We start from the raw sequence: 55,640 nt of genomic DNA on the forward strand, positions 1-55,640 counted from the left end.
AGGCTTACGTGCGCCCGCTGCGCGAAGCGGTGAAGGCGCTGCCGGGCTACCAGTTCGGCGCGGTCACCGAGACCGACCTGAACCAGGACCTGGAGCTGGACGAAGTCACCCTCGACCAGAACGGCAAGGCCCGCATCGATATAGAAAGCCGCTGGGCCGAAGCCCGCTCGCCACTGCAACTGACTGTGCAGGCCAGCCTGCAGGAGTCCGGCGGCCGACCGATCACCCGGCGCCTGGAGCAGCCGATCTGGCCCGCCGACCGCCTGCCGGGCCTGCGCGGCCTGTTCGACGGCGAAGAGACCGACGGTGACGGCCCGGTGGAATTCGAGTTCCTGGTGGCCGACCGCGAAGGCAAGAAGCTGGCCGCTGACAACCTGAAGGTGCGCCTGATCCGCGAGCGCCGCGACTACTACTGGAACTACTCGCAGAGCGACGGCTGGAGCTACAACTACAACGAGAAATTCCTCACCCAGGCCGAGGAGACCGTCAGCGTGAAGGCCGGCTCCACCGCCAAGCTGAATTTCCAGGTGGAGTGGGGCCCGTACCGCGTCGAGGTGGAAGATCCGCAGACCGGCCTGGTCTCCAGCGCGCGCTTCTGGGCCGGCTACCGTGCCCAGGACAACGCCGAAGGCGGCGCGGTGCGCCCCGACCAGGTCAAGATCGCCCTGGACAAGCCGGCCTACAAGGACGGCGGTACCGCCAAGGTCACCGTCACCCCGCCGGCCGCCGGCAGCGGCTACCTGATGATCGAATCCGCCGACGGCCCGCTGTGGTGGCAGGAAATCGACGTGCCCGCCGAGGGCAAGACCTTCGACGTCGAGCTGGACAAGAAGTGGGCGCGCCACGACCTGTACATCAGCGCCCTGGTGATCCGCCCGGGCGAGCGCAAGGCCAATGCCACGCCGAAACGCGCCGTGGGTGTGCTGCACCTGCCGCTGGACCGCGCCGAGCGCAAGCTGGCCGTGTCGCTGCAGGCGCCGGAGAAAATGCGACCCAAGCAACCGCTGACCGTGAAGTTCAAGGCGGTCAACGCCGACGGCAGCGTGCCGAAGCAGGTGCATGTGCTGCTGTCAGCCGTGGATGTGGGCATCCTCAATATCACCGACTTCAAGACCCCCGACCCGTTCGCCAGCCTGTTCGGCCGCAAGGCCTATGGCGCCGACCAGCTGGACATCTACGGCCAGCTGATCGAGGCCGGCCAGGGCCGCCTGGCCAGTCTCGCCTTCGGTGGTGACGCCGCCATGGCCAAGGGCGGCAAGCGGCCGAACACCACAGTGACCATCGTTGCCCAGCAAAGCTTGCCAGTGACCCTCGACGAGAAAGGCGAAGGCCAGGCCACCGTCGATATCCCCGACTTCAACGGTGAACTGCGCTTGATGGCCCAGGCCTGGACCGAGGAACACTTCGGCATGGCCGAAGGCAAGACCGTGGTCGCCGCGCCGCTGATCGCCGAGCTGTCCGCGCCGCGTTTCCTCGCCGGTGGTGACCGCACCCGGCTGGCGCTGGACCTGGCCAACCTGTCCGGCCGCGACCAGCAACTGAGCGTGCAACTGATCGCCGAAGGCCAGCTGAGCCTGGTCGGTGGTGCCCAGCAGAATTTCACCCTGGCCGAAGGCCAGCGCACCACCCTGATGATCCCAGTGCAGGCCCAGGGCGGCCTGGGGCAGGGCAAGGTGCGGGTGCAGGTCAATGGCCTGCAGCTGCCGGGCGAGCCGGCCAACACCTTCGAGCGCGAGTGGACCCTCGGTGTGCGCCCGGCCTACCCGGCGATGCTCAAGCACTACCGCGTGGCCCTCAAGGACCAGCCCTGGAGCCTGCCGGAGAGCGACCTGGCCGAGTTCGAACCGGCGGGCCTCGAGGCCAGCCTTGCACTGTCGAGCCGCCCGCCCCTGAACCTGGCCGAACAGATCCGCGCCCTGGAAGCCTACCCTTATGGCTGCCTGGAGCAGACCACCAGTGGCTTGTACCCGTCGCTGTACGCCGATGCCGACAGCCTCAAGCGCCTGGGTATCAAGGGCGAGCCGGCCGATGTGCGCAAGCGCAAGATCGAGATGGGCATCGAGCACCTGCTGGGCATGCAGCGCTACAACGGCAGCTTCGGCCTATGGAGCTCGGACAGCGAGGAGGAGTACTGGCTGACCGCCTACGTCACCGACTTCCTGCTGCGCGCCCGTGAGCAAGGCTACGGCGTACCCGCCGAGGTGTTGAAGAAGGCCAGCGAGCGCCTGCTGCGGTATGTGCAGGAGCGCAACCTGATCGAAGTCGACTACAGCCAGAACGCCGACCACACCCGGTTCGCCGTGCAGGCCTACGCTGGCCTGGTGCTGGCGCGTAGCCAACAGGCGCCGCTGGGCGCCCTGCGCAGCCTGTTTGAACGCCGCGCCGACGCCCGCTCCGGCCTGCCGCTGGTGCAGCTGGCGGTGGCGCTGGACAAGATGGGCGACAAGCAGCGTTCGCAGCAGGCATTGCAGGCAGGCCTGGCCGTGACTCGCAGCAAAGGCTGGATGGCCGACTACGGCAGTGCCCTGCGTGACCAGGCGCTGATCCTCGCCCTGTTGCAGGAGAACAACCTCGCCGGCAACCAGGTCGACCAGCGTCTGTTCGGCCTGTCCGACGAGCTGGCCGCCAATCGCTGGCTGTCCACCCAGGAGCGCAACGCGCTGTTCCTCGCCGGCCGTGGCCTGTTGGGCAAGCCGGAAGGCAACTGGAAAGCTCGCCTGGACAGCGCCGGTGAAGTGCGCGAGTTCGACAACAACGACTCGGGCATGAAACTCGAAGGCCCGCTGCTGGCCTCGCCGCTGACCGTGCAGAACCAGGGCGGCGACACCCTGTACCAGCAGCTGACTCTGTCCGGCTACCCGCGCCAGGCCCCGGCCGCCAGCGGCAACGGCATGGAGATCCGCCGCGAGTACCTGGGCATGAACGGCCAGGCGCTGGATGTACGCAACCTGCGCAGCGGTGACCTGGTGCTGGTGCACCTGGCGCTCAAGGCGCAGGATCAGGTGCCGGATGCCCTGGTGGTCGACCTGCTGCCGGCGGGCCTGGAGCTGGAGAACCAGAACCTGGCGCAGAGCGCCGCCAGCCTGGACAACGCCAGCAGCGCGGTGAAGCAGTGGCGCGAGTCGATGCAGAATGCCAGCGTGGTGCACCAGGAGTACCGTGACGACCGCTACGTGGCTGCGCTCAAGCTCGACAGCTACGGCACCACCCACCTGCTGTACCTGGCACGTGCCGTGACCCCGGGCAGCTACCGCATCCCGCCGCCGCAGGTGGAGTCGATGTACCGGCCGAACCTGCAGGCGATCGGCGACAGCCAGGGTGAAATGGTGGTACGCGCCCGCTAGGCAACGCAGGAAGCGACTCGTGGGAGCGGGCTTGCCCCGCGATAGCGTCAGGTCAGGCAGCAATGCCGACCGTACGGACGCCATCGCGGGGCAAGCCCGCTCCCACGAGGTTCAGTGAACGACCCAACTCAACACCCACAACCCCAGCAATGCCCAGATGATCCCGAGGATGATCGACGCCCGCATGAACGCGCGTATCGCCGAGTACAGCAGCATCAGGCCGACGATCAGCGCCAGGATGCTGACCAGCGAGGTGTCCATGCCCAGCGTGCGCGCCAGGCCATCGATGAAATTGCCGCCGGCGTTGGCCAGCAGGTTGAACAACCCGCTCAGGCCGTCGACGATGAAACGGATCACCGAACCCAGTACCTGGCCCAGCCACTCGAAAAAACCTTCTACATGCATAGTCGCTTCCTGATCAACGAATCGGCGATTCCCAGCCTTTGGCCATCACCTGGCCCGGTCGGTTCCCGATGCCAAGCTTAGCGCGCCCAGGTCTGCTCAAGCTGCTGCGGCGTGTCGCCGCCTCCGTGCTGGCGGTCATGGTCCTGCTGTGGCTGGCCGACCGCATCTGGCCGTTGCCCATGCCGGGCGACGACCTGGCGCGGGTGGTGCTGGCCGAGGACGGCACGCCGCTGTGGCGCTTCGCCGATGCTGACGGCGTGTGGCGCTACCCGGTCAGCCCGGACGAAGTCTCGCCGCTGTACCTTGAAGCCTTGCTCGCCTACGAGGACCGCTGGTTCTACCACCACCCTGGGGTCAACCCCATGGCCCTGGCCCGGGCGGCCTGGCTCAACCTGCGCGGCGGGCGGGTAGTGTCCGGCGGCAGCACCCTGTCGATGCAGGTGGCGCGCCTGCTCGATCCGCACGACCGCACCCTGGCCGGCAAGCTGCGCCAGTTGTGGCGCACGGCGCAGCTGGAGTGGCACCTGTCCAAGGCCGAGATCCTGCAGCTCTATCTCAATCGGGCGCCGTTCGGCGGTACCTTGCAGGGCGTGGCCGCGGCCAGCTGGGCCTACCTGGGCAAGTCGCCGAAACACCTGACCCCGGCCGAGGCCGCGCTGCTCGCCGTGCTGCCCCAGGCGCCGAGCCGCCTGCGTCCGGACCGTCATCCCGAGCGTGCCCAGCGCGCCCGGGACAAGGTGCTACAACGCCTGGCCGAGTACCAGGTGTGGCCGGCCCAACGCATTGATGAGGCCCGCGAAGAGCCGCTGCTGCTGGCGCCGCGCCAGGAACCGGCACTGGCGCCCTTGCTGGCCCGGCGGCTGAACACGCCGGACAGCCCGCCGCTGATCCGCACCACTATCGACGCCGCCCTGCAACGACGCCTCGAAGACCTGCTGATGGGCTGGCGCGCGCGCCTGCCCGAGCGCACCTCGGCGGCGCTGCTGGTGGTGGAAACCCAGAGCATGGCGGTGCGCGCCTATCTCGGTTCCATCGACCTGAGCGACGAGCGTCGCTTCGGCCATGTGGACATGATCCACGCCCTGCGCTCGCCCGGCTCGACCCTCAAGCCATTCCTCTATGCCATGGCCATGGACGACGGCCTGATCCATTCCGAATCGTTGCTGCAGGATGTGCCCCGGCGCTATGGCGACTACCGCCCCGGCAACTTCTCCATGGGCTTCAGCGGCCCGGTGTCGGCCAGCTCGGCGCTGGCGCTGTCGCTCAACCTGCCGGCGGTGCAACTGCTCGAGGCCTACGGGCCGAAACGTTTCGCCGCGCAGATGCGCATGGGCGGCATGCCGCTGGTGCTGCCACCGCTGGCCGAGCCGAACCTGTCGTTGATTCTGGGTGGCGCGGGCAGCCGGCTGGAGGATCTGGTCGGTGGCTACGCCGCGCTCGGCCGTGGCGGCAACAGCGCGAAGATTCGCCTGCAGCCCCAGGACCCGCTGGTGGAGCGCCGCCTGTTGTCGCCGGGCTCGGCCTGGATCACCCGGCGTATCCTCAGCGGCCTGGCCCGGCCGGACCGCGACCCTCATGCCGAACTGGTGCAGCGTCCGCAACTGGCCTGGAAGACTGGCACCAGCTACGGCTTTCGCGATGCCTGGTCGGTGGGGGTCGGTCCGCGCTACTTGATCGGCGTATGGATCGGCCGTCCCGATGGCACCCCGGTGCCGGGCCAGTTCGGCCTGGCCTCGGCGGCGCCGCTGATGCTGCAGGTGCACGACCTGCTGAGCAATCGCGACAGCCAGCGCGGCATCGAGGTGCCGGTCGAGCCTGTGCCCGCCTCGGTAGGCGTGGCGGCCATCTGTTGGCCCCTGGGCCAGCCGATGAACCGCCAGGACACCAACTGCCGCCGCCAGCGCTTTGCCTGGACCCTGGACGGCACCACCCCGCCGACCTTGCTGGCGGCCGACCAGCCCCTGGGTCTGGGATTGCGCGAGACGGTGTGGCTCAACGACCAGGGACTGCGCGTCGATGCCGCTTGCCCCGGGGCCAAGGCCCACGACGTCGCCTTGTGGCCGGCCCCGCTGGAACCCTGGCTGCCAAGGGCCGAGCGCCGCGCCGCGCGGTTGCCCGCGGTGGACCCGGCCTGCCCGCCACAGCAGGTGGCCAGCGCGCCGCCGCTGTCGATCGTCGGCGTGCGCGCCGGCGACAACCTGCGCCGCCCGGCCACCAGTCACGAGCCGTTGCAACTGCGGGTATCGGCCCTGGGCGGCGCGGGGCGGCGCTGGTGGTTCCTTAATGGTCAGCCGCTGGGCGAAACCCAGGGGCAGGACAGCTTGCCGGTGCGTTTCGAACAGGCGGGCAGCATCGAGTTGAGTGCGTTGGATGAAAGTGGCGAGACGGCGCGGGTGGCGTTTCAGATCAGCGAGTAATCCTGCTGGGGCGAAAGGGCCGCAACGCCAATCGAGGGTTTCAGACCTCCCCCAGAATGGCCACCACCTCGATCATCTGATCCCCCGCCGGCCTGCGCCACAGCACCTCATCCCCAGGTCCGGCGCCCAGCAGCGCCCGTCCCAGCGGCGAGCCCCAGTTGACCAGCCCGTGTACCGCGTCGGCCTGGTCCTCGCCCACCAGTTGCACCTGATGCTCCTGGTTGTCCTCATCGACAAACCGCACTCGGCTGCCGATCTGAACTTTTTCGGTGGACGTGGCGGTCGGTACCACCTGCGCACTCTGCACGCGGGCGCTGAAGTAGCGCAGGTCGCGCTCGGTATCGGCCAGCCGCTGCCGGTCGGCGCGCTCGCCCTGGGCCTGCAGTTCGCTGCGCAGCGCCGTGAGCATGGCCAGCCGCTGCTGCAACTGGGCGAGGCCGGTGGCAGTGACGTAGTTGGGCTGGTCGCTGACCCGTCGCTCCACCGGCTGGCTGGCCTGGGCGGCGGCCTGGTCTTCGTTGACGAATGCTCGGCTCATGGGCGGCCTCCTTTGTGCTGGAGACCATGGTGGCAGGTCGCGGGTTTCAATGATTGTCCGATTGCGACGTCATTTGCGGCGATAGGCGCGGGCGGCGCCCTGGTCCTTTTCCTGCTGCCAGTCGCGGTCGCGCTCGTCCCAGTAGCGCTCGCGGTACTCGCGCAGGTCTTCGTTGGACTGCATCGCGTGGCACTGGCGAAAGCCATCGTCCCAGCCGCTTTCGTACTGGCGGTTGTGCAGGTAGCGCGGGACATCCTTGCGAAAGTCGCCGGCCATCAGCCCGGCGGCTTGGCGACCGCTGCTGCAGCCGTCCTGGAAGCCGTCGGCGTAGGCGGGGGGATAGCCCTGGTTGACCATCTGTTCGTGGGTGGTTTCACAACCGGCCAGCAGCAATACGACACACACGCCCAACCAATAACGCGACATATCCACAAGACCTTTAGCGTAATGGTGGAAAGTCTAGGTGGTGAATTGTCGGCGCGATGTCAAAACGCTGTCGAAGGATCGCGACGCGCTCCCACGAGGAAGGCCACATTGATCAGTATTGGTACCACTTCAGCTCCAGCATCACCTCGTTCTGCGCCGTGGCCAGATGGCTGAACTGCCGGGAGGCGCTCAACCGCAGCCCAAGGTCCCGGCTGATCTCCCACTGCTGGTTCAGGCTGATACTGCGTCGCACCTCGCCATTGATGAAGTAATCGCCCTTGGCCTCTAGGGTCAGGTTGCCCAGCGGATTGCGCCACAGCAGCCCGCCATTGAACCCGGCTGCCGGCGAGATGAATTCAGCGAAGTCGTTGTGGTGTTCCACCCGCACCGTGCCCAGGGCAAAGCCCAACAGGTCGTCTCCCAGTTGCCAGGTACCGCCGGCGCCGCCGTTGACATGGCTGACCAGCACCTCGTCGTCGTGCTTGCCCGGCACCCGCTCCAGGCCCCCGGCAACCTGCCACGACCAGGGCTTGAGCAACTCATTGCGCGGGGTCAGTGAGCGGATGGTGGCCAGGTCCAGGCGCTGCACCTGCCAGTCGTTGCCCTCGTACTGGCGCAGTTTGAGCTGAAGGATCTCGATCTGCGCGCCCAGCGGGAAGCCGTACAGGTTGTCGTTGAGGTCGTGATAGGCCATGCGCAGGCCGTACTCGGCGTAAGCGCGGTCCTCGCGGGTCCCGACGCCCAGTTGCCAGGTGCGCGACTGATGGCCGTCCTCGGGCAGGCCTGGGCGCTCAATCACCAGCGGTGGCGGCGGGTTGCGGTTGATCGCCCTGAGCAGCTCGAAACTGCGCGCGGCCTGGGCCGGGTCGCGTTCCTGGCCGTTGGCCCGGTAGCGCTCCAGGCGATAGGCGGCATCCTGCACCAGCGCCTGGCGTTCGCGGGGCAGGGCGGTGAAGTCGGGGCTCTGCAACTGAGCGGTATCGGCGCTGATGGCCAGCACCTGCTGTTTTTCCTCATGGTCCAGCGGCTCGGCGCGGGCCAGCAGTTCGCGCTCGCGGGAGGGACGGTAGCGCACATCGGAGACCAACCCCGATTGCTTGACCGCCTTGACCGTGTCGGTGGGAATGGCGGTCAGCGGGAACTGCGAGGTCAGGTCCAGGCTCGGGCGCGCCACCTGCAGCAGTTCCAGCAGGCGGTAGGAGCAGTTCTCGTCGAAGAAGAAGTAGTCGAACTTGATCTGCTTGAGCTCCCACACGTGCTCGACCATGCGTCCGGTCTCCTCGGGCGTCAGGTCCAACTGGTATTCCCAAAGGTCGCGGTTTTCCAGGCTGCGGTACTCGGACAGCTTCTCCTGGTAGGGCATCATCGCGAACAGCCCGGGATAACCGCCCATCAGGCCTTTCCAGGCGTAGAGGATGCTGTTGTCGCTGCCTTCGATATAGGCGCCGAAGTTGATCGCGTAGCTCAGCAGCGTGGTGTCGTCGCGACGGGTGTTGGACTGGTCGATACGCAGCAGCGTGTGGCCGAACATCGACGACGGGCTGTTGAGATAGGCCGCCGGGAAGATCAGCGTCGCGCTGTGCGGGTCGATGGATGTGTACCAGGTCTTGAACTCCTGGCAGTCCGGGCTCGGCAGGTCACTGAGGTTCAGCTGTTCGCGCAGCCAGCGGGTACGCGCGGGGAACACGCATTGGGCATGCTTGTCGCCCAGGCTGGCTGGGGCGTACAGGGCGGCGACGGTGGCCTGCAGCTCCTGGTCGGGATGGTGGGCGCCATCCTCGGCGAGGAAAAAGCGTTTGTCGTCCACATAGCTGCGCCAGCCGCCGAGCTTGGCGGTTTCGTAGTGCCCGAGGGCGATCCAGTAGGGCGTGGCCGCCAACTGCTGGACGCGGGCCGGGTCGAGCTGTGGCGCGGCATGAATCGGTGCGCTGACGAGCAGCGCCAGGGGAGCGAGGCGTTTGAACATGTCGGGCAACTACATCCTGATGATGCCGGAAGGTGAAGCGCCAAGCCCGCCCCGCTGCCGGGGCGGGAGGCGTGGTACTTAAGCCTCGGTGGCGTACTTGGCCAGTTGCGGGTCGCTCTTGAGCACGGCCAGGGTGTTGGAGTGGACAGTTTCGGCAGTCACGTCGGCGCTGCTGAAGATCTGCTGGAAGTGCTCGTGGGTGACGGCGGCGAAGCGCGCGCGGTCTTCAGGGGCCACACCGAGGACCACGGCATAGGTGGTCAGGGCCTCGCCCTGGCCCTGGGCCATGTCTTCGGAGAGCTCGTTCATCATGCCGTTCATGGCAAACCAGGATTTGCCGCCATAGGTGAGCGCGGCCTTGGTCGAGCAGCCGTTGGTGCCCGAGGTCATGCCGAAGGTTGCGTTGCCGGACGTGCCGTTGGTGGTGGAGGCCAGGAAGTGGGCCGGTGTGCCGCGCTGGCCCTCGAACAGCAAGTTGCCCCAGCCGCAGTTCGGGCCGCCCGGCGCTTCGGCCATGGCGTTGATCGAGACAGCGGCGAACAGAGTACCCAGAAGAATCCGTTTCATAGCGTTGTTCTCTTTCTCAAGTGACGTACCAATGGTCAGGGTTCTGGCAACGCGGTTGCCAGGGCGGGAGGATTTCCATCCCCCTGCGCAGCTTGGAGTTTAGGCACGATCCAAAGGTTGCGTTGTTTATTGCGAAAAATTGCTTGCGTGATCGGTCATGTTGGGCTGTGACATAAAGTCCCACGGAGCCTTGCCGCTGCGCGCTGGCAGCGCCAGAATGCCTTTCATCCGCCCCGCCGAAGTAAGGAAACCCAATGCCCGATCCTGTCGCCTCGCGCCTGCGTCTCGCGCCCGAAGCCCTGACCCGGCGTTTCTCCGCTGAACAGTTCGCTTTCTCCAACACCGACGACCTGGAGCCGTTTCGTGGCGTCCTGGGCCAGGAGCGTGCCGTCGAGGCCCTGCAGTTCGGCGTGGCCATGCCGCGCCCCGGTTACAACGTGTATGTGATGGGCGAGCCCGGCACGGGCCGCTTCTCGTTCGTCAAGCGTTACCTTAAGGCCGAAGGCAAGCGCCAGCACACCCCGGCCGACTGGCTGTACGTCAACAACTTCGAGGACTCCCGCGAGCCGCGCGCCCTCGAGCTGCCGTCCGGCAGCGCCCATGAGTTCATCAACGACATGAACGGGCTGATCGACAACCTGCTGGCTACCTTCCCGGCAGTGTTCGAACACCCGTCGTACCAGCAGAAGAAGAGCGCCATCGACCGCGCCTTCAACCAGCGCTACGACCGGGCGCTGGACGTGATCGAGCGGGCTTCGCTGGAAAAGGACGTGGCGCTGTACCGCGACAGCAGCAACGTCGCCTTCACCCCCATGGCCGACGGCAAGGCGCTGGACGAGGCCGAGTTTGCCCAACTGCCGGAGGAGGTGCGCGAGCGCTTCCATGAAGACATCGCCGCGCTCGAGGACCGCCTGAACGAGGAGCTGTCCAGCCTGCCGCAGTGGAAGCGCGAGTCGAGCAACCAGTTGCGCCAGCTCAATGAAGAGACCATCACCCTCGCCCTGCAGCCGCTGCTGGCGCCGCTGTCGGAGAAATACGCGGAAAACGCCGCGGTGTGCGCCTACTTGCAATCGATGCAGTTGAACCTGCTGCGCACCGTGGTCGAACAGCTGGTCGACGACAGCAAGACCGACGCCGTGGCGCGCAAGATGCTCGAAGAGCAGTACGCGCCCAACCTGGTGGTTGGCCATCCCGGCAAGGGCGGGGCGCCGGTGGTGTTCGAGCCGCATCCGACCTACGACAACCTGTTCGGCCGCATCGAATACAGCACCGACCAGGGCGCGCTGTACACCTCCTACCGCCAGCTGCGCGCGGGCGCGCTGCACCGCGCCAACGGCGGTTTCCTGATCCTGGAAGCGGAGAAGATGCTCGGCGAGCCGTTCGTCTGGGACGCCCTCAAGCGCGCGCTGCAATCGCGCAAGCTGAAGATGGAGTCGCCGCTGGGCGAACTGGGCCGCGTCGCCACCGTCAGCCTGACGCCGCAGGTGATCCCGCTCAGCGTCAAGCTGGTGATCATCGGCTCGCGCCAGCTGTACTACGCGCTGCAGGACCACGACCCGGACTTCCAGGAGATGTTCCGGGTGCTGGTGGACTTCGACGAAGACATGCCGATGGTCGACGAGAACCTGGAGCAGTTTGCCCAACTGTTGCGCACCCGCACCAACGAAGAGGGCATGGCGCCGCTGACCAGCGACGCGGTGGCGCGCCTGGCCACCTACAGTGCGCGCCTGGCCGAGAACCAGTCGCGGCTGTCGGCGCGGATCGGCGACCTGTTCCAGCTGGTCAGCGAGGCGGACTTCATCCGCCAGCTGGCCAACGAGGCCATGACCGACGCCGGCCATATCGAGCGGGCGCTCAAGGCCAAGGCCCAGCGCACCGGGCGGGTCTCGCAGCGGGTGCTCGACGACATGCTCGCCGGGATCATCCTGATCGATACCGAAGGCGCGGCAATCGGCAAGTGCAACGGCCTGACCGTGCTCGAGGTCGGTGATTCGGCGTTCGGCATGCCAGCGCGGATTTCCGCCACGGTCTATCCGGGCGGCAGCGGCATCGTCGACATCGAGCGCGAGGTCAACCTCGGGCAGCCGATCCACTCCAAGGGGGTGATGATCCTCACCGGCTACCTGGGCAGCCGCTATGCCCAGGAGTTCCCCCTGGCGATTTCGGCGAGCATCGCCCTGGAGCAGTCCTACGGCTACGTCGACGGCGACAGCGCCTCGCTGGGCGAGGCCTGCACGTTGATCTCGGCGCTGTCGCGCACCCCGCTCAAGCAGTGCTTCGCCATCACCGGCTCGATCAACCAGTTCGGCGAGGTGCAGGCGGTCGGCGGGGTCAACGAGAAGATCGAAGGCTTCTTCCGCCTCTGCGAGGCCCGTGGCCTGACCGGCGAGCAGGGCGTGATCATCCCGCGGGCCAACGTCGCCACGTTGATGCTCGACGAGCGGGTAGTGCAGGCGGTCGAGGCCGGGCGCTTCCATGTCTACGCCGTCAGCCAGGCCGACGAGGCGCTGAGCCTGCTGGTCGGCGAGGAAGCCGGCGCGGTCGACGACAAGGGCGAGTTTGCCGAGGGCAGCGTCAACGCCCGGGTAGTCGAGCGCCTGCGGGTGATCGCCGAGATGATCAGCGAGGAAGAGATCAAGGAGGCCGAGAAGGAGCGTATGGAGGAGGTCATCGCCCAGGCCAAGCCTGCCTGAGTCAAGAAACCGGCGCTGGCGGCCATGTGCTACCGTTCAGCGCCGGTTTTCCAACTTTTTACTCAGGTCGGCTAAAGTGGAACTTAAGGACGTTGTCAGGGTTCAGGATGGAAACAGCCTGAGGGTTTCAGGCTGAACAGGGCTTTACAGAGGGGACGCCGCCATGCGCAACCTCAGCCTCACCCGCCAGTGCCTGGGCCTGGTGACCCGCATCGAATGCAGCATCCGTCCGCTGGCCGGGGACAACGGCATGTGGACCTTGCTGTTCGCCGCCGGCATGGCCGGTGAACAACCCTCGGCGATCAAGGCCCAGGGCCCGTTCCACGGGCCGATGGTGGCCGAGTCGGTGATGAACGCCATCGTCGACAGCCTCACCCTTCATGGCTATCAGGTCGCGGAAGACCCGCAGATCTGGTGCCTGCACCTGCAGGCGCAGTTGCGCCGGATCAACGGTGAGCGGTGCCGCAATCTTGGGGACTATCAGTTCCATCCGGAAACCTGAGCGTTTTTCCTGTGGAACCAGGTTCCCGTGGGAGCGGGCTTGCCCCGCGATAAAGGCCCGGCCTGGCCATTGTGACAGGGCGGCTGGCGCCATCGCGGGGCAAGCCCGCTCCCACGAAGTCGCCTCCACAAAGTCTGCTCGCACGATGCACTGCGGCAACCAGCCGCAGGCTTTTGCTGTCACAGGTGGCTGGCTATACTCGCGATCGCTTTTCCAGTCACTTCACGAGTCCCCCTACTGTCCATGGAACGTATCCTCGAAAACGCGATGTATGCCTCGCGCTGGCTGCTCGCCCCAATCTACTTCGGCCTCTCGCTGGGCCTGCTGGCACTGGCCCTGAAGTTCTTCCAGGAAATCATCCATGTCCTGCCCAACGTCTTCACCCTCGCCGAGGCCGACCTGATCCTGGTGATCCTGTCGCTGATCGACATGTCGCTGGTCGGCGGCCTGCTGGTGATGGTGATGATCTCCGGCTACGAGAACTTCGTCTCGCAACTGGATATCGACGAGAGCAAGGAAAAGCTCAACTGGCTGGGCAAGATGGATTCCTCGTCGCTGAAGATGAAGGTCGCCGCGTCCATCGTCGCCATCTCCTCGATTCACTTGCTGCGGGTGTTCATGGATGCGCAGAACATCTCCACCGACTACCTGATGTGGTACGTGATCATCCACATGACCTTCGTCATCTCGGCATTCGTCATGGGTTACCTGGATCGCATTACCAAACACTGATTCGTTTGGGCGCTATCGCGGGGCAAGCCCGCTCCCACGCAGGCCTTAAGGTTGCGTGGGAGCGGGCTTGCCCCGCGATCTTTCTGACCAGCGGCAGCTTGTGCTTTCGTTGTTGCCGTACAAAAAATGAGCACTCATGCGTGGTTCCCGCAGCGAGGTGCGCCCATGAACCTGCATCAGCTCAATACCGAGGCCAGGGCTGGCCATGTCGACGAACTCAACCTGATCGCCATCGAAGGCGGTGATTACCTGCTCGAGGCCCGGGTCAAGGGCCGTGCCCATCCGCTGGACGATACGCGTGGCAAGCGCTTGCGCGTGCACTCGGTCGAGGACGCCCGCTTGCTCCTGCAATCGATTCCCCTGTTGTCGATGAACCTGGTGCATTGGTCCGTGCAGGATGAGATGTGTGGCCTGGGCCTGCACCCGGAAGAAGACCTCAAGGTCCCGATTTCCCAGCGTTCGGCCTGGTAGCTGCTTCGCGCGGCACCAGTGTGCTAGGCTGCTCGCCCTTTTCATTAGGGCGCGGATGCAGTGCGCCCTTAAGCGGAGCAAGCCAATGTCCGAACTCAACCTGTCCACCGACGAATCCCGCGTCAGCTACGGCATCGGCCGCCAGCTGGGCGGCCAGCTGCGTGACAACCCGCCACCAGGCGTCAACCTGAACGCCATCGTTGCCGGCCTGACCGACGCCTTCAACGGCGCCGACAGCCGCGTCAGCGAACAAGACCTGTCGGCCGCTTTCAAGGTCATCCGCGAAGTGATGCAGGCCGAAGCCGCTGCCAAGGCCGAAGCCGCCGCTGCCGCCGGCAAGGAATTCCTGGCTGAAAACGCCAAGCGTGAAGGCATCGTGACCCTGGCCTCGGGCCTGCAGTACGAAGTGCTGACCGCAGGTGAGGGCGCCAAGCCGTCCCGCGAAGACAACGTGCGCACCCACTACCACGGCACCCTGATCGACGGCACCGTGTTCGACAGCTCCTACGATCGCGGCCAGCCGGCCGAATTCCCGGTCGGTGGCGTGATCGCCGGCTGGACCGAGGCCCTGCAACTGATGAACGCCGGCAGCAAATGGCGCCTGTACGTGCCGAGCGAGCTGGCCTATGGCGCCCAGGGCGTCGGCAGCATCCCGCCGCACAGCACCCTGGTGTTCGACGTCGAGCTGCTCGACGTTCTGTAATGCCTGATCGCGGGGCAAGCCCGCTCCCACTGGTGCTCTGCTACCTCGTGGGAGCGGGCTTGACCCGCGATGCCTTTCAGTTCCAATCCGTTCCCCCCGGGCGCAACGCCCGCGCATAGCAGAACAGAAACAGATTTCTTACCAGCTCCTTGAGCACCCCGGGTTCACTCGAATTCAGCCCCGTGAGGTCCAGGTCACCCTGGTCACGCAGTTCGTCGAGCGCGTCTTCCTCGAGCACGGCGCACACTTCGCCGGTCTCGCGATGCAGGATGCGCAGGTAGGGATGGGGGCGGTCGAGCCAGGCGTCGATCAGATAGGTCATGGCTATTCTCCTTGGATAGCGTTTCCAATGAGAATAATTCTTATTATCAAAATAGCAAGTGACTATTGGAAGAATTCTTCCGAATGGTGCAGGCGATCCTGTTGCAGGATCTGTCAGGGCCGCCCGTTGGGCAGCCCCGAGGGGCAGGCGATCAGACCTTGCGCACGAACTCGGACTTGAGCTTCATCGCGCCGATGCCGTCGATCTTGCAGTCGATGTCGTGGTCGCCGTCGCACAGGCGGATGTTCTTGACCTTGGTGCCGACCTTGACCACCAGGGACGACCCCTTGACCTTGAGGTCCTTGATCACGGTGACAGTGTCGCCGTCCTGCAGGACGTTGCCGACCGAATCCTTCTTCACCACGTCGTCGCTGGCGGCTTCGGCTTCGCCGCTGGCCGACCACTCGTGGGCGCATTCGGGGCAGATCAGTTGAGTGCCATCCTCATAGGTGTATTCGGAGTTGCATTGGGGGCAGGGTGGCAGAGTGCTCACGGCGTTTCCTTTCAAGTACAGGCGAGTAAAGGCGCACATTGTATAGGGTTTAGTGATTTCCTGCACAAACGCATCGCGGGGCAAACCCGCTCCCACGCCATGATGTGTGCTGGCGTGGGAGCGGGCTTGCCCCGCGATGAGGGTGTTGCGATGAATCAGTGGGTGCGCGCGACCGCGAACTCGCTCAACTCGACCAGGGCATCCCGGTACTCGCTGGCCGGCAGCACTTCCAGGCAGGCGATGGCGCGGGCGACGTAGTCGCGGGCCATCTGCGCGGTGTAGTCCAGGGCACCGGACGCCTCGACGGCGATGCGGATCTGCTCCAGGTCTTCCAGGCCGCCTTTCTGGATCGCCTGGCGCACCAGCGCAGCCTGCTCTTGGGTGCCTTCGCGCATGGTGTAGATCAGCGGCAGGGTCGGCTTGCCTTCGGCCAGGTCGTCACCGACGTTCTTGCCCAGGGTCTCGGAGTCGCCCTTGTAGTCCAGCAGGTCGTCGACCAGCTGGAAAGCCACGCCCAAGTGGTCGCCAAAGGTGCGCAGGGCTTCGCGCTGCTCGTCGGTGGCGCCGGCCAGCGCGGCGGCGCTGTGGGTCGAGGCCTCGAACAGCATCGCGGTCTTGCCGCGGATGACGTCCATGTACACCTCTTCGGTGGTGCTGGCGTCGCGCACGCGCGACAGCTGCAGCACTTCACCCTCGGCGATCACCCGGGTGGCCTTGGAGAGGATCTGCATGACCGGCATCGAGCCCAGCTCGACCATCATCTCGAACGAACGCGAATAGAGGAAGTCGCCCACCAGCACGCTCGGCGCGTTGCCCCACAGGGCGTTGGCGGTGGAGCGGCCACGGCGCATGCCGGACATGTCGACCACGTCGTCGTGCAGCAGGGTGGCGGTGTGCAGGAACTCGATGGTCGCCGCCAGCAGACGCAGGTCGTCGCCTTCGCGGCCCAGGGCCTTGCCGCACAGCAGCACCAGCAGGGGACGCAGGCGCTTGCCGCCGGCGGACGTGATATAGTCACCGATCTTCGATACCAGCGGGACGCGCGAGGTCAGCTGCTTCTTGATGATCTCGTCGACGGCGCTGAAATCGTCAGCTACCGCGCGGTAGAAGGATTGGGGTTGCATCGGCTGCTCCATTGAGGTTGCGCGGCATGCTAGGTCGCAGGTACCGGTGTGTCAAGGCGCGCTGCCCGTGGCCCCGGGCCGGCACTTGCAAGCATTTATAGGGTTGCGTACAATCGCGCACCCTAACTTTCCTGGGCAGCACCTGCCTTACGCAATTGCACCGGGCCGTTCCAGCCCTGTGCAGCCATGCCAGCCAATACTCATCATATAAAGCGCTGGGTGAGCAGGATTATCGGAGAAATACCATGTCTTACGCAGTAATCGTTACCGGCGGCAAGCAGTACAAAGTCGCTGAAGGTGAATTCCTCAAGATCGAAAAACTGGAAGTCGCCACTGGCGAATCCGTGACCTTCGATCGCGTTCTGCTGGTCGCCAACGGTGAAGAAGTCACCATCGGCGCTCCAGTTGTTGCTGGCGCTAAAGTAGTGGCCGAAGTCGTTTCGCAAGGCCGCCACGACAAGGTTCGCATCATCAAGTTCCGTCGTCGTAAGCACCACATGAAGCGCATGGGCCACCGCCAGTGGTTCACCGAAATCAAAATCACCGGTATCCAGGCTTAATCGCCCCGATCCCCTGAATTTATTGGAGAATTGAACCATGGCTCACAAGAAGGCTGGTGGTAGTACTCGTAACGGTCGCGACTCAGAATCTAAACGCCTTGGCGTGAAGATGTATGGCGGCCAGGTGATCAAGCCGGGCAACATCATCGTCCGTCAGCGCGGCACCGAATTCCACGCTGGCTACGGCGTTGGCATGGGCAAGGATCACACCCTGTTCGCCAAGATCGAAGGCGTGATCAAGTTCGAGAAGAAAGGCGAGTTCATGCGCCGTTACGTGAGCATCGTCGCCGCTTAATCGCGACGTCGCTCCAGAAGCCCCGTCATGCGACGGGGCTTTTTCGTTTGTGGTGAGCCTCTTGCAAAGCTGTTTGAATGGGCTGCCGGCGTTGGTTTCTGGTTCGTACGGGGCCGCCGCGCTCATCTTCGCAAGAGCCTCATGGTTTTCTGGTTTTCGACTCGTCATCCGACGAGAGGCGGTTTTGAATGAAGTTTGTAGACGAAGTATCGATCCGGGTTAAGGCCGGTGACGGCGGCAACGGTTGCATGAGCTTCCGCCGCGAGAAATTCATCGAGAACGGCGGTCCCAACGGCGGTGACGGTGGCGATGGCGGCTCGGTGTACATGGTGGCCGACGAGAACCTCAATACCCTCGTCGACTACCGCTACACCCGTCACCACGAAGCCCAGCGCGGCTCCAACGGCGGCAGCACAGACTGCACCGGCAAGAAGGGTGACGACCTGTTCCTGCGCGTGCCGGTGGGCACCACCGTGATCGACGCAGCCACCCAGGAAGTCATCGGTGACCTGGTCACCCCGGGCCAGAAGCTGATGGTCGCCCAGGGCGGCTGGCACGGCCTGGGCAACACCCGCTTCAAGTCCAGCACCAACCGTGCGCCGCGCCAGACTACCCCGGGCAAGCCCGGTGATCAGCGCGACCTGAAGATGGAAATGAAGGTCCTGGCCGACGTCGGCCTACTGGGCCTGCCGAACGCCGGCAAGAGCACCTTCATCCGTTCGGTCTCGGCCGCCAAGCCGAAAGTCGCCGACTACCCGTTCACCACCCTGGTGCCGAACCTGGGCGTGGTCAGCGTTGACCGCTGGAAGAGCTTCGTCATCGCCGACATCCCCGGCCTGATCGAAGGCGCCTCCGAAGGCGCCGGCCTGGGTATCCGCTTCCTCAAGCACCTGGCGCGTACCCGCGTGCTGCTGCACCTGGTCGACCTGGCGCCGCTGGACGGCAGCAGCCCGGCCGATGCCGCCGAGATCATCATCAACGAGCTGGCGCAGTTCAGCCCTGCACTGGTTGACCGTGAGCGCTGGCTGGTGCTGAACAAGGCCGACATGATCATGGACGACGAGCGTGACGAGCGCGTCAAGGAAGTGGTCGAGCGCCTGAACTGGGAGGGGCCGGTCTATGTGATCTCGGCCATCGCCAAGCAGGGCACCGAGAAGCTCAGCCACGACCTGATGCGCTACCTCGAGGACCGCGCCGACCGCCTGGCCAACGACCCGGCCTACGCCGAGGAACTGGCCGAGCTCGACCAGCGCATTGAGGACGAGGCCCGCGCCCAGCTGCAGGCCCTGGACGATGCCCGCACCCTGCGCCGCACCGGTGTCAAGAGCGTGCACGACATCGGCGACGATGACGACTGGGATGATTTCGAGGACGACGAAGACGGCCCGGAAATCATTTACGTGCGCGACTGATCGGTTGCAGTACACTAAACGCCGCTCTCTGGAGCGGCGTTTTTGTATCCACGGTATCTACAGATTCGACATAGGTTGGAAGAGAAGATGCGAAGCAAGGTGACTGGCGCCAGGCGCTGGGTCGTGAAGATCGGTAGCGCGCTGCTGACCGCCGATGGCAAGGGCCTCGACCGCGGCGCCATGGCGGTATGGGTCGAGCAGATGGTGGCCCTGCGCGAAGCGGGCGTGGAACTGGTGCTGGTCTCCTCCGGAGCCGTGGCCGCCGGCATGAGCCAGCTGGGCTGGACCTCGCGACCGAGCGCGATGAACGAGCTGCAGGCCGCCGCCTCGATCGGCCAGATGCGCCTGGTGCAGGCCTGGGAGTCGAGCTTCGGCGAGCACGGCAAGCACACCGCGCAGATCTTGCTGACCCACGACGACCTCTCCGACCGCAAGCGTTACCTCAACGCCCGCAGCACCCTGCGCACCCTGGTCGACTTGGGCGTGGTGCCGGTGATCAACGAGAACGACACCGTGGTCACCGACGAGATCCGCTTCGGCGACAACGACACCCTGGCCGCGCTGGTGGCCAACCTGGTGGAAGCCGACCTGCTGGTGATCCTCACCGACCGCGACGGCATGTTCGACGCCGACCCGCGCAACAACCCCGAAGCCCAGCTGATCTACGAAGCCCGTGCCGACGACCCCTCGCTGGATGCCGTGGCCGGCGGCACCGGCGGCGCCCTGGGCCGCGGCGGCATGCAGACCAAGCTGCGCGCCGCGCGCCTGGCCGCCCGTTCCGGTGCCCATACCATCATCATCGGTGGCCGTATCGAGCGCGTGCTGGATCGCCTCAAGGCCGGCGAGCGCCTGGGCACCCTGCTGTCGCCCGAGCGCGGCATGCTCGCCGCGCGCAAGCAGTGGCTGGCCGGCCATCTGCAGACCCGTGGCACCCTGGTGCTCGACGACGGCGCCGTGAAGGCCTTGCGCGAATCGAACAAGAGCCTGCTGCCGGTGGGCGTGAAGACCGTGCAGGGCAGCTTCCGTCGCGGCGAGATGGTGGTCTGCGTCGGCCCCGACGGCCTGGAAGTGGCCCGTGGCCTGGCCAACTACAGCGCCCTGGAGGCGCAGAAGATCATCGGCCAGCCGTCCGACGCCATCGAGAGCCTGCTGGGCTACAGCGCCGAGCCTGAGCTGGTGCACCGCGACAACCTGGTCCTGGTCTGAAGGAGATCACCGTGCTGAAAAGGATGTTTGCCGTGGCGGCGCTGCTGCTGCCGATGCTGGCCGGGGCCGAGGAGATCGGCCAGGTGTCCACCGTGTTCAAGTTCGTCGGGCCCAACGACCGTATCGTGGTCGAGGCGTTCGATGATCCGAAGGTCGACGGCGTGACCTGCTACCTGTCGCGGGCCAAGACTGGGGGTATCAAGGGGGGCTTGGGGTTGGCCGAGGACCGTGCCGAGGCATCGATCGCCTGCCGTCAGGTCGGGCCGATCCACTTCAAGGGTGACTTGAAGGATGGCGAGGAAGTGTTCAAGGAGCGCACCTCGCTGGTGTTCAAGACCATGCAGGTGGTGCGTTTTCTCGACAAGAAGCGCAATACGCTGGTGTACCTGGTGTATAGCGATCGCCTGATCGAAGGCAGCCCGCAAAATGCGGTGACGGCGATTCCGATCGTGCCTTGGGCACAGCAATAACCCGATAGATAGCAGGGAGGCCTTCGGCCTCCTTTCGCGACACAAGGGCCGCAACGCGGCCCCAGTGCACAGATGTCAGGCCAATTCCTCGGCCTCATCCTCACGCACGATCGCCTTCACCTCGTCGCGACGGCTGATGTACTTCCAGTCCGCTTCGTCGATGTAGATGCCATTCGGCCCGCTGCCGCCTTCCAGGTCGATCGCCACCCGTGCCGACACCTGCGGCTTCACGCTCGCCAGGATCGGCACGAAGCCCAGCTGCTGGCTGGTCTCCAGCAATGCTGCCTGGTTGCGTTCGTCGATGTCCGCCGCCTCGTCGAGGTAGTACGGCAGGCGAATGCGCCCGGCCAGGTCGCGGTCCATCAGGTGCAGCAACAGGTACATGTTGGTCAGCGCCTTGATGGTCATGGTGGTGCCGTTGGACGCGGCGCCGTCGATGTCGGCGTGGATCACCGGCTGGCTGTTGATCTTGGTGATCTCGAAGGCCAGTTCGAACAGGTCCTTCAGACCCAGCTGGTTGTGGTTGGCCGCCACCAGCCGCGCCAGGTACTCCTTGGCCTCTTCGTTCTTGTGATCCTGTTCGGCGCTTTGCGTCAGGTCGAACACCGACAGCGTTTCGCCTTCTTCGTACTGGCCGGCGCTGTGGATGATCTGGTCGATGTGCCGGAGCGCTTCCTTGTTCGGTGCCAGCACCACGCGGAAGCTCTCCAGGTTGGACACCTGGCGCTTGTTGATCTCGCGGTTGAACAGCGCCAGCTGGTGCTCGAGGCTGTCGTAGTCGCTGCGGATGTTGCGCAGGGTCCGGGCGATGTCGGTGACCGCGGCGCGGCGGGCCTTGGCCAGGGTCAGCGCTTCCTCGGTGCGGTGCGAGTAGGCGTTGATCAACAGCTGCAGGCGGCGCTCCATGTCGTCCTCGCTGTCGAACTTGGCCACGCCTTTGAGGCGCACCTGGGCGTACAGCGCCTCGATCTGGTTGTCCACGCGCTGCAGCGCCTGCCAGCTGTCCTGGTAGTCGTTGAGCAGCGGCAGCAGGTTGTCCATGGAGTCGTCGATGGCTTCCATGAACGGCGTGCCGAACGGCAGGTCGGCCGGCAGCAGTTGGCGGCGGCGCAGGGCGTCTTCGAGGGTGCGCTGCTTGGCTTCGAGGTCGGCGATCTGCCGACCCACCAGCTGCAGCTTGGCCGACAGCTGCTGGACGCGCTCGGTGAAGGCGTCGCTGGAGCGCTTGAGCTCATCCTGGGCGGCTTCCAGCTGGCCCAGTTGCTCCATCTTCTCCGGCTCTTCGGCGGCCAGGGTCTCGGTACGGCGGAAGTCTTCCAGGGCCTTCTGCGCATCCAGCACCTGCTGGTACAGGGCCTCGGTCTGCGCCTTGCTGGCGGCGCGGTCGAGGGCCACGGCCTGCTGGGTCTTGAGCTGCTTGAGTTCTTTTTCCAGGCGCTCCTTCTGGTCGCGCAGGGCGGCGCGGTCGGCCAGGGCCTGCAGCGCGGGTGGGTCGATGTGCGAGATGTCGATGGACAGGCCCGGCACTTCGAAGCGTTCGCCCTTGAAGCGGTCGAGCACGCCTTCGAGGGTCTTCACCCACACATCGCTGTCGTCCAGCTCGATGCCACGGTCGCCCAGCGGCAGGCTGAACAGCGCGCCGTTGAACAGGCGCATCAGGCGGTCGACGTCCTGCTGCGAGAACTCTTCGCGCAGGCGGGCATAGCTGTTGTTGTCGGCGTGGTCGAGTTGCTGCTTGACCGCCTTGACGCGTTTTTCCAGGTCGCGCACGCGCTCGTCGAGGTCTTCGGCGGAGAACTGACGCGACTGGGCCAGGGCACCGGCCAGTTCGTCGTGGGCGTCCTTGGCGGCCAGCAGCTGCTGTTCCAGCACCTTGACGTCGGTGACCAGGGCGAAGCGGTGCTTGAGCACCGACAGCTCACCCAGCCAGCGCTGGATACCGGTGATCTCCCGTTCCAGGCGCATCAGCTCCTGGGTGCCGCCGCGCTGGTCGTTCTGCAGGCGGTCCTGTTCGCCACGGTAGTGCTCGGCCTGGATGGTCAGCTCTTCCTTGCGCGCCATGGCGTATTCCTGCCAGGTGCCCAGCAGGTTGTCGAGCAAGGGCGAGATGCGGTGCAGCTTGCCGCGCAGGATGTCGCGCTGGGCCACGCCGCCGGCCAGGGCCTCGACCAGCGGGCCTGCGGCCACCAGGGCGTTGTAGTCGCCCTCCATGCGGCGCACGTCGCGGAAGGCCTCTTCGCAGGCGGCGATGTAGTCGACGCTGCCCGAGCGCAGGCTGTGCTCGAAGGCATCGAGGAACAGCTGCTTGAGCTTGGCGGCGGTGATCTCGCGCATGTGCAGCAGGTTGATGAACAGTGCGCGGAAGGTCTTAAGGCTCTGCTCGCTGGTCGAGCGCAGCGGGATCAGGGTCAGGTCCAGCGGCACCGAGGTGTGGCCGCCGACCAGCAGCCGGCGCAGTTCATCCGGCTTGAGCTCGTAGGCTTTCAGGCCATGGCGCTCGAGGTTGGTGAACAGCTCTTTCTGGCGCAGGCAGGTGTCGTCTTTCTGGTAGTGGGCCAGGTCCAGCTCGCCCTGGTAGGCGAAGAACTGGTGGCCGAAGCCGCCGCCCGGGCCGCGGCCAACCACGCCGATCACATGCGGGCCGTGGGGCAGGTTCAGCTCGGTGAGGATGTAGCTGGTGTCGCTGGCGAAGTAGAAGCGGCGCGACTGTTCCAGGCTGTACTTGCCGAAGCTCATGTCGGACATGCGCGCCAGGATCGGGAACTGCAGGGCGTTGATCGACGCCGATTTACCCAGGTTGTTGGCGCCATAGACCGACAGCGGGTGTTCCAGGGGGAACAGGCCGAGACTGTAGCCGGCGGTGTTGAGCAGTGCGAAGCGGCGGATGCCGTAGCGTTCCTGGCTCATGCGTCAATCTCCTGTTGCTCTTCGCGGATCGCCCGGGCCAGGGCGTCCTCTTCGCTTTCCTCGCCATCGAACGGGGTGAGGTCGAGCGGGTCGTCGGTGCGGTTGAGTTCCTCGGGGGTTTCTTCCACCACCAGCACGGGCACCGGCAGCGGCAGGTCGCTGTGCAGGGTGGCGGCCAGGTCGCGGTCCTGCTGGACCGACAGGCACACGTCGAGGAAACGGTGCATCGGCGGCATGAAGCGGTAGATGCCGCCCTCTTCGAAGGCGAAGCCCAATTGGGTCATGCGGCGCATGATCTTTTCTTCGAGCTCGTCGACGGTCTGCACTTCGGCTTGCAGGAACAGGTCGCGGTATTTGTCGAGCAGCGACGGCAGTTCGTCGCGGCCGATGCTGCCACCGTCGAGCACGGCCATCGGGTCGCGGCCCTGGTCGGCCAGGTGCTCGACCAGGATGAAGGTGAACAGCGACAGGCGCTGGGCGGTCTTGTTGACCTGCGCGGCGGCCTGCTCGGGGACGAAGTAGTAGAAGCCGCGGGTGTCGCAGACCAGTTCGAAGCCCAGGGCCTTGAACAGGGTGCGGTACTGGTCCTGGAAGTTCGACAGCTGGGCGTACAGCTCCGGATCGCGTCGGCTGATGTGGAAGCCCTTGAACAGCTCGCGGAAGATCGGCGCGAGCTGGGACAGTTCGGAAAGATCAAGATGCATGGACGGGGCTCGCGGTGGATTCGGTCGGGGTCGCCGGCTTGTTGTCGCGGTTGGAGGTCAGGGCGAAGGAGCGCAGGCTGACCAGGTGTTCGCGGGTAAGGTATTGCTGGCGATCGAGGCGCTCGCGGCTGAAGCGCTTCTCGCGCGACAGGCGCGAGAACCAGTACAGCAACTCGTCGGTGGCGCCCTCGGGTTCCTGCTCCAGCAGCCAGACCATCAGGTCCGGCAGCGGCAGGGCGTCCTCGCAGCGTTCGAGCATCTCTTTGACCGTGCGCGGGGCACGGGGCAGCGGGCCCTTTTGCGTCTTGTGCGCCTTGGGGAAGCGCGCAGGCTTGGGCTCGAAGCGGGCCAGGGCGTAGACGTACGCCTCGACCTGGCTGGCGCTGCCGAGGAAGGTGCTCTGCGGACGGGTGAACAGCGGCATGGCGGCCTGCGGCACGGCGTCGATACCCTTCTTGCGGATCACCGACAAGGCCAGGGCAGCGCCACGGGTCACGGCATTGTGCCGGCGCGCTTCTTCACGCAGCGGCAGCAGCAGTTCGCGGGCGTGACGCAGGGTCAGCTGGGCGCTGGTCTGCATTTCGAGAATGCGCGCATGGGTGCGCAGCAGCATGTCGTCGTCGACCAGGTGGCCGAGGCGCGCCTGCTCGCCCAAAAGGCGCAGCAGCACGGTCTCGACCTTGCGCACGCCCTGCTCGAAGGCGCCGTCGGCATTGACCAGCTGGATCATCGGCTCGACGTACTCGTCCCAGGTCGCCAGTACTTCGGCGTAGCGCTGGCGCAGGGGGATCTGCCGGTTGCTGGTCTTGGCCCGCTCGGCCACGGCCACCAGCGCCTGCTCGTCGTTGTCGAGCTTCTTCAGCACGTCGCGCACGCGCATGTCGAGCAGGCGCAACTGGCGCGCCAGGTCGTCGCTGTCGCGGTTGTCGAAGGCGTCCTGGATATGCCCGGCCAGGCGTTCCAGGTGGCGCAGGTAGGCCTCGATCTCCAGGCACAGGCCCAGCCGGTGTTCGCGGCGCAGGTAGGCGAGGAAGTCGTGGATCTGCGCGTTGAGCTCGAATCGGTTCGGGCTCTTGGCCACCGGGACCAGGATGTCCAGGCGGATCCACACGTCGAGCAGCTGGGTGATGTCCTGCGGGGTGCTTTCCACCTGCTGGCGGGCCAGCTGCTGGCGCAGCTCGACCAGGCTCAGGGTGCCCTGGTCGAAGCGCTCGCACAGCGGCTCGATCAGGGCCCAGTGTTCGGCTAGGGCGCGCAGGACGCGCTTGGGTTCGATCATTGGCGGGTCGACTCGTTGCCAAATAAAAGGGGCGATTGTACTGCATCCAAGGGGGAGGATTTCACCCCTTGGTCTGTTATGGGGATAACCCTGATGCTCAAAGGGGGATTCACCCCGTCGGAGCGGGCTTGGCCCGCGCTGGCTGACAATCTGTTGCGGCGCATCCTGGGCAACGGCGTTAGAATGCCCGCCTGATTTCGTCCACCGGATACCCGCGCCTTGCTGATCGAGTCCCGCCGCCGCGCCTACCTGTCCGCCATGCAAGTGGTGCACTGGCTGCCGCGCGCCGAACTGCCGTTCGCCGCCCCGTCGCGGCCGGAGCTGCTGTTGCCGGTGGCGCCGGTTGAGGACGTCGACTTCGAGGTGCGTCCAGCCGCCCCCACGCCTGCGCCGAGCGCCACCCCGGCTGCTCCCCAGGCGCGCGCCGAGCGGCCGAAGATCGAAATCCCGCGCCCGGGCAGCGTGCCGAAACCGGCCGCCAAGCCGGTCGAGGCCGAGCAGGAGGCCCCCGCGCCACGCCCGGCGCCGGTACCGCCACCACGCTTTGCCCTGCAATTGCTGCGCGCCGGCAGTTGCCTGCTGCTGGTGGAGCTGGCCACCGGCCAGCCGTTCCAGAGCCGCGATCCGTCGTACCTGCTGCTCAAGGACATGCTGCGCGCCGCCGGCCTGCCGGATGCGCCCCAGATCATCGGCGAGCCGGTGCGCTGGCCGTTGCTGATGCGCGGCAACATGGACCAGGGCCCGGACGCCGCTCGCGACTTCGTCCAGGGTTTCATCGCCGCGCGCCTGGAAGAGGCACCGTGCACCTGCCTGTGGCTGCTCGGTCTGCCGGCCATCCGCTTCGCCGGCCAGGCCGATGCCCAAGCCTACTACCAAGAACTCGAGGTCGACCTGCTCGGCAGCGCCTGGGCCTTGCCCGGCCTTGAACTGTTGATGGACGAACCGCAACGCAAGGCGGACGTCTGGAAAGCCATGCGCCAGCTGATGGCGCGCTGGAAGAGCGTTGAATGAGTGACTCGATCAGTTTCCGCCCGGCAACCGAGGCGGATCTGGATGCCCTGCTTAAGATCGAATATGCCGCCTTCAGCCACCCCTGGACCCGCGGCATCTTCCAGGATGCGCTGAAGTCCTACGAAGTGTGGCTGATGTTCGTTGGCCAGCAGCAGGTCGGCCATGGCGTGATCAACGTGATCATCGATGAGGCGCACCTGCTCAACATCACCGTCAAGCCGGAAAACCAGGGCTGCGGGCTGGGCTTGCGCCTGCTCGAGCACCTGATGGCGCGGGCCTACCAGCTCAATGGCCGCGAGTGTTTCCTCGAAGTGCGCGCCAGCAACCAGTCGGCCTATCGCCTGTATGAGCGCTATGGGTTCAACGAGATTGGCCGGCGCCGTGACTACTACCCGGTGGCGGGTGGGCGGGAAGACGCACTGGTGATGGCCTGTACGTTGCTCGAAGACTGAGCGCTATGCCCTGTAGGGGATAAACCAGCCCTTCAGGATGCGCTGTCGCGCAGGGAACTATCCCTTGTGGGAGCGGCCTCGTGCCGTGAAAGGGCCGCTCCTGCAGGGATCGCGTGAGCAGTCGGCTCAGATCTGCGGGGGGGCCACTTCGATCGGCTTGCGCAGATCTCGCAGGCTGCGCGTCACCGTCCCGGTATTGCACTTGGCCGCCGCCTGTTCCGGCGTCATGTCGCGGATGGTGCGGTAGAACAGCTCGCAGGTCTGCTTCTTCTGGGTCACCTGCCACTTGCTGGTGCAGGCCTGCAGGGTGAGCTTGGCGTCGGCCTGCGGGTTGCGCCCCATGCCGGCCTGCCAGCAGGCGGCGGAGAGGTCCTGGCCCATCATCTTCAAGCCGGCGGCGTCGGCCTTGTCCTGATCGCCGTCGTAGCTTTTCGGATCGGCCGCGTACCAGATCGCGCTCGGATGGTTGGCGCCGAGCACCGGTACCTTGGCGCTGTCCGGCTCCGGCGCGATGCTGACCAGCCCCAGCACGTTGACCTTTGGCCCGTACTGCTGCTGGATCCACGCACGTACCGGCGCGCCGAAGGCGACCATCGGCAAGGCGGCCTTGCCGTCGTGGGTGAGGGCCACTTCCTTGACCATCCGCACCTGGTAGTCGTTGAAGTAGCTGTAGACCCCTTCCAGATCCTTGCCCGCGCTGGCCGGCGCGGCGATCGGGGCGATGTCGACGATGGTCTGGTAGGCCGGGGTCTGGGTGGCCTCGACGCCGTTGAAGGTCAGCAGCTGCGCCCAGCGGTCGGTGGTGTTGGACTTCAGGTAGTCCTGGTAGCGGGTCAGCGAGTAGTCCGGCGGGAAGTGCAGCAACTCGACGCTGCGGCGGTTTTCCAGGGCCATGCCCAGGGGCAGGAACAGGTACCAGCTGTAGTCCCAGCCGCCTTTCTGGTTGAGGCGGGTGGCGCCCTGGTAGGCCAGCTCGCCGCTGTCGAGCAGCTTGCGCAAGGGGGCGGTGTAGGTGGCCGGCACGCCGGTGATGCTGGCGTGCAGCTTGTCGTTGTCGCGGTTTACCGTGACCTTGGCGTTGGCGTAGCCATCGCGTTGCACGCTCTGGGTGAGGTAGTGCTCGACCGTCTGTTCGAGTGTCCAGTCGCGGTAGCAGATCACGTTGCAGTTGTTGGGGTAGGCGAACAAACGGGTGACCCGTTGGGCATCGCCCAGGTCGATCTGCGCGTCGGCCATGGCCAGGCCGCTGAAGGTGAGGGCGGCCAGGCCCGATATAGCAATCTTGTGCATGCTTAACTCCTTGTCAGTGGCCGCCGGGATGGCGGGCGCGCCCATGGTGGATGAAGAGGTGGGGCAATGAAAAGCGCCAGGACATGGCTATTGGCTAGCGCGCTGATCGGGCTGGGTGCGGTCCAGGCCGATGAGCGCGATGTGTGGATGTTCGCCCAATGGGCCGGGGATCACGAGAACCGCAAGTTTCGTGAAATGCTGGTGGAGGCCCGGCTATATGGCGTGGTGCCGATCCATCAGTTGCTGCGCTCGGCCTCGGACTGGCGCCTGTGCAAGGCCTCGCCCTTCGCGGTGCCACCGGCGAGCCACTGGCCGGCGGTGCGCTCGACGCTGGCCTTGATCCAGACCCTGGACCGCCAGGGCATCCTGCGTCAGTTCGAAGTGGTGTCGGCCTACCGCGATCCCCGGCTCAATGCCTGTGCCGGCGGCGCGCCGAGCAGTGCGCACATGCGCGCCTTCGCCGTCGACCTGCTGCTACCGCGCGGGGTCGACCCGAGCCCGCTGTGCCGCTTCTGGCAGCAGCACGGCCAGGCCTGGAACATGGGCCTTGGCCGTTACCCATCGGGGCGCATCCATATCGACACGGCCGGCTATCGCACCTGGGGCGGTGACGGTGGGGCCGGCTCGTCGTTCTGCAGCAAGCCCAGGTGAGCCAGGCAGGCCCGGCACTCGTCGCCGACCCACTGCGCGAAGCGCTGGCGCTTGCTGCCGTCATCCAGTGGTTGCGGGCTGAGCAGGTGGTAGCCGGAGCCATCGCGCAGGAAGCCGTACGGCGCCTGTAGCTGGCCATTGTCCAGTTCGTCGCGGACCATCAGCGCCGAGGCGATGGCCAGCCCCATGCCCGCGCTGGCGGCCTGGATCGACAGGTAAAAGTGCTCGAAGTCGCTGCGCGCCGGGTGCCGGATATCCTGGCCGCTCAGGCGCAGCCAAGTGGCCCAGGCATCGGGGCGGGTGGCGCTGTGCAGCAGGCGTTGGCCCTTGGGATCCGGCGTGGCGACCGGGCCGATCCATTCATCGCAGATCTTCAGGCTGTGCAGTTGGCGGTCCCAGTGGAAGTCATCGCGGCGCAGGGCCAGGTCGATGCCGCTGCGGGCGAAGTCCACCGGGCCGCCGGCGGCCACCAAATGCAGTTGCAGGTCCGGGTGCCGGGTATGGAAGCGCGGCAGGCGAGGGATCAGCCAGCGCATGGCGATGGTCGGCTCGCAGGACACCACCAGTACGTTGTCGTGGGCTTGCTGGTGCAGGCGCTGCACGGCGCCTTCCAACTGCTCGAAGATCGCCTGGGTGGTGGCCTGCAGGTCGCGCCCGGCGCGGGTGAGGAAGATCGCCCGGTTGCGCCGTTCGAACAGCTCCACGCCGAGGTTTTCCTCAAGTAGGCGCACCTGGCGGCTGACGGCGCCGTGGGTCACATGCAGGTGCTCGGCGGCGCGTACGAAGCTTTCGGTTCGGGCAGCGATGTCGAAGTAGCGAAAGGCGGTGAGGGGAGGCAGTTTCATGTGCTGGCCTGTTCCGGCGCTATCGCGGGCACCGTTGGATGTGATGAGGATATGTCAGGAAAACTAGCAGATTAGCCTCACTATAAATCGATTTTTACTCGTTCAAAGCAACAGGATAATCCCATCTTCCGTGAATTTTTATCGAGGATACCTGTTCGTGAACGAACTCATCGCCGTCGCCCTCTTCACCCTCCTGGCCGTCATCAGCCCCGGCGCCGACTTCGCCATGGTCACCCGCAGCAGTTATGCACAGGGCCGCAAGGCCGGCCTCGCCGCGGCGGTAGGCATTGCCCTGGGCGTGCAGGTGCATGTGCTGTACACCGTGTTCGGCCTCGCCGTGATCATCAGCCAGAGCCCAACCCTGTTTGTGGCCATGAAGGTGGTGGGGGCGGGCTACCTGGTGTACCTGGGCTACAAGTCGCTGACCAACACCACGCGCATAAGCCTCGAAGGCCTGGCGCACAGCGAGGCCAGTGTGGCCAGTGCATTACGCACGGGCTTTCTGACCAATGCGTTGAACCCCAAGACCATGCTCTTCGTGGTCAGTGCCTACACCCAGGTGGTGCAGCCCGGCAGCCCACTGGCACTGGACTTCGCCTATGGCGCGTTCATGTCGTTCGCCCATTGGGTGTGGTTCAGCCTGGTGGCGGTGTTTTTCTCCAATCACCTGTTGCGTCGGGCGATGATCGAGCGACAGGTGGTGGTCGATCGGGTCATCGGCGTGGCGTTGATCGGGCTGGGGCTGGCCGTGGTCGTGGCGGGTGTGAAGTAGATTTTTCGCAGGCAAAGAAAAAGGGCTTATCTTTCGATAAGCCCTTTTAGAAGGTGGTGGCTACACAGGGACTTGAACCCCGGACCCCAGCATTATGAATGCTATGCTCTAACCAACTGAGCTATGTAGCCAACTTGGCGCGCATTATTAGCTCGAATCGCGATCCTGTCAACAACGTTTTCAAAAAAAATTTCCAACCTTTCAAAAACTTAGCCGGGCAGGGCGCTTCAGCGCACGACCAGCCAGTGGCCGAGCAGGTTGTGCAGGCGCAGTTGCTGATCGGCAGCCAGGCGCTCGAGGCTCTGCGCCGGGTGGTCGAGGTCGAAATCGCCGCTGACCCGCTGGTAGGTGGCCTGCTCGTTCAGCATCAAGACACGCTGGCCTCGGTAATCGGCCAGGCGTTCCAGCACTTCGCTCAACGGCAGGTTCCTGGCCTTCAACTGGCCGTTGCGCCAGGCATCGGCCAATTTGGCGTCGATCTTCTCGACCGGATTGATGCGGCTTTCGCTGAAAGTCACCCGCTCGCCGGCATTGACCAGGCGCTGGTCGCCACCCTGCAACACCGCAGCCTTGCCGGCGAACACCACCAGTTCGTCGTAGTCGGCATGGCGGGCGATCTGCAGGCGGGTGCCGAACACCTGGATCCGGGTGTCATCGACCTGCACCTCCAGGGCACGGCCATCGAGCATCACCTCCAGGTAAACCTGCCCCTGCACCAGGTGCAACTGGCGGGTGCGGCCACGCAGGTCGACATTCATCGCGCTGGCGCTGTCCAGGTGCAGGGTCGAGCCATCGGCCAGGCGCACGCTGCGGCGCTCGCCGCTGTCGGTGTGCAGTTCGCTGCCCAGGCGCTGCATCACGGGCCAGTAGAGCCAGGCCAATGCGCCCACCAGCAGCAGAAACAGTAGCGCCAGGCACAACCCGGCCCAGCTGCGGCGGACCTTGGCGATGCGTGGTCGCGGGCGCGCCGCTGGAACCTGCAATTGCTGCCAGTAGGCTTCGAGCTGGGCATAGGCCCTGGCGTTGAGCGGGTCCTGGCACCAGCTGGCGAATGCCTGGCGCAGGGCCTCGTCGCAGCCGGGTTGGCGCAGGCGCGAGAACCAGTCCAGGGCTTCCTGCTCGGGGTCGGGCGTTGGCTGCAAGGCGGGCATCGGGCTCATGGGATCGGTCTGCTCGCAGGGGGAGGGCGGTTTCGCCCCGCATTTACAGGGAAGAGGAGAAAGGATGCTAAATATATTGAGAATTATTTACAAGTACGTGTCGGATGGAAGGCTCGCCGAAATAAAAAGGTAGCTTCGTATCTATTTGTTTCACGATAATCGGATCCCAACCCGCGGACGGACATCCAGCCCATGGCCATCAGCAGTACCACGACTTCCAGCGCCAGCAGCCCGGCAAACCAGGCCTCGCCGCTGGTGATGCGCATCATCGGTTTCTGCGCCCTGGCGCACCTGATCAACGACCTGATCCAGTCGGTGCTGCCGGCGATCTACCCGATGCTCAAGGCCAACTACGACCTGAGCTTCGCCCAGATCGGCCTGATCACCCTGACCTTCCAGATCACTGCCTCGTTATTGCAGCCGTGGGTGGGCTTTTTCACCGACAAGCGGCCTACACCGAACCTGTTGCCGCTAGGCACCCTGTGCACCCTGGTGGGTATCGTGATGCTGGCCTTCGTCGGCAGCTTCCCGATGATCCTGCTGGCCTCGGCGCTGGTGGGCATCGGTTCGTCGACCTTCCACCCCGAGACCTCGCGCATCGCCCGGCTGGCCTCCGGCGGGCGCTTCGGCCTGGCCCAGTCGAGCTTCCAGGTCGGCGGCAACGCCGGCTCCGCGCTCGGCCCGCTGCTGGCGGCGGCGATCGTGATTCCCTTCGGCCAGACCCATGTCGCCTGGTTCGGCCTGGCCGGTCTGTTCTTCTTCGCCGTGACCCTGATGCTGCGCCGCTGGTACAAGGAGCACCTCAACCAGGCCAAGGCGCGCAAGGCGGTGCAGGCCACCCACGGCATCTCGCGCCAGCGGGTGATCCTGGCGCTGGTGGTGCTGGGCCTGCTGGTGTTCTCCAAGTACTTCTATATGTCCAGCTTCACCAGCTACTTCACCTTCTACCTGATCGAGAAGTTCCAGCTGTCGGTAGCCAGTTCGCAGTTGCACCTGTTCCTGTTCCTCGGCGCGGTGGCGGCGGGCACCTTCTTCGGCGGGCCGATCGGTGACCGTATCGGGCGCAAGGCGGTGATCTGGTTCTCGATCCTCGGGGTGGCGCCGTTCACCCTGGCGCTGCCGTATGCCGACCTGTTCTGGACCACCGTGCTCAGCGTGGTGATCGGATTCATCCTGGCGTCGGCGTTCTCGGCCATCGTGGTGTATGCCCAGGAACTGGTGCCGGGCAATGTCGGGATGATCGCCGGGATCTTCTTCGGGCTGATGTTCGGCTTCGGCGGCATCGGCGCGGCGCTGCTGGGGTATGTGGCGGATCTGCGTGGGATCGAGTATGTGTATGGGGTTTGCTCGTTCCTGCCGTTGTTTGGGTTGTTGGCGGTGTTTTTGCCGGCTACTGGGAAGCGCTGAGGGGGGTTGTGATCAGATCGGCCCATCCAGTAGATGGGCCTATCATTTTTGCTAGTAGTCTGTTTTAGACGCGGTTGTGATAATAAAAATCCAGCTACCGATGGAAGGCGCGTCATGAATAGCCAGAGGACGGCCAATGTTTTATTGGCTTCGGATCAACAACGATCTGTTTTTTTTGGAGTCTATGAAGCCCATTCATCGCGAAACTTTTCCTATTTACCGTATGGTTTTCTTTCTGTGCCAGGTAATGCACTTGGCTTTAGTGGTGAGCGACTAGAGATTCCATTCGGTAATTATTTTTTGGGTAATGGTTATCGAGCCTTTAATCCGATTCTGATGCGGTTAAGTAGCCCGGACAGCATGAGTCCTTTTGCTGCGGGTGGGGTAAATACATATGCGTACTGCCTAGGCGACCCGGTAAATCGTCGAGACCCAAGCGGTAATATTTCTGTACTCAAGTCTTTAAGGCAGTCGATCCGGCGCTCTTCCCAACCTACGCCTAGACAAAAAGATTTGCCTGCCATTGTAAGGGACGATACCAGTCATACTTATACCAGGACTTACACAACAGATAGACTTCCCATGAATATCGTTGAAAAGCCTCGCGGCATACCCGAGGGTTATCAACTGATTGGGCTTCATGGGACAAAGAGCCAATATGTTGAGTCCCTGGAATCAGGTTTGGATATCAGCTTTTCAAAAGGTGGGTTGGCTGGTCGTGGCTTATATATTACGCAATATGCCGAGCTGGCAAATAACTTCGCTGCCTATGATGGCTCTATAATGGGTGTTTACGTCAAAGACTTTTCACGCTGGGTTGAAGGCAAGCATTATTCCCGTCTTCACAGTCAAGTGATGGTCATTCATGAAAGGGCGTATTACGCAGTTAAAATGTCAAGAGACATAAGGCTCCCAATGGTGTTCGATGCGGCCTATGCACAAAACCCATCTGACGAGCCCTATGGTGGGCGAGTGTGGTTCTAGGGTTCACACGGCTGGTGTATCAAGTCTGCACTATGACAGGGGCCCAAACTAGTCCTTGGTTGCTCGAGCATTGGTTCAGAAGCCACTGTTGTGACTAACAGATTGACGCCTCTGCACTCCCTGCCCTAGAGTGCCGCCTCCTCTCCACCTGCGTAGTCGATGCAATGCGCCGTACCCGTAGTCTCCGCCCACACCGCCAGCCTGTCGCCCCGACAGCGCGCCGCGCGTGGCCGAGCGACACGGTGCTCAAGCGTCGGCGCAGCGTGCTGTTCGCCTTCACCTTCTCGCCACACCTTGCCCTGAACTGATCCGCGCCCCTGCATCCCGCGCCTTTGCGGTGTGATCGCGGGCGCCTGCGTTCGAACATCTTTCAGCGGATTTTCCAGTCGGCCAGGGCCAGAGCCCCTGCGCGCCGGCTTGCAAGGAGTGGTACATGAACATGCGTTTGCTGGCGGGCCTGTTGTTCGCCGTGTCGGTGGTCGGTTTCAGCCTCGGGGCGAGCCTGCCGCTGGTGTCGTTGCGCCTGCACGAAGCGGGGGCGGGGACGCTGGAGATCGGCATCATCTCGGCGATCCCGGCGGCGGGCATGATGCTTTCGGCGTTCATGGTCGACGCCTGCTGCCGGCACCTGACCCGCCGGGTCATCTACCTGCTCAGCTTCAGCCTGTGCACCCTGAGCATCGCCCTGCTGGAATGGGCCTTCGACTCGATGCTGTGGCTGGCGCTGCTGCGCCTGGGGCTCGGCATCGGCATGGGCATCGCGATCATCCTCGGCGAGTCGTGGGTCAACGAGCTGTGCCCGGAGCACAACCGCGGCAAGATCATGGCCCTATACGCCACCAGCTTCACCGGCTTCCAGGTACTCGGCCCGGCGTTGCTGGCGCTGCTCGGCGCCGACAGTCCGTGGCTGACCGGCGTGGTCACCGTCTGTTACGGCCTGGCGCTGCTGTGCATCCTGTTCACCGTGCCCAATGACCATGTCGAGCATGGCGACGAAGGCGAGAAGAGCTTCGGCCTGGCCGGCTTCTTCCGCGTCGCCCCGGCGCTGTGCGTGGCGGTGCTGTTCTTCTCGTTCTTCGACGCCGTGGTGCTGTCGCTGCTGCCGGTGTATGCCAGCAGTCACGGCTTTGCCGTGGGCGTGGCGGCGCTGATGGTGACCGTGGTGTTCGCCGGCGACATGATCTTCCAGCTGCCGCTGGGCTGGCTTGCCGACCGGGTCGAGCGTACCGGGCTGCACCTGGTATGCGGGCTGGTGGCGATGAGCATCGGCATCGCCTTGCCCTGGCTGCTGCAGATGACCTGGCTGCTGTGGCCGTTGCTGGTGGTGCTCGGGGCAGTGGCGGGCGGCATCTACACACTGGCGCTGGTGCTGATCGGGCAGCGCTTCAGGGGGCAGGACCTGGTGACGGCCAACGCCAGTGTTGGCCTGCTGTGGGGTGTCGGCAGCCTGGTCGGGCCGCTGGTCAGCGGCGCGGCGATGGATGTGGCGCCCCATGGCCTGCCCATGGCGCTGGCGCTGATGGCGGGACTGTTCGTGTGCTTCGCCCGCCAGGCCTATCGCCGGGCGGGCAAGCTTCAGGCGGTGGCGGACTGACCCCCAGCCATCGCGCGGCAGGTCAGAACGTTCCGCGCAAGGTCACCGACACGTTGCGCGGGTCGCCCCAGTAGTAGCCGGTCGGCGTCGGCGCCACCTGGCGGTAGTACTTCTTGTCGAACAGGTTGTTGGCGTTCAGCTGCAGCGAGTAGTTGTCGTTGAAGCGGTAGTTCACCATCGCGTTGTACACCGCATACCCCGACTGCGAGGCTTCGGCGCTGCCGCTGCGGTTGTAGATGTCGCTCTGCGCCTGCACGCCGCCGCCCACGGTCCAGGCCTGCAGCTCGCCCGGCAGGCGATAGCTGGTGAACAGGCGCAGCATGCGCTTGGGGTCGGTGGTGCGGATCGGGTTGCCGTTGTTGCCGGTGGTGTCCTTGAGGTATTCGGTGGTGTTGTAGGTGTAGCCGCCGGTCACGTTCCAGCCCGGCAGCACTTCGCCGGAAATCTCCAGCTCGAAGCCCTGGCTGCGGTTCTTGCCCGCGGCGACCTTGCAATAGCCGCTGGTGTAGTTGGGCAGGCACGGGTTCGGCCCGCTGAGGTCGTCCAGCGCGTTGCCGACCTGGTAGATGCGGAAGAACGCCAGCGAGGTGTTCAGCCGGCCCTCGTAGAACTCGCCCTTGATCCCCGTCTCGTAGGCTTCGCCGGTGACCGGTTCGAGCACGGAGCCGGCGGCATCGGTGTTGGTCTGCGGGTTGAAGATCTCGGTATAGCTGGCGTAGGTGCTGAAGTTCTCGTTCAGGTCGTAGATCAGCGCGGCGTACGGCACGATCTCGTTGTCGACGCTGAACTTGCCGCTGGCCTTGGTGTTGTTCTCCTGCTCGTAGTCGTACCCGTTGGCGCGTGCGCCGATGATCGCGGTCAGCGGGTCGGCCAGGGAGATGCGCCAGGTGGCGTAGGCGCCTTCCTGGGTGGTGCGGGTGCGCACCGGGTGGGCGGTGATGTTGATGTGCGGGTTGGACAGGCTGGTTTTCGGGTCCCAGGTGCGGATGTCGAACACGCCCGATTGCACGTTGTTGGTGGCCGAGGCGTAGGAGTCGTTGCGGATGCGCTCGACACCCAGCATCAGCTCGTGGGTGCGGCCGAGCAAATCGAACGGGCCATTGAGGGTGGCGCTGAGGTTGTTCTGCAGGCTCTCGCCGCCATCGCCTTCGGTCACCTGGTAGCTCATCAGGTAAGGGTTGCGGGTCGGGTTGGCGGTGCCGGTGGCACGGCTGAAGTAGGTCTGCTTGAAGCCGTTGTCGTCCAGCTCGAAGTGGGTGCGCTGGGCCATCAGCTTGAGCGTCCAGTCGTTGTCGAAACGGTGTTCGAGCTCGGCGAAAGTCTGCAGGTTGCTGCGGTTCCAGCGGTTCCAGTCGGCGCCCAGGTAGGTGCTGCGGCCGAACGGCAGCGGCGAGCCGTCGTAGTCGGCCGGCAGGTTGCCCCAGGCACCGGTGGCGTCGAGCTGGGTCCATTCCAGGCCGGTGGTGAGGGTGGTGCTGTCGTCGAGGTCGAAGGCCATCACCCCGTACAGCACGTCCTTGCGCTCCTGGCGCGATTGCTGGAAGTGGTCCTTCTCGTCGTGTACCGCGATCACCCGGCCACGCACGTTGCCTGTCTCGGTCAACGGCCCGGAGAGGTCGGCGACGTAGCGCTGGGCGTCCCAGGTGCCGAGGGTGACGCTGCCTTCGCCCTGGAACTCATAGGTGGGCCGCTTGCGCACCAGGTTGACGGTGCCCGAGGGGTTGCCGGCGCCGCGCAGCATGCCGGTGGCGCCGCGCAGGACCTCGGCGCGGTCGAGGATCGCCGAGTCGCTCTGGATGAACGAGCCGCCGCCGCTGCTCTGCACCACGGTGGCGCCGTCGTACTGGATGGCATCGATCTGGTAGCCGCGCGAGAAGTACTGCACCCGCTCGCTGTCGGTGAGGTTGACCACCACGCCGGGGGTCTGTTCGAGCAGGTTGGTGAGGTTGGTGATGTTCTGGTCGTCGATCCGCTGGCGGGTGACCACGGTTACCGACTGCGGGGTGTGGCGGATGCTTTGCGGGGTCTTGCCGATGGTCACCGCACTGGTGGTGTAGGAGCCGCTGTGCTCGGTGGTCTCGCCCAGGCGGTTGCTGGAGATGCTGGTGGCGCCCAGTTGCAGGGCGTCGCCGACGTCCAGGGCAGGGAGCAGCAGGAAGCTCTTGTCGCTTTCCTGCTGGACCTGCACATCGCTGCCCCGCAGCAGGATCTGCAGGGCCTGGGCGCTGTCATGCCGGCCTTGGACGCCCTGGGTGGTCTTGCCCCGCAGGCTGCCGGCGTCGAACGACAGGTTCAGCCCGCCCTGGCGCGCCAGCTGGTCCAGCGCGGCGGCCAGCGGGCCGGCCGCGATGTTCCAGTCGCGCGGCTGGCTCTGGCTGGCGGGCGCGGCAAGGGCGAGGGTCGGCGGCAGGCCGGCGCAGGCCACGCCCAGGCCCAGGGCGGCGGCGCGGATGGCATGGCGCAGGGGGGCGTTGCGGGGGGAACACGGGCGGATCATGAAGCGCTCCTGAAGGTTGGCAGACCACTGTTCGGGCTTGTTTCCTTCAGGCCGGACGAGAATGAGATTCCACCTCATTTATTTTTTTGATGTTTTCAGGCGGCGCCGATGCTCACCCAGAAGCGCGTGCGGTAGTCGACGCGCACCGGCAGGCTGCGGGCGACCAGCAGCAGGATCTGGTCGGTGTCGGCCAGCTGGAAGGTGCCGGAAACCTTGAGCCCGGCAACTTCCGGCGCGCAGCGCAGCAGGCCGGGGCGGTAGCGCGACAGTTCGTCGGTGAACTCGCCCAGGGGCATCTGCTGCACGCTGAGTACGCCATCGGTCCAGCCCCAGGGGTCACCGTGCAGGGTGGCGGACTGGAAGTCGCCCTGGGCGAACACCTGCAGCACTTCGCCGGGCTTGACCCGATGCGCGGCGGCAGAAGCGGGGAACAGCGTCACCTCGCCGCGGCGCACGGCCAGCAGCAGGCCCTGGGCATTCTCCCGCAGCAGCAGTTGACCGCCCTGGGTGCTCAGGGCGCCGACGCGGGTGTCGATGGTGAACGGGCGGTTGTCGTTGGTGTTGCCGTCCAGGCTGACCTCGCCGCGCAACAGGGTCAGTTGGCGCTGCTCGTCGCTGTAGCGCAGGTCGATGGCGCTGGCGGTGTTCAGGCGGATAAGGCTGCCGTCGCTGCCCAGCAGCTCACGACGCTCGCCGGTGGCGGTGCGGCTGTCGGCCATCAGCGCCGGCAGGCCCAGGGGCTCGCGCGCGGCCCAGCCGACACTGGCGCCGAGCGCGAGCAGCGACAGTAGCTTGAGGTGGTCGCGCCGGCTCATGCGGCGGCGTTCGCTGCCGGCCAGGGTCTGGCGGCTCAGCTCGGCGGGCAGGCTGGCCAGTTCGTCGCCGAGGCTACTGACCCGCTGCCAGGCCTGGGCATGCTGCGGGTGGCTGGCCAGCCAGCGCTGGAACTGCTGTTCGGTGTGTGGGCCGGGGCTGTCGTAGCGCAGTTTCACCAGCCATTCGATGGCTTGGTCGACCTGGGCCTGGCTCGGGTTCTGGTCAGGCATCGGCGTAGCGGATCCGGTAGCAGACACCCAAGGCCTTGGCCAGGTCGCGCTCGACGGTGGCCCGGGAAACGTCCAGGCGCTGCGCGACCTGGGTGAGGGTGAGGCCGTCAAGCTGTGCCAGCAGGAACGCCTGGCGCACCCGTGGCTTGAGGCGTTGCAGGGCGCGGTCGAGGCGTTCGAGGGTGTCGAGGATCAGCAGGCGCTGTTCCTCGCTGGGGGCTTCTTGCTCGGGCAGGTTGGCCAGGCTCTCGAGGTAGGCTTTTTCCAGGGCGCGGCGACGGAACTGGTCGATCATCAGGCCGCGGGCGATGCTGCTCAGGTAGGCCCGTGGCTCCTTGAGCGGTGAAACCTGGCGCGCCTTGAGCAGGCGCACGAAGGTGTCCTGGGCCAGGTCCGCGGCGTGCTCCCGGCAGCCGACCCGGGCGCCGAGCCAGCCGCGTAGCCAGCGGTGGTGTGCCTGATAGAGCAGATCGACCTCGGCCGGTTTCAGCGTGTCTTCGATCTGCATCGTCTGGAGAGCCTGCTTGGATAATGTGATTGTTAATAGTTCTCAATTCTATGCGGGGCAATGCGGGCGGATCAATGGTAGGCCTCTGACTCGATGAGCAAGATTGAGCGTTTCACCGATGAACGGTTGGGCTAGGCTAGGGGATCGTGACTTGTGCGAACGCCTTTGATGATCCTTGCAGACCTATCCCCGCAAGCCTTTGACGATGCCGCTGCCTGGCTGGCCGGGCAGGACCCGGACTGGGCGCGGCATATTGCCGCCGTGGGGCCTTGCCTGCACCGTGCCACGCCCGGGCGCGAGCCGTACGAGGCGCTGGTGCGGGCCATCGCCTATCAGCAATTGCATGCACGGGCGGCCGAGGCGATCCTCGGGCGGTTGCTGGCGCTGTTCCCGGATGGGGCGTTTCCCGCGCCCGAACAGCTGCTGGCGGTGACGCCTGAGGCGATGCGCGCCTGTGGGTTCTCCGCGAGCAAGATTGCCACGGTTCATGGGATCGCCCAGGCGCGATTGGAGGGCGTGGTGCCCAGCCGGGAAGAGGCGCTGAGCCTGCCGGACGCCGCGCTGGTCGAGCGTCTGGTGGCGCTGCGTGGGGTCGGGCGCTGGACGGTGGAGATGCTGCTGATCTACAGCCTGGAGCGATCGGATATCCTGCCGGTGGATGATTTTGGCGTGCGCGAGGGGTATCGGCGCATGAAAGGCTTGGACAAGGCGCCGACGCCTGCGCAGATGCGGGCATTGGGCGGGGCGTGGAGCCCTCATCGCACCGTGGCGGCCTGGTACCTGTGGCGGGCTTGAAGCTTTCCTGCATGGCCCTATCGCGGGGCAAGCCCGCTCCCACAAAGATGGACCACGCTCTCGTGGGAGCGGGCTTGCCCCGCGATAGGGCCCGTGAAAACACCGCAAGAATCGGAGTTCCACGCATCATCCACCCTGCCAGGCTGACGGTATCGAATCCCAGGAGAGGCCCCTGATGAAGCCCGCCCCGACCACCTACACCACCGACGCCGAACGCTGGCACGCCGTGCAGGCTCGCGACACGGCCGCCACAGGCCACTTTGTCTACGCCGTGCGCACCACCGGCGTGTATTGCCAGCCCGCCTGCAAGTCGCGCCTGGCCAAGCGCGAGAACGTCGAATTTTTCAGCGCCGCTGCCCAGGCCGAGGCCGCCGGTTATCGCCCGTGCAAGCGCTGCAAGGGCGGGCTGGGCAGCCGGCGTACCGAGCTGGTGGCCCGCGCCTGTCGCCTGATCGAGGCCAGCCAGACCGCCCCCAACCTCGACCAGCTCGGCAGCGAGCTGAACGTCAGCCCGTTCCACTTGCACCGCCTGTTCAAGGCCGAGACCGGCCTGACCCCCAAGGCCTACGCCTCGGCCTTCCGCGCCCAGCGCCTGCGCGAGCGCTTGGACGCCGCCGGCAGCGTCACCGAAGCCATCTTCGACGCCGGCTACAACTCCAACAGCCGCTTCTACGAAAGCGCCGGCGAGCGCCTGGGCATGCGCCCCAGGGAATACCGTGCCGGCGGCGAGGGCGCGACCATCCGTTTCGCCCTGGCCCAATGCTCACTTGGGGCGATCCTGGTGGCGCAGAGCGAACGGGGCATCTGCGCGATCCTGCTCGGTGACGAGCCCGAACCCTTGCTCAAGGACCTGCAGGACAAATTTCCCAAGGCCCAGCTGATCGGCGGCGATGACGCCTTCGAGCGGCTGGTGGCCGAGGTGATCGGCTTCGTCGAGGCGCCGGCCCTGGGCTTGGCGCTGCCCCTGGATGTGCAGGGCACGGCGTTCCAGGAGCGGGTCTGGCAGGCGCTGCGCGAGGTGCCGGCGGGGACCACGGTCAGCTACACCGACATCGCCGAGCGCATCGGCGCGCCCAAGGCCGTGCGGGCCGTCGCCCAGGCCTGCGCGGCCAACGCGATCGCCGTGGCCATTCCCTGCCACCGGGTGGTACGCCGCGACGGCGACCTCAGCGGCTACCGTTGGGGCATCGAACGCAAGCGCCAGCTGCTGGACCGAGAGACGGCACTCTCCTGAGCCTCCAGACCGCGTAGAATCCACGCCCTGTCGAGTTGTGTAGAGGAACCTTCGATGAGGCGTGTCAGCCTTGACCGATTCTATGCGGGGATTTTCGCCCTGCTGTTGTGCCTGGCCATGCCGGCATGGGCCCAGCCGGCCACGCCGGTATCGCGCCTGGCCGTGGCCGAACAGCAGGTGCTGGACGAGAACGCCAGCCTGGAGGCGTTGAGCGAACGGCTCGACCAGATCCGCCAGGGCGTCACCAGCAATGCCAATGACGACCTGCTCGCGCAACTGCGCCAGTCGGCCCTGCAGGTGCAACGCCAGGCCGATGTGCTGGCCACCCAGCGCACCGCCGACGTGCAGCGCCTGGACGACCAGCTCAACGTGCTTGGCCCGCCGCTGGAGGAGGAGGCCGAGAGCCTGACCCGCCAGCGCAAGCAGCTTAACGACGAAAAGAACAAGCTGGTCGCCGAGCAGAAGGACGCCACCACGCTGACCCAGTCGGCCCGTGACCTGTCGACACAGATCGTCAACCTGCGCCGCAGCCTGTTCAACTCGCAGATCACCAGCCGCGCCGCCAGCCCGTTGAGCCCGGCGTTCTGGTCGAGCCTGATCCGCCCCACCGACGACGACGTGGCGCGCCTGCGCGACCTGCGGGGCGAGGTGTCGGACGCCATGGCCAGCGCTTTCAGCGCCGAGCACCGCTGGCTGTTCATTACCGCGCTGGTCGCGGCGGTGCTGGTCTGGACCCTGGTGCGCCGGGTACTGGAGCGCCTGCTGGCCGACGCCATGATCCGTTGGCTGCCCGAAGGCCGCCTGCGCCGCAGCGCCCTGGCGCTGAGCGTCAGCCTGGCGACCTTGGGCACCATTTCCGGCTCGGTGTCGCTGCTGCGCTGGGGCCTGGAGAGCAGCGCGGAGCTGGGCACGGACCTCGCCAGCCTGACCAACCATATCCTCGCCCTGGTGATCTTCAGCGCCTTCATCTCGGGCCTGGGCCGCGCCATGCTGATGTTGCAGCGCCCGTCCTGGCGCCTGCCGCCGATCCCCGACGAAGTGGCCAGCGCCCTGGGCTGGTTCCCAAAGGTCCTGGCCCTGGCGCTGATGGTGCTGCTCACCCAGGAGCGCATCAACAGCGTGATCGGCACCAGCCTGGCGCTGACCCTGGCCACCAACGGCCTGACCGCGCTGGTGGTGTCACTGCTGTTTGTCGTGGCCCTGCTGCGCTACCGCCGCGCCCGTCGCCAGCATGACCTGGAGCGGCCCAAGGGCCTGGCCGGGCTGATCCCGTTCGTGATCGTGGTGTGGGTGCTGGCGATCCTGCTGACCTTGCTGGCCGGCTACCTGACGCTGGCCTACTTCCTTACCGCCAAGCTGCTGTGGATCAGCGTGGTGGTGGTCTGTGCCTACCTGCTGGTGACGGTGTTCGGCGACTTGTGCGAAACCCTGCTGTCGCCCCGCCAGCCCGGTGGCCTGGCGCTGGCCTCGGCGCTTGGCCTGCAGCAACGCCACCAGGCCCAGGCCAGCACGGTGCTGGCGGGCATCGGCCGCACGCTGTTGCTGTTCGCCGCCGCACTGCTGGTGTTCATGCCTTCGGGCACCAGCCCAGGCGAGCTACTGCTGAGCCTGGCGGACTGGGACGGCACCGGCGGCAAGGTGCTGGGCAACCTGAACATCGTGCCCCAGGACATCTTCCTGGCCGTGGCGATCTTGATCGGTGGCTGGTTCGCCATCCGCGTGGTCAAGCGCTGGCTGAGCGAGCGCCTGCTGCCGGAGACCGACATGGACGCCGGCATGCGCGCCTCGCTGGTGACCCTGGTTGGCTACCTGGGCTTCCTGTTCCTGGCCATGCTGGTGATGTCCACCCTGCACATCAACCTGACCAGCCTGACCTGGGTGGTCAGTGCGCTGTCGGTGGGTATCGGTTTCGGCCTGCAGCAGATCGTGCAGAACTTCATCTCCGGCCTGATTTTGCTTACCGAGCGCCCGGTGAAGGTGGGTGACTGGGTGAGCCTGGCCGGTGTCGAGGGTGACATTCGCCGGATCAACGTGCGCGCCACCGAGATCCAGATGTCCGACCGCTCGACGGTGATCGTGCCCAACTCGCAGTTCATCTCGCAGAACGTGCGCAACGTGACCATGGCCAATGCCTTGGGCGTGGTTGGCATTACCTTGACGCTGCCGCTGGAGACTGACCCGGCGAAGGTGCGCGAGGTGTTGCTGGCGGCGTACAAGGAGCATGAGTCGATCCTCGATGCGCCGGCCACGTCGGTGACCTTCAAGGACCTGACCAGCAGTGGCATGGTGATCGGTGTGAGCGGTTACGTGGCCTCGCCGCGGCAGGTGTCGAGCACGCGCAGCGACCTGCTGTTCACCATCCTCGGGCACTTGCGTGACGAGGGCATCGCCCTGTCGTCGCCGCAGAGCATGGTGTTGGTGCAGGAGAATGGGCGACCGGCCGACGAGCCGGCGTGAGGCTATCTCGGCTCTTGTAGGATCGGCCTTGTGCCGCGAAAGGGCCACAAAGCGGCCCCGACGATCTGTCTTGTGGCGCAGACCCTGGGGCCGCTTCGCAGCCCTCTCGCGACACAAGGCCGCTCCTGCATCTGTTTCGGGCCAGTCAAACCTGTGCCATTACCGGGTCCGCATTGTTGGTACGACGCGGTTTCAGTGTCGGTACCACTGGCACCTCACCTGTCTCAAGACAGGCACCAAGGCGGGCAACCATGGCCTGACAGGTTCGGTACGTTGCAACAAATGTGGGAGCGGCCTTGCGTCGCGATGCGCCGCGCGGGCGGCGCTCGATCTCGCAGGCGCTGCAAGGCTGCCGTCGAACACCTGCCAGCCTCACGCGCCCTGTGAAAGGGCTCAGCTACTCACCCCAAACACCGCGTCACATGCTTCACCGACTGATACCCCGAAAGCCCCCAAGGCCCAAGCTCTCGCCCAATCCCACTGCCCTTGGTCCCGCCCCACGAGGTCTCGACGAACACCGCCTGCACCGAGTTGATCCACACATGCCCGACCTCCAGCGCATCGGCCACGCGCTCGGCGCGTTCCAGGTCGGCGGAGCAGACAGTGGCCACTAGCCCGAAGCGGCTGTCGTTGGCCTGGGCGATGGCCTCGGCCTCGGTGCCGAAGCGTCGTGCGCAGAGCACCGGGCCGAAGATCTCCTCGCTCCACAGGCGGCTGCTCACTGGTACGTCCACGTACAGCGTCGGGCTGACGAACCAGCCGTCACGGTCCAGCGCCTTGCCGCCGGCCAGGCACGTCAGGCCCTCTTCGCGGGCGGTGGCGAAATAGCCGGCGACCTTGAGCCACTGCGCCTGGCTGGTCAGCGGCCCCATGTCCACTTCTTCCGCCAGCGGGTTGCCCACGCGCAATGCCTCCAGCGCCGCCTGCAAGCGCGGCAACAGGGTGTCGGCGATGCCGTCCTGAACCAGCAGGCGCGAGGTGGCCGAGCACATCTGCCCGGCGTTCCAGGTGATGCCGGCGACGATCCACTCCACCGCCTGGTCGACATCGCAATCGTCGAACACCACGATGGCCGACTTGCCGCCCAGCTCCAGCGTCACCGGCCGACACTGGGCCGCGGCGGCGCGCATCACTTGGCTGCCGACGCCGTTGCTGCCGGTGAACGACAGCTTGTCCAGGCCGTTGTGGCCGCTCAGGGCGGCGCCGGTCTCGGCCTTGCCGCCCACGATGTTCAGCACGCCGGCCGGCAGGCCCAGCACCTCGGCGATCTGGCCGTAGGCCTGCTCGATCAGCGGGGTGACTTCGGAAGGCTTGAGCACCACGGTGCAGCCGGCCGCCAGGGCCGGGGCGAGCTTCCAGGCGCTGGTCACCAGCGGGAAGTTCCACGGCACGATCAGGCCGACCACGCCCACCGGCTCCAGGCGGGTGCGGGCGCTGAAGCCGGGCGCGGCCAGGGGCACGTCACGGTTCTTCGCCGGCAGTTGCTCGGCGAGGTCTGCGTAGTAGGCGAAGGTGGCGATGGCGTCGTCCAGGTCGATCTCGGCCTCGTGGCGCGGCTTGCCGTTGTTGCGCATCTGCAGGGCAATCAGCTCGTCGCGGCGCTGGCCCAACTGTTCGGCGAAGCCGCGCAGGTAGGTGGCGCGCTCGGCGGCGCTGACCGTTTTCCATGACGCCAGGGCACGACGCGCGGCGGCCACGGCCTGGTCGACCTGGGCGCTGCTGGCGGCCATCAGTTCGCTGAACGGCTGGCCGTCGGACGGGTTGTGGACAACGATGCAGTCGCTGCCCAGGCCTTCGACCCAGCGGCCGTCGATGTAGTGAGGTGTGGTCATGGTCGGATTCCGGTCAGGCCATTTCGGCGGTGGTCACAGGCTTTACGGGTGTGCTTTTGCAGCGCACCCAGCGCGGGCCTTGTGGGCCATACACGCCAGCGGGTTCAGGGAACAGGTTGAGCAGGATCAGGTACAGCATGGCGGCGATGCCGAGGGTCACCGGCAGGCTCAGGTCGATGCCGCCGGCCAGCTCGCCCAGCGGGCCGACGAACTGCCCCGGCAGGTTGACGAAGCACAGGCCGACCACAGCGCTGGGGATCCACGCGCCCATGCCGCGCCAGTTCCAGCCGTGGTCGAACCAGTAGTGGCCGCCCTGCTGGCCGCGGGTGAACACCTGCAGGTCATCGGCGTGGTAGAAGCCGCGGCGGGTGATCAGGCCGAGGATCATGATCACCATCCAGGGGCTGGTGCAGGTGATGATCAGCACGGCGAAGGTCGACACGCTCTGCACCAGGTTGAAGGTGAAACGGCCGACGAAGATGAAACCGATGGCCAGCACGCCGATCAGCAGGGTGGCGGCGGCGCGGCTGAGCAGGCGCGGGAACACGCTGGACATGTCCAGGCCGGTGCCGTACAGCGCCGTGGTGCCGGTGGACATGCCGCCGATCACCGCGATCAGGCACACCGGCAGGAAGAACCAGCCCGGCGAGATCGCCAGCAGGCCGCCGACGTAGTTGTTGGCGGCGATGTAGTCCGGTGCCTGGCTGGCCACCAGGGTGGCGGTGCACAGGCCGAACAGGAACGGAATCAGCGTGGCGGCCTGGGAGAGGATCACTGCCAGCATGATGCGCGACTTGGCGGTCTTGCGCGGGATATAGCGCGACCAGTCGCCAAGGAAGGCGCCGAACGACACCGGGTTGCTCATGGCCAGGATCGCCGCGCCGACGAACGCCGCCCAGAAACCGGCCTGGCCGAGGTTGACGCTGCCGGCGTAGCCCGAGTCGAAGGGCCCGGCGAAGGCGAAGATGCCCAGCAGGAACAGCAGGCTCGAGGCCCACACCGCGATCTTGTTGACCCAAAGCATGAAACGAAAACCAAAGATGCACACCACCAGCACCAGCACCGCGAACAGGCCGTAGGCCAGGCCCAGGGTCAGGTCGGTTTCCGGCAGGCCGACCAGGCGCTTGGCGCCGCCGACCAGGGCATCGCCCGAGCTCCACACCGACAGCGAGAAGAACGCCACGGCGGTCAGCAGCGACAGGAACGAGCCGACGATACGCCCGTGCACGCCGAAGTGGGCGCCGGACGATACCGCGTTGTTGGTGCCGTTGAGCGCGCCGAACAGGCCCATCGGCGCAAGGATCAACGCGCCCACGCCGACGCCGAGCAAAATCGCCCAGACGCCGGCCTGGAACGACAGCCCGAACAGCACGGGGAAGCTGCCCAGCACGGCGGTGGCGAAGGTGTTGGCGCCGCCGAAGATCAGGCGGAACAGGTCCAGCGGGGAGGCGTCGCGTTGATCGTCGGGGATCTGTTCGACGCCATTGGTCTCGATACCGGTCGAGTGGCTCATGGTGATGCTCCAGCGCGAATGTTGTCGGCCGTCGGGCGGCCTTGTTGTGGGTGCGATGGCAGTGCGGCAGGGCCGCTTGAAAGGGAATCAGGCCGGCGAGATGACCGACAAGTGTTCGTGACAGGCCAGCCAGCGTTCGCCGTGCAGGCGAAAGACAATGGTCTCGCGCTCGTTCAGGTCTAGGGTTTCGCCGGCGAAGCGCAGGCGCGTGGCCACATCGTGCATGAAGACCGCCACGTCGCCCTGCAGGCTCACCTGCGCGTTGCTCGACTCGCAACCGAGCACGACGAATCCGTCCGCCTGCCAGCTGGCCCAGAGATCTTCATAGGCGCGGCGTGACAGCAGCGGTTGCGGCACGGTGTGGAAGAGAAAGGTGGCGTCTTCGCTGAAGCAGGCGAAGTAGCGGGCGGTGTCGTTGCTGGCGAAGGCGGCGACGAGGTCGGCGGCGGCCTGCCGTACCTGGAGTGTCTGGTCCACGGGAGTGGCCTCACGGTTTATTGTGATTGTTGGTGAAGCGATTCTGGTGGCGGTGAGCGGTGGGAAAAATCGCTGTGGGCAAATAATCAGTTCAGGAAATCGTGAACCAATGGCTGGCGAGAACCCTCCGTAGGAGCGGCTTCAGCCGCGATGCGGACACCACGGAGCCTGGCATCCGTTTCGCGGATGATCGCGGCTGAAGCCGCTCCTACAGCCAGCTCCACGGAACACGTTTGGTTCAATGAAGTTCAAGCGACTGACGGTCGGCCCTGCACGCCATGTTTGCCTACGCTGAAACTCCCTACCTTTGAAGCAAGGAGTTCAGCCATGGCTTTCCACTACAACCGCCTGGACAAGAACAACGCCGCAGTACTGCTGGTCGACCACCAGACCGGCCTGCTGTCGCTGGTGCGCGATATCGACCCCGACCGCTTCAAGAACAACGTGCTGGCGCTTTCCGACCTCGCCAGGTATTTCAAGCTGCCCACCATCCTCACCACCAGCTTCGAAACCGGCCCCAACGGCCCTCTGGTGCCCGAGCTCAAGGAGCAATTCCCCGACGCGCCCTACATTGCCCGCCCCGGCAACATCAATGCCTGGGACAACGAAGACTTCGTCAAGGCGGTGAAGGCCACCGGCAAGAAGCAACTGATCATCGCCGGGGTGGTCACCGAGGTTTGCGTGGCCTTCCCGGCGCTGTCGGCGCTGGAGGAGGGTTTCGATGTATTCGTCGTCACCGACGCCTCCGGCACCTTCAACGAGTTGACCCGCGACTCGGCCTGGCGGCGCATGGAGGCCGCGGGCGCGCAACTGATGACCTGGTTCGGCGTGGCATGCGAGCTGCACCGCGACTGGCGCAATGACATCGAGGGGCTGGGCACGCTGTTCTCCAACCACATCCCCGATTATCGCAACCTGATGACCAGCTACAGCAAGTTGGCCAAGTAGCGCTTTCACTGGTGCGGTGAGCGATTACCGCGCCAGTTTCAATATGCCATTCGCAGGTGTCGCGGACCAGATCGCCAACCCCGCTGCCAGAGCGGTCAATAATGCCCCGGCCCAAGGCGTGGCTTCCAGTGCCGAGCCTGTGATCACCACGCCACCGATGGCCGAGCCCAATCCGACGCCTAGGTGCATGGCCGACATGTTCAGGCTCATGCCCGCCGGGAAGGTATCCTCGCCGCGCCTGGCCAGGTAGCTCTGCACCACTGGCGAGGTGGTCCAGCTCAGCCCGCCCCAGAGCATCATCGCCGGCAGGAACAGCCACGGCGTGCCCGCGCTAAGCGGTAGCATCAGCAGGCTGGCGAGGTACAACAGAGGCGCCAGCAGGATGGCCTTGGCCACACCCAACCGATCGGCCATCCAGCCACCGACATAGCCGCCCGAGACACCGGCAATGCCGAATGCCGCGAACACCGCTGCCAGCCATTGCGGCGGTACATGGGCGACCTGCTGGGCGTAAGGCGCGAGGTAGGCGAACACAGTGAAGTGCCCGGCGATCATCAACAGCGATACCCCCTGCGCGGCCGTGAGGCGGCTATCGCGCAGGTGGCGCACGTAGCTGGCCAGGGCGATGCGTTCGGTGCTCTGCAGCGTCGGCAGCCCGCGCCAGGCCATCAGCAGCACCGCTACCGTCAAGGCACTAAGGCCGAGGAACACGCCGCGCCAGCCCAGGGCGTCGCACAGCAGCATGCCGGCCGGCACACCCAGTATCAGCGAGCTGCAGATACCCATGAAGATCACCCCGATGGCGCGCCCGCGCAGGGCTTCGGGCGCCATGCGCGTGGCCATCAGTGTGCACGTCAGGCAGGTCAGCGCGCTGGTTGTGGCCATGCCGATACGGGCGATCAACAGCGCGGTGTAACCGGGCGCCCAGGCCGCGAGCAGGTTGCACAGGGCGAACAAAGCCAACGTGGCGCACAGCAGGCCACGCAACGGCAAGCGTGTGGTGAGCAGGGGAGAGAAGGGCGCGACGAGGGCGAAGCTCAGGGAGAAGACGGTGGTCAGTTGCCCGGCCACGCCGAGCGGAACGTCCAGGCCATCGGCCAGGGCCGGCAGGATGCCGACCGTGATGTTTTCCGCCATGCCCGTGGCGAATGTCGCCAGGGCCAGCAGCCAGATACGCGGGCTCATGTGTTGCCTCCGATAAACGGGCCGGCCAAGGTCCGGACCCATTTGTCCCGACGGTTGACCGGCAGTGGTCAGGTCCATCGGGTTTCGAGGCAGTGCTTCGGTTATCCCGGTTCACGCAGGTGTAGGAGCGGCCTGCGTGAGGCCATGTTATTTCAACTCGGTCTCGATGAACACGATCTCGTGATCGCTGGCATTGACCACGTTGTGTTCCACGCCGGCTTTGCGGAAGTAGCTCTGGCCTGCAACCAGGGGGGCGTGTTTGTCACCCTCCGGGGTTTCCAGCAACAAGGTGCCGTCGGTCATCGGCACCACCACGTAATCGAGGCCGTGGCGATGCTGGCCGGTCTCGGCGCCGGGGGCGAAGCGCCATTCGGTGACGATCACTTCGTCGGTATTCACCTGTACGGTGGGGACTGCCTTGGGGCGTTGGGTCTGCTGCGTCATGGAGTAGGCCTGTTCACGGAAAAGCGTCCAGCCTGGGCTGATTGCGCGGTGGGTTAAATCCAAGTCTGCTGGCAGTCAGTCGTGCGAACACTCAACTTTTTCCGCCCAAACGCAACGCGGGGCCAGCCCGCTCCCACAGGCTCAAGGCTGAACCTGTGGGAGAGGGCTGGCCCCGCGAGTACGAAATGCCCTGAAGATCACAGCGTGATCGGCTTCAACTTGAGCCCCATGGCCTGGGCCCGCACCGCCGCGCCGCTGAAGGCCGCTGCATTGCCAGGTGGTGGCGTGGGCCCGTGCACATGCCCGGCCAGCTCGGTGTTCATTTCCTGAACCAGGTCGAGCAGGTCGCAGAGCACCTGCAGCACGTTCACCGCCTCGGAGCCCAGCCAGGTCTTCGGCGCCTGCAGGCGCTGGCTGATCTTCACCACGCTGTCGCGCAGGCCCTCGACCCGCTCCTGGACGTCGCCGCCGATCGCCGCGTTGAGCTTCTGCCCCACCGCCAGGTTCAGGTCGCGCCCGGTGGCCTGGTGCAGATCGTCGAGAGCGGCCAGGCTGGCAGAGCCGCCGGACAGCAGCTTGAGCGCGCCGAGGGCCTCGATCTTCTTGACCCCGCCGACGGTCTCGGTGGAGTGGTCGTCCACCGTCCGGGCATGGCTCTGGAACTGTTCGGTGTTGGCCAGTGCCTCGACCTCGCGCTCGATCGCCTTGTCGCGGATCCGGCCATCGGTCTGGCGCAGCCAGTTGCCGTCGGCGTCGGCGCGTTGCTGGCAGGCTTCGCTGTGCTGCCACACCAGGTCGCCCTTCGGCACCTTGGGCAGGCTCAGTCCGTGGGGCAGGATCTGCTGGATGAACGGCTTGTGCGGCAGCCCGTAGGCGAACGACAGCACCACGGTGGTGCCCTCCTCGGGGAAGCCGAACATGCCGCGTTCCTGGCCGCCCATGGGCGCCGGCAGCGGCAGGCTGGTGAACACCGGCAGCGCCGGGTCGGGCTCGCCGTCCGGCAGCAACACCTGGACATCGACGCCGAAGCGCGGGCGGAAATCGTCGCACAGCCCGGGCGCCTCCGGCGCATCGGGCACCGCGACCACGCGGCCGAAGCGCGGCAGGTGATAGCCGCCGGTGATTTCGGGGAACTGGCGCGCTACGGCGCGGCGGATTGCGTCTTCCATCGTATGGCCATCTGGCTGTCGGCCAGCGCGACATGGGTCACGCGCTCGCCGTGGTTGATTGGTGCGCCCGGACGCAGCCCTGGCAGGGCCGCAATGCTGGCGCTCTGGTTGCCCTGGTAGTTGTCGAACAGCTCCATGGGCAGTTGCAGCGCGGGGCGCGCGCCGAAGTAGCTGTCGGCCCAGCTGCCCACGTACACCTCGCCGTTGCCCTGCTGCTGCCAGATGAAGTCGGGGATGTCGAAGACCTGGGCCAGGCTTTCCATGGCCTGGAAGCCGGCGGCCAGGCTGTAGAAGAACGGCGCGCGCACCGAGGCGTAGGGCCGCTCGGGCACGCGAAAGCGCAGGCCAGTCTGCTGGCCGATCTGGTCGAGCACGCCGCGCAGGTCGACGTGGCGCAGGTTCATCGGCAGCGGCCTGGCCAGGATCGCCGCCAGTTCCCGGCAGAACAGCACTTGCTGCCTGGCGTTGGCGCTGGTACAGCGCTCGACGTAGCCGATGAAATGCCGCTGCAGCGGGCTGTCGTTGTAGCCGATGTCGAGGGTGACCAGGCCCTTGAGGGGCGCCTCGGCCTGGACGATGAAGGTTGCCCGCCCCGGGTTGCGCAGTTCCAGGCGCACGTCCGCCCTGACCAGCTCGTATCGCTCGCCGCCGACATTGAGTACCTGATGCAGCTTCATGACTTCTCTCCCAGCCAGTCATCCACTTTTTTCAGCAGGCGCTCGAAGCTGGTCAGCTCCGGGTCCTTCTCCTCTTCCTCCTCTTTCGCGCCCACCGCCGCCCCCGGAGCGGCCTGGGCCTTGACGCGTTTTTTGGCGCGACGCTTTTCGACCTTTTCCGGGTTGGAGGTCTTTTCGGCCAGGCCGAACTGCACCCGCCAGCAGGCCAGCGAGTCGTCTTCCCGGGCGTTGACGCTGTCGGCGAAGCGCACCTGGCGGATGCCGAAGGCTTCGGCCGTGTCGTTGACGATGCGGTAGGTCTTGAGTTGGCCACCGCTCTCGGTGGCTTCGGCCAGGCGCATCAGGCTGCGCAGCCAGGCACCGTTGACGTAGGGGATGGTCAGGGTGACCGTGAGGGTCTTGGGCTTGAAGCCCTTGTGCGCGGTGTCGGTGTTGCTGGTCTGGCCGGACAGGTCCTCGGCTTCGATGCGCAGGTTGCCGGTGACTTTCAGGCTCTTGCCTTCGACGGGCTGGCCGTCCAACAGTAGTAGTGTCATAAACCCACCATTTCACGAACGAAGCTCAGGCCCTTGGCCGAGCCGACCAGGATCACGCCGGCGCTCATCACCCATTCATGTCCCGGGGCATCGCCTTCGAGCAGCATGCGGCGCAGTTGTGTGTTGTTGCCCGGGCCCAGCAGGCGGGTGCGCACCGAGCTGTCGGCCTGGCCGCCTTCCAGCAGCTGGCGCAGGTCGGCCAGGCGCTGGTCGCGGGCCTGCTGCTGGTTGGCCTTGCGCGCCGCCAGGCCGGCCAGGTCGCTCATGGGCGAGCTGTCGGCGGCGTAGCTTTCCAGCACCGCGATCTGCCCGGCCAGCGACTGACGCGCCGCCTTCAGCACCGTGCAGCGCTCAAGCGGCAAGGCTTCCCAGCGTGGCAGGGCGGTGGCCTGGGGAATCTGCCATTTCTCGGTTTCGAGCCGGGCCAGGTGCTCCGCGCGGCGTTGCGCGCGCACCAGTTCGGGGATCGGCATCAGGGTGTTGAAGCGGGCCAGGCCGGCGGCCAGCTGGTCGTGGCGGGTGCCCAGGAACAGCAGGCACAGCGCGTGCTGCTCACCTTGGGGGCTGCCGTTGTCGGTGGCGTCGGTCAGCTTGTTCGCCAACTGCTGCAACAGGTTGGGCGCGGACAGGAAGCGCTGGTAGCCACGCCCCTGGCCGATACCGCTCTGGAACGGCGTCACCACCAGGCACCTGGGCACTTCGCCCAGCTGTTCGGCCAGGGCCTGGCGCCCGGCCTCGATCGCGCCCTTGGCCGCAGCGCCGACCGGGCCGGGGTTGGTGCTCGCCAGGCCCTGCAGGCCGTTCAGGCGCTGGGCGGTACTGGCCAGCTCGCTGCCGGCCAGGGCCTTGGCGGCGTCCAGCTGGCCCATCCAGCGGGTTGCCTCGGTGGGCCAGCGCAAGGTGACGGGCGCCCAGCTCATGCCGGCACCGTCCACTTGATTGCACGCAACGCGTCGAGCTTCTTGCCCTGCAGCGCCTTCGCCGCTTCACGCTTGAGCTGGTCGGCGTGCTGCAGGGCCGCCTGTTTGAACAGGACCAGGTCCTTGTTCACCTGCAGCAGCTGGTCGCGGGTGTGGGCCAGGAACTGACGCACGCCATCGCTGCCGGCGCAGGGGTAGGCGCTGTCCAGGCCGCTGAACACCAGGCCGGTCAGGTTGACCTGGTCTTCCAGCGAACTGCTGTAGCGGTGCGCCTCGCCCAGGGCGGCCGAATCGAAGCCGGCCTCGATGTACTGCGCGCAGCCGGTGTTGATCTCGCCCAGCTTCTGCAGGTGGAGCTTGGCCAGAACGGCGGCGGTGTCGTCCACCCATTCGCCGTTCTTCCACACCTGGCCCGGTCCGGGCTTTTTCACCGTGTAACCCGAGGGGACCGGCCCCATGCCGGTGATGGTCAGGGCCTCGGCGGTGGTGATGCTGTAGACCACCAGGCCGTCGTAGTAGTCCACCAGGGACCAGGCCTGGCCATTCCAGTGGGCGGCCTTGTGCTTGGGGATCGACGGCGGCGCCGTCTCCACGCAACCGCCGGGGATCAGGAACACGCCGGGCTCAAGCGGCGACTCGTCCGCTTCGGCGGTGCCAGTGAACAAGCCCAGCGGGGATGTCTGGTAGACCGTTTTCGTCTTTGCCATCGGGCACCTCAGTATTTGATGTAGTAGTACAGGGCCATGTTCACGGGGCGTGCTTCGCTACCGCCGGAGGGATCTACCGTGACCGGGTGAGCATGAACGCCGTCGCCAACGATGTTCAGGGTATGGCTGTGATCGCCGGCGGCTTGGATACGGTTGGTGGCGGCCCAATTCACGCCTGCCTGGTGCATGGCCGCGCCGATCCCGGGGATATCCTGGGTGGTCGGCGTATTCACGTAGTTGAAGGCGTGGGTATGGCTACCCGCGACCGAGGTGGTGCTCCCGCCATGGGCGTGCCAGCCGGCACTGCCCGAGGATGCTGAGTGGGCGTGGTACTGGTTCTGGTTTTGCTGGACCGTGCCTGGTGTTCGTCCAAGATCCAGGCCTTTGCCGTCATCGACATCACGGATGAACAGGCCACGGGTATCTGGCAGGTTGAACGTAGTCGCCCCGTCGCCTGCTCCGAAAGAGGTGCCGATTGCCGCGAACAACGCTGCGAAGGTCGTCCGGCTGACGGCCGCGCCATTGCAGCGAAGCGTCCCCGTCGGTGCCGCATGGCTGAAAGTCTGGACGAGCGTCCCTGGCGGAACGATGGCACCGGGCGTCAGGTTTCCGGTATGGAACACCTCGACGGTTGGGGTCCATTGCCCCTGGTTGGTCGTGGCGCGGGCAAACATGCGCACTCCAGGACCTCCTTGGCTCATCGCGATCTGAGCCGAGAACTTCTCGGAGTAGTACGGCATGTTGAGCACGCTGCAATAGTTCGCCAGCGAGGTCGGGCCGTCGGCTATTGTGTGAAAGCCGCCGGCCAGCCCGATCGTGTCGACCGGGCTCAGGGAGGCGAAGTTGGTCGCTAATCCATAGTCGCCGCGTTTGACGGCATCGGTGATGCCGTACCCTTGCAGGGTGGCTGGTTTGCCGCTGGTGATCTTGCTCCAGTCCAGGTTGGGGATGTCGATCTGCAGCAGTGCCTCGCTGCCGATGACCTGGCCTTTG

At 65.8% G+C, this 55,640-nt stretch carries 51 protein-coding genes and 1 tRNA gene (1 of these 52 only partly in view); 23 read left to right on the top strand and 29 right to left on the bottom strand.

Annotation, left to right across the window (positions count from 1 at the left end; translation table 11 throughout):
- Positions 1-3,344, top strand: a 3,344-nt coding sequence (locus CC207_RS18405; RefSeq protein ID WP_256582118.1) for an alpha-2-macroglobulin, incomplete at its 5' end; no start/stop codon positions are given.
- Between the two features lie 111 nt (positions 3,345-3,455).
- On the opposite strand, the gene CC207_RS18410 is transcribed toward CC207_RS18405, so the two are convergent.
- On the bottom strand, positions 3,456-3,749 hold the full coding sequence (locus tag CC207_RS18410) for a hypothetical protein (protein WP_028691188.1): 294 nt from the start codon (positions 3,747-3,749) through the stop codon (positions 3,456-3,458).
- A gap of 68 nt (positions 3,750-3,817) precedes the next feature.
- On the opposite strand from CC207_RS18410, the gene pbpC reads away from it, so the two are divergent.
- Entirely contained in the window at positions 3,818-6,166 is a 2,349-nt protein-coding gene (gene pbpC / locus CC207_RS18415; RefSeq protein WP_088852572.1) for a peptidoglycan glycosyltransferase PbpC, read from the top strand.
- Positions 6,167-6,206: 40 nt separating this feature from the next.
- On the opposite strand, the gene CC207_RS18420 is transcribed toward pbpC, so the two are convergent.
- The 4 genes from CC207_RS18420 to CC207_RS18435 all read right to left on the bottom strand — a co-directional run bounded on the left by CC207_RS18420 (position 6,207) and on the right by CC207_RS18435 (position 9,663).
- Positions 6,207-6,704, bottom strand: coding sequence for a GreA/GreB family elongation factor (locus tag CC207_RS18420; RefSeq protein WP_028691186.1), 498 nt, complete (start codon positions 6,702-6,704; stop codon positions 6,207-6,209).
- 69 nt (positions 6,705-6,773) lie between these two features.
- A complete protein-coding gene (locus tag CC207_RS18425; protein WP_028691185.1) occupies positions 6,774-7,130 on the bottom strand; it encodes a hypothetical protein in 357 nt (118 codons plus the stop codon).
- Between the two features lie 112 nt (positions 7,131-7,242).
- The gene (locus CC207_RS18430) at positions 7,243-9,096 is read right to left on the bottom strand and encodes a DUF4105 domain-containing protein (protein ID WP_088852538.1); all 1,854 of its coding nucleotides are present in this window, start codon (positions 9,094-9,096) and stop codon (positions 7,243-7,245) included.
- Between the two features lie 78 nt (positions 9,097-9,174).
- Entirely contained in the window at positions 9,175-9,663 is a 489-nt protein-coding gene (locus CC207_RS18435; protein ID WP_028691183.1) for a DUF3015 domain-containing protein, read from the bottom strand.
- 254 nt (positions 9,664-9,917) lie between these two features.
- Between CC207_RS18435 and CC207_RS18440 the strand changes: the two genes are divergently transcribed.
- The 5 genes from CC207_RS18440 to CC207_RS18460 all read left to right on the top strand — a co-directional run bounded on the left by CC207_RS18440 (position 9,918) and on the right by CC207_RS18460 (position 14,764).
- A complete protein-coding gene (locus CC207_RS18440) occupies positions 9,918-12,356 on the top strand; it encodes a Lon protease family protein (protein WP_028691182.1) in 2,439 nt (812 codons plus the stop codon).
- Positions 12,357-12,519: 163 nt separating this feature from the next.
- Entirely contained in the window at positions 12,520-12,858 is a 339-nt protein-coding gene (locus CC207_RS18445) for a hypothetical protein (RefSeq protein ID WP_023631147.1), read from the top strand.
- A 243-nt stretch (positions 12,859-13,101) separates the two neighbouring features.
- Complete coding sequence (locus tag CC207_RS18450; RefSeq protein ID WP_023631146.1) at positions 13,102-13,590, top strand: TIGR00645 family protein; 489 nt, start codon at positions 13,102-13,104, stop codon at positions 13,588-13,590.
- Between the two features lie 165 nt (positions 13,591-13,755).
- Positions 13,756-14,061, top strand: a complete 306-nt coding sequence (locus tag CC207_RS18455; RefSeq protein WP_028691181.1) for a DUF6482 family protein — start codon at positions 13,756-13,758, stop codon at positions 14,059-14,061.
- Between the two features lie 85 nt (positions 14,062-14,146).
- Positions 14,147-14,764: an FKBP-type peptidyl-prolyl cis-trans isomerase gene (locus CC207_RS18460; RefSeq protein ID WP_028691180.1), complete on the top strand. Its 618-nt coding sequence runs from the start codon at positions 14,147-14,149 to the stop codon at positions 14,762-14,764.
- 76 nt (positions 14,765-14,840) lie between these two features.
- Here the strand turns inward: CC207_RS18460 and CC207_RS18465 are convergent, their stop codons facing one another.
- The 3 genes from CC207_RS18465 to CC207_RS18475 form a co-directional block, all read right to left on the bottom strand.
- Positions 14,841-15,086: a hypothetical protein gene (locus CC207_RS18465; RefSeq protein ID WP_028691179.1), complete on the bottom strand. Its 246-nt coding sequence runs from the start codon at positions 15,084-15,086 to the stop codon at positions 14,841-14,843.
- A gap of 151 nt (positions 15,087-15,237) precedes the next feature.
- Positions 15,238-15,579, bottom strand: coding sequence for a zinc ribbon domain-containing protein YjdM (locus CC207_RS18470; protein ID WP_028691178.1), 342 nt, complete (start codon positions 15,577-15,579; stop codon positions 15,238-15,240).
- A 155-nt stretch (positions 15,580-15,734) separates the two neighbouring features.
- The gene (locus CC207_RS18475) at positions 15,735-16,703 is read right to left on the bottom strand and encodes a polyprenyl synthetase family protein (protein WP_028691177.1); all 969 of its coding nucleotides are present in this window, start codon (positions 16,701-16,703) and stop codon (positions 15,735-15,737) included.
- Positions 16,704-16,948: 245 nt separating this feature from the next.
- Between CC207_RS18475 and rplU the strand changes: the two genes are divergently transcribed.
- The 5 genes from rplU (at position 16,949) to CC207_RS18500 (ending at position 20,646) form a co-directional block, all read left to right on the top strand.
- Positions 16,949-17,263 carry a 50S ribosomal protein L21 gene (gene rplU / locus CC207_RS18480; RefSeq protein ID WP_003247466.1) on the top strand — a complete coding sequence of 105 codons (315 nt, stop codon included), beginning with the start codon at positions 16,949-16,951 and terminating at the stop codon, positions 17,261-17,263.
- Positions 17,264-17,300: 37 nt separating this feature from the next.
- Positions 17,301-17,558, top strand: coding sequence for a 50S ribosomal protein L27 (gene rpmA, locus CC207_RS18485; protein ID WP_003247464.1), 258 nt, complete (start codon positions 17,301-17,303; stop codon positions 17,556-17,558).
- A gap of 188 nt (positions 17,559-17,746) precedes the next feature.
- The gene (gene cgtA, locus CC207_RS18490) at positions 17,747-18,970 is read left to right on the top strand and encodes an Obg family GTPase CgtA (RefSeq protein ID WP_028691176.1); all 1,224 of its coding nucleotides are present in this window, start codon (positions 17,747-17,749) and stop codon (positions 18,968-18,970) included.
- Between the two features lie 87 nt (positions 18,971-19,057).
- The gene (gene proB / locus CC207_RS18495; RefSeq protein WP_028691175.1) at positions 19,058-20,176 is read left to right on the top strand and encodes a glutamate 5-kinase; all 1,119 of its coding nucleotides are present in this window, start codon (positions 19,058-19,060) and stop codon (positions 20,174-20,176) included.
- Between the two features lie 23 nt (positions 20,177-20,199).
- Entirely contained in the window at positions 20,200-20,646 is a 447-nt protein-coding gene (locus CC207_RS18500) for a CreA family protein (protein ID WP_139121132.1), read from the top strand.
- A 75-nt stretch (positions 20,647-20,721) separates the two neighbouring features.
- Here the strand turns inward: CC207_RS18500 and mksF are convergent, their stop codons facing one another.
- Genes mksF through mksB form a run of 3 tightly spaced genes read right to left on the bottom strand, consistent with a single transcriptional unit; the run spans position 20,722 to position 25,536 of the window.
- The gene (mksF, locus tag CC207_RS18505; protein WP_028691173.1) at positions 20,722-23,553 is read right to left on the bottom strand and encodes an Mks condensin complex protein MksF; all 2,832 of its coding nucleotides are present in this window, start codon (positions 23,551-23,553) and stop codon (positions 20,722-20,724) included.
- Positions 23,550-24,257, bottom strand: a complete 708-nt coding sequence (gene mksE, locus CC207_RS18510; protein ID WP_011532174.1) for an Mks condensin complex protein MksE — start codon at positions 24,255-24,257, stop codon at positions 23,550-23,552. Before mksE ends, mksF begins: the two co-directional genes overlap by 4 nt.
- Complete coding sequence (gene mksB / locus CC207_RS18515; RefSeq protein ID WP_028691172.1) at positions 24,247-25,536, bottom strand: Mks condensin complex protein MksB; 1,290 nt, start codon at positions 25,534-25,536, stop codon at positions 24,247-24,249. Before mksB ends, mksE begins: the two co-directional genes overlap by 11 nt.
- 219 nt (positions 25,537-25,755) lie before the next feature.
- Between mksB and CC207_RS18520 the strand changes: the two genes are divergently transcribed.
- Both CC207_RS18520 and rimI read left to right on the top strand, forming a co-directional pair.
- Complete coding sequence (locus CC207_RS18520) at positions 25,756-26,547, top strand: energy transducer TonB (RefSeq protein WP_069017847.1); 792 nt, start codon at positions 25,756-25,758, stop codon at positions 26,545-26,547.
- Positions 26,544-26,999 carry a ribosomal protein S18-alanine N-acetyltransferase gene (rimI, locus tag CC207_RS18525; protein WP_028691170.1) on the top strand — a complete coding sequence of 152 codons (456 nt, stop codon included), beginning with the start codon at positions 26,544-26,546 and terminating at the stop codon, positions 26,997-26,999. The genes CC207_RS18520 and rimI overlap by 4 nt, the downstream gene beginning before the upstream one ends.
- Before the next feature lie 126 nt (positions 27,000-27,125).
- Here the strand turns inward: rimI and CC207_RS18530 are convergent, their stop codons facing one another.
- Positions 27,126-28,289: a hypothetical protein gene (locus tag CC207_RS18530; RefSeq protein ID WP_088852539.1), complete on the bottom strand. Its 1,164-nt coding sequence runs from the start codon at positions 28,287-28,289 to the stop codon at positions 27,126-27,128.
- Between the two features lie 66 nt (positions 28,290-28,355).
- Here CC207_RS18530 and CC207_RS18535 point away from each other — a divergent pair, with 66 nt between their 5' ends.
- Positions 28,356-28,940, top strand: a complete 585-nt coding sequence (locus CC207_RS18535) for a D-Ala-D-Ala carboxypeptidase family metallohydrolase (protein ID WP_028691168.1) — start codon at positions 28,356-28,358, stop codon at positions 28,938-28,940.
- Here the strand turns inward: CC207_RS18535 and CC207_RS18540 are convergent.
- Entirely contained in the window at positions 28,880-29,785 is a 906-nt protein-coding gene (locus CC207_RS18540; protein WP_028691167.1) for a LysR substrate-binding domain-containing protein, read from the bottom strand. The two genes, CC207_RS18535 and CC207_RS18540, sit on opposite strands and share 61 nt — an antisense overlap.
- Before the next feature lie 157 nt (positions 29,786-29,942).
- Here CC207_RS18540 and CC207_RS18545 point away from each other — a divergent pair, with 157 nt between their 5' ends.
- Positions 29,943-30,557 carry a LysE family translocator gene (locus CC207_RS18545; RefSeq protein WP_062364697.1) on the top strand — a complete coding sequence of 205 codons (615 nt, stop codon included), beginning with the start codon at positions 29,943-29,945 and terminating at the stop codon, positions 30,555-30,557.
- Positions 30,558-30,611: 54 nt separating this feature from the next.
- Here the strand turns inward: CC207_RS18545 and CC207_RS18550 are convergent.
- Positions 30,612-30,688: transfer RNA gene (locus tag CC207_RS18550), tRNA-Met, on the bottom strand.
- Between the two features lie 96 nt (positions 30,689-30,784).
- The gene (locus CC207_RS18555) at positions 30,785-31,708 is read right to left on the bottom strand and encodes a FecR domain-containing protein (RefSeq protein ID WP_088852540.1); all 924 of its coding nucleotides are present in this window, start codon (positions 31,706-31,708) and stop codon (positions 30,785-30,787) included.
- Positions 31,709-31,909: 201 nt separating this feature from the next.
- On the opposite strand from CC207_RS18555, the gene CC207_RS18560 reads away from it, so the two are divergent.
- The 3 genes from CC207_RS18560 to CC207_RS18570 all read left to right on the top strand — a co-directional run bounded on the left by CC207_RS18560 (position 31,910) and on the right by CC207_RS18570 (position 35,702).
- The gene (locus tag CC207_RS18560; protein WP_088852541.1) at positions 31,910-33,124 is read left to right on the top strand and encodes an MFS transporter; all 1,215 of its coding nucleotides are present in this window, start codon (positions 31,910-31,912) and stop codon (positions 33,122-33,124) included.
- 114 nt (positions 33,125-33,238) lie between these two features.
- Entirely contained in the window at positions 33,239-34,108 is an 870-nt protein-coding gene (locus CC207_RS18565; protein ID WP_256582120.1) for an RHS repeat-associated core domain-containing protein, read from the top strand.
- 433 nt (positions 34,109-34,541) lie between these two features.
- On the top strand, positions 34,542-35,702 hold the full coding sequence (locus CC207_RS18570) for an MFS transporter (RefSeq protein ID WP_028691163.1): 1,161 nt from the start codon (positions 34,542-34,544) through the stop codon (positions 35,700-35,702).
- Between the two features lie 22 nt (positions 35,703-35,724).
- On the opposite strand, the gene CC207_RS18575 is transcribed toward CC207_RS18570, so the two are convergent.
- From CC207_RS18575 to CC207_RS18585, 3 genes are all read right to left on the bottom strand, one after another.
- Positions 35,725-38,199 carry a TonB-dependent receptor gene (locus tag CC207_RS18575; protein WP_088852543.1) on the bottom strand — a complete coding sequence of 825 codons (2,475 nt, stop codon included), beginning with the start codon at positions 38,197-38,199 and terminating at the stop codon, positions 35,725-35,727.
- Between the two features lie 95 nt (positions 38,200-38,294).
- Entirely contained in the window at positions 38,295-39,245 is a 951-nt protein-coding gene (locus CC207_RS18580) for a FecR domain-containing protein (RefSeq protein ID WP_088852544.1), read from the bottom strand.
- Complete coding sequence (locus CC207_RS18585; RefSeq protein ID WP_028691160.1) at positions 39,238-39,753, bottom strand: sigma-70 family RNA polymerase sigma factor; 516 nt, start codon at positions 39,751-39,753, stop codon at positions 39,238-39,240. The genes CC207_RS18580 and CC207_RS18585 overlap by 8 nt, the downstream gene beginning before the upstream one ends.
- A gap of 168 nt (positions 39,754-39,921) precedes the next feature.
- Here CC207_RS18585 and CC207_RS18590 point away from each other — a divergent pair, with 168 nt between their 5' ends.
- From CC207_RS18590 to CC207_RS18600, 3 genes are all read left to right on the top strand, one after another.
- Positions 39,922-40,548, top strand: coding sequence for a DNA-3-methyladenine glycosylase (locus tag CC207_RS18590; protein ID WP_028691159.1), 627 nt, complete (start codon positions 39,922-39,924; stop codon positions 40,546-40,548).
- 175 nt (positions 40,549-40,723) lie between these two features.
- Positions 40,724-41,782, top strand: coding sequence for a bifunctional DNA-binding transcriptional regulator/O6-methylguanine-DNA methyltransferase Ada (gene ada, locus CC207_RS18595; protein ID WP_088852545.1), 1,059 nt, complete (start codon positions 40,724-40,726; stop codon positions 41,780-41,782).
- Between the two features lie 54 nt (positions 41,783-41,836).
- Positions 41,837-44,239 (top strand): DUF3772 domain-containing protein, encoded by a 2,403-nt coding sequence (locus tag CC207_RS18600; protein WP_088852546.1) that lies wholly within the window; start codon positions 41,837-41,839, stop codon positions 44,237-44,239.
- A gap of 401 nt (positions 44,240-44,640) precedes the next feature.
- Here the strand turns inward: CC207_RS18600 and CC207_RS18605 are convergent, their stop codons facing one another.
- The 3 genes from CC207_RS18605 to CC207_RS18615 form a co-directional block, all read right to left on the bottom strand.
- A complete protein-coding gene (locus CC207_RS18605) occupies positions 44,641-46,071 on the bottom strand; it encodes an aldehyde dehydrogenase family protein (RefSeq protein ID WP_088852547.1) in 1,431 nt (476 codons plus the stop codon).
- A gap of 13 nt (positions 46,072-46,084) precedes the next feature.
- Positions 46,085-47,584: a cytosine permease gene (locus CC207_RS18610; RefSeq protein WP_088852548.1), complete on the bottom strand. Its 1,500-nt coding sequence runs from the start codon at positions 47,582-47,584 to the stop codon at positions 46,085-46,087.
- A gap of 87 nt (positions 47,585-47,671) precedes the next feature.
- Entirely contained in the window at positions 47,672-48,061 is a 390-nt protein-coding gene (locus tag CC207_RS18615; RefSeq protein WP_088852549.1) for a nuclear transport factor 2 family protein, read from the bottom strand.
- A gap of 327 nt (positions 48,062-48,388) precedes the next feature.
- On the opposite strand from CC207_RS18615, the gene ycaC reads away from it, so the two are divergent.
- A complete protein-coding gene (ycaC, locus tag CC207_RS18620; protein WP_028691153.1) occupies positions 48,389-49,009 on the top strand; it encodes an isochorismate family cysteine hydrolase YcaC in 621 nt (206 codons plus the stop codon).
- A 24-nt stretch (positions 49,010-49,033) separates the two neighbouring features.
- Here the strand turns inward: ycaC and CC207_RS18625 are convergent, their stop codons facing one another.
- The 8 genes from CC207_RS18625 to CC207_RS18660 all read right to left on the bottom strand — a co-directional run.
- A complete protein-coding gene (locus tag CC207_RS18625; RefSeq protein ID WP_028691152.1) occupies positions 49,034-50,194 on the bottom strand; it encodes an MFS transporter in 1,161 nt (386 codons plus the stop codon).
- 147 nt (positions 50,195-50,341) lie between these two features.
- Positions 50,342-50,638 carry a cupin domain-containing protein gene (locus CC207_RS18630; RefSeq protein ID WP_028691151.1) on the bottom strand — a complete coding sequence of 99 codons (297 nt, stop codon included), beginning with the start codon at positions 50,636-50,638 and terminating at the stop codon, positions 50,342-50,344.
- Between the two features lie 197 nt (positions 50,639-50,835).
- Positions 50,836-51,807 (bottom strand): hypothetical protein, encoded by a 972-nt coding sequence (locus CC207_RS18635; RefSeq protein ID WP_088852550.1) that lies wholly within the window; start codon positions 51,805-51,807, stop codon positions 50,836-50,838.
- A complete protein-coding gene (locus CC207_RS18640) occupies positions 51,780-52,484 on the bottom strand; it encodes a hypothetical protein (RefSeq protein ID WP_088852551.1) in 705 nt (234 codons plus the stop codon). The genes CC207_RS18635 and CC207_RS18640 overlap by 28 nt, the downstream gene beginning before the upstream one ends.
- A complete protein-coding gene (locus CC207_RS18645) occupies positions 52,481-53,020 on the bottom strand; it encodes a DNA-binding protein (RefSeq protein WP_088852552.1) in 540 nt (179 codons plus the stop codon). Before CC207_RS18645 ends, CC207_RS18640 begins: the two co-directional genes overlap by 4 nt.
- Positions 53,017-53,940: a hypothetical protein gene (locus CC207_RS18650; protein WP_088852573.1), complete on the bottom strand. Its 924-nt coding sequence runs from the start codon at positions 53,938-53,940 to the stop codon at positions 53,017-53,019. Before CC207_RS18650 ends, CC207_RS18645 begins: the two co-directional genes overlap by 4 nt.
- Complete coding sequence (locus CC207_RS18655) at positions 53,937-54,647, bottom strand: hypothetical protein (protein WP_088852553.1); 711 nt, start codon at positions 54,645-54,647, stop codon at positions 53,937-53,939. Before CC207_RS18655 ends, CC207_RS18650 begins: the two co-directional genes overlap by 4 nt.
- 8 nt (positions 54,648-54,655) lie before the next feature.
- Positions 54,656-55,640, bottom strand: the final stretch of a protein-coding gene (locus tag CC207_RS18660) for a phage tail protein (RefSeq protein WP_088852554.1). 1,064 nt of this gene lie beyond the right edge of the window; the window shows 985 of its 2,049 coding nt (coding positions 1,065-2,049); its start codon lies beyond the right edge, outside the window — the gene reads right to left on this strand; it ends in the stop codon at positions 54,656-54,658.

It is taken from the genome of Pseudomonas sp. DrBHI1, assembly GCF_002205115.1.
Lineage (GTDB): Bacteria > Pseudomonadota > Gammaproteobacteria > Pseudomonadales > Pseudomonadaceae > Aquipseudomonas > Aquipseudomonas mosselii.

Excerpts from the sequence above, each read along its gene's own strand:
- pbpC (WP_088852572.1), top strand. The coding sequence starts at position 3,818 with ATGCCAAGCTTAGCGCGCCCAGGTCTGCTCAAGCTGCTGCGGCGTGTC.
- CC207_RS18570 (WP_028691163.1), top strand. The coding sequence starts at position 34,542 with ATGAACATGCGTTTGCTGGCGGGCCTGTTGTTCGCCGTGTCGGTGGTC.
- CC207_RS18410 (WP_028691188.1), bottom strand. The coding sequence starts at position 3,749 with ATGCATGTAGAAGGTTTTTTCGAGTGGCTGGGCCAGGTACTGGGTTCG.
- cgtA (WP_028691176.1), top strand. The coding sequence starts at position 17,747 with ATGAAGTTTGTAGACGAAGTATCGATCCGGGTTAAGGCCGGTGACGGC.
- CC207_RS18465 (WP_028691179.1), bottom strand. The coding sequence starts at position 15,086 with ATGACCTATCTGATCGACGCCTGGCTCGACCGCCCCCATCCCTACCTG.
- mksF (WP_028691173.1), bottom strand. The coding sequence starts at position 23,553 with ATGAGCCAGGAACGCTACGGCATCCGCCGCTTCGCACTGCTCAACACC.
- ycaC (WP_028691153.1), top strand. The coding sequence starts at position 48,389 with ATGGCTTTCCACTACAACCGCCTGGACAAGAACAACGCCGCAGTACTG.
- CC207_RS18610 (WP_088852548.1), bottom strand. The coding sequence starts at position 47,584 with ATGAGCCACTCGACCGGTATCGAGACCAATGGCGTCGAACAGATCCCC.
- CC207_RS18625 (WP_028691152.1), bottom strand. The coding sequence starts at position 50,194 with ATGAGCCCGCGTATCTGGCTGCTGGCCCTGGCGACATTCGCCACGGGC.
- CC207_RS18475 (WP_028691177.1), bottom strand. The coding sequence starts at position 16,703 with ATGCAACCCCAATCCTTCTACCGCGCGGTAGCTGACGATTTCAGCGCC.
- rpmA (WP_003247464.1), top strand. The coding sequence starts at position 17,301 with ATGGCTCACAAGAAGGCTGGTGGTAGTACTCGTAACGGTCGCGACTCA.
- CC207_RS18575 (WP_088852543.1), bottom strand. The coding sequence starts at position 38,199 with ATGATCCGCCCGTGTTCCCCCCGCAACGCCCCCCTGCGCCATGCCATC.
- CC207_RS18530 (WP_088852539.1), bottom strand. The coding sequence starts at position 28,289 with ATGCACAAGATTGCTATATCGGGCCTGGCCGCCCTCACCTTCAGCGGC.
- CC207_RS18425 (WP_028691185.1), bottom strand. The coding sequence starts at position 7,130 with ATGTCGCGTTATTGGTTGGGCGTGTGTGTCGTATTGCTGCTGGCCGGT.
- rplU (WP_003247466.1), top strand. The coding sequence starts at position 16,949 with ATGTCTTACGCAGTAATCGTTACCGGCGGCAAGCAGTACAAAGTCGCT.
- CC207_RS18500 (WP_139121132.1), top strand. The coding sequence starts at position 20,200 with ATGTTTGCCGTGGCGGCGCTGCTGCTGCCGATGCTGGCCGGGGCCGAG.
- CC207_RS18565 (WP_256582120.1), top strand. The coding sequence starts at position 33,239 with ATGAATAGCCAGAGGACGGCCAATGTTTTATTGGCTTCGGATCAACAA.
- proB (WP_028691175.1), top strand. The coding sequence starts at position 19,058 with ATGCGAAGCAAGGTGACTGGCGCCAGGCGCTGGGTCGTGAAGATCGGT.
- CC207_RS18645 (WP_088852552.1), bottom strand. The coding sequence starts at position 53,020 with ATGACACTACTACTGTTGGACGGCCAGCCCGTCGAAGGCAAGAGCCTG.
- CC207_RS18600 (WP_088852546.1), top strand. The coding sequence starts at position 41,837 with ATGAGGCGTGTCAGCCTTGACCGATTCTATGCGGGGATTTTCGCCCTG.
- CC207_RS18435 (WP_028691183.1), bottom strand. The coding sequence starts at position 9,663 with ATGAAACGGATTCTTCTGGGTACTCTGTTCGCCGCTGTCTCGATCAAC.
- CC207_RS18650 (WP_088852573.1), bottom strand. The coding sequence starts at position 53,940 with ATGAGCTGGGCGCCCGTCACCTTGCGCTGGCCCACCGAGGCAACCCGC.
- CC207_RS18605 (WP_088852547.1), bottom strand. The coding sequence starts at position 46,071 with ATGACCACACCTCACTACATCGACGGCCGCTGGGTCGAAGGCCTGGGC.
- CC207_RS18445 (WP_023631147.1), top strand. The coding sequence starts at position 12,520 with ATGCGCAACCTCAGCCTCACCCGCCAGTGCCTGGGCCTGGTGACCCGC.
- CC207_RS18440 (WP_028691182.1), top strand. The coding sequence starts at position 9,918 with ATGCCCGATCCTGTCGCCTCGCGCCTGCGTCTCGCGCCCGAAGCCCTG.
- ada (WP_088852545.1), top strand. The coding sequence starts at position 40,724 with ATGAAGCCCGCCCCGACCACCTACACCACCGACGCCGAACGCTGGCAC.
- CC207_RS18580 (WP_088852544.1), bottom strand. The coding sequence starts at position 39,245 with ATGCCTGACCAGAACCCGAGCCAGGCCCAGGTCGACCAAGCCATCGAA.
- CC207_RS18630 (WP_028691151.1), bottom strand. The coding sequence starts at position 50,638 with ATGACGCAGCAGACCCAACGCCCCAAGGCAGTCCCCACCGTACAGGTG.
- rimI (WP_028691170.1), top strand. The coding sequence starts at position 26,544 with ATGAGTGACTCGATCAGTTTCCGCCCGGCAACCGAGGCGGATCTGGAT.
- CC207_RS18585 (WP_028691160.1), bottom strand. The coding sequence starts at position 39,753 with ATGCAGATCGAAGACACGCTGAAACCGGCCGAGGTCGATCTGCTCTAT.
- CC207_RS18635 (WP_088852550.1), bottom strand. The coding sequence starts at position 51,807 with ATGGAAGACGCAATCCGCCGCGCCGTAGCGCGCCAGTTCCCCGAAATC.
- CC207_RS18555 (WP_088852540.1), bottom strand. The coding sequence starts at position 31,708 with ATGCCCGCCTTGCAGCCAACGCCCGACCCCGAGCAGGAAGCCCTGGAC.
- CC207_RS18590 (WP_028691159.1), top strand. The coding sequence starts at position 39,922 with ATGATCCTTGCAGACCTATCCCCGCAAGCCTTTGACGATGCCGCTGCC.
- CC207_RS18455 (WP_028691181.1), top strand. The coding sequence starts at position 13,756 with ATGAACCTGCATCAGCTCAATACCGAGGCCAGGGCTGGCCATGTCGAC.
- CC207_RS18540 (WP_028691167.1), bottom strand. The coding sequence starts at position 29,785 with ATGAAACTGCCTCCCCTCACCGCCTTTCGCTACTTCGACATCGCTGCC.
- CC207_RS18560 (WP_088852541.1), top strand. The coding sequence starts at position 31,910 with ATGGCCATCAGCAGTACCACGACTTCCAGCGCCAGCAGCCCGGCAAAC.
- CC207_RS18420 (WP_028691186.1), bottom strand. The coding sequence starts at position 6,704 with ATGAGCCGAGCATTCGTCAACGAAGACCAGGCCGCCGCCCAGGCCAGC.
- mksE (WP_011532174.1), bottom strand. The coding sequence starts at position 24,257 with ATGCATCTTGATCTTTCCGAACTGTCCCAGCTCGCGCCGATCTTCCGC.
- mksB (WP_028691172.1), bottom strand. The coding sequence starts at position 25,536 with ATGATCGAACCCAAGCGCGTCCTGCGCGCCCTAGCCGAACACTGGGCC.
- CC207_RS18535 (WP_028691168.1), top strand. The coding sequence starts at position 28,356 with ATGAAAAGCGCCAGGACATGGCTATTGGCTAGCGCGCTGATCGGGCTG.
- CC207_RS18460 (WP_028691180.1), top strand. The coding sequence starts at position 14,147 with ATGTCCGAACTCAACCTGTCCACCGACGAATCCCGCGTCAGCTACGGC.
- CC207_RS18655 (WP_088852553.1), bottom strand. The coding sequence starts at position 54,647 with ATGGCAAAGACGAAAACGGTCTACCAGACATCCCCGCTGGGCTTGTTC.
- CC207_RS18430 (WP_088852538.1), bottom strand. The coding sequence starts at position 9,096 with ATGTTCAAACGCCTCGCTCCCCTGGCGCTGCTCGTCAGCGCACCGATT.
- CC207_RS18640 (WP_088852551.1), bottom strand. The coding sequence starts at position 52,484 with ATGAAGCTGCATCAGGTACTCAATGTCGGCGGCGAGCGATACGAGCTG.
- CC207_RS18450 (WP_023631146.1), top strand. The coding sequence starts at position 13,102 with ATGGAACGTATCCTCGAAAACGCGATGTATGCCTCGCGCTGGCTGCTC.